50 protein-coding genes (2 of these 50 only partly in view) are annotated in these 57,671 nt (G+C 44.1%); 26 read left to right on the top strand and 24 right to left on the bottom strand.

Annotated features, from left to right (window positions below):
• The 8 genes from atpG to ACED25_RS01785 all read right to left on the bottom strand — a co-directional run.
• Window positions 1-513, bottom strand: the 5' portion of a protein-coding gene (gene atpG, locus ACED25_RS01820; RefSeq protein WP_017098979.1) for a F0F1 ATP synthase subunit gamma. 357 nt of this gene lie to the left of the window's left edge; only the first 513 of its 870 coding nucleotides appear in the window; the start codon lies at window positions 511-513; its stop codon lies off the left edge, out of view.
• A 47-nt stretch (window positions 514-560) separates the two neighbouring features.
• Entirely contained in the window at window positions 561-2,102 is a 1,542-nt protein-coding gene (atpA, locus tag ACED25_RS01815) for a F0F1 ATP synthase subunit alpha (protein ID WP_016794807.1), read from the bottom strand.
• 9 nt (window positions 2,103-2,111) lie between these two features.
• Window positions 2,112-2,663, bottom strand: coding sequence for a F0F1 ATP synthase subunit delta (locus ACED25_RS01810; protein ID WP_004730398.1), 552 nt, complete (start codon window positions 2,661-2,663; stop codon window positions 2,112-2,114).
• Between the two features lie 11 nt (window positions 2,664-2,674).
• A complete protein-coding gene (locus tag ACED25_RS01805) occupies window positions 2,675-3,145 on the bottom strand; it encodes a F0F1 ATP synthase subunit B (RefSeq protein WP_004730401.1) in 471 nt (156 codons plus the stop codon).
• 54 nt (window positions 3,146-3,199) lie between these two features.
• Window positions 3,200-3,436 carry a F0F1 ATP synthase subunit C gene (gene atpE / locus ACED25_RS01800; protein ID WP_004730405.1) on the bottom strand — a complete coding sequence of 79 codons (237 nt, stop codon included), beginning with the start codon at window positions 3,434-3,436 and terminating at the stop codon, window positions 3,200-3,202.
• Between the two features lie 46 nt (window positions 3,437-3,482).
• Window positions 3,483-4,253, bottom strand: coding sequence for a F0F1 ATP synthase subunit A (atpB, locus tag ACED25_RS01795; RefSeq protein WP_017082381.1), 771 nt, complete (start codon window positions 4,251-4,253; stop codon window positions 3,483-3,485).
• Window position 4,254: 1 nt separating this feature from the next.
• The gene (locus tag ACED25_RS01790) at window positions 4,255-4,656 is read right to left on the bottom strand and encodes a hypothetical protein (RefSeq protein WP_017098977.1); all 402 of its coding nucleotides are present in this window, start codon (window positions 4,654-4,656) and stop codon (window positions 4,255-4,257) included.
• Between the two features lie 811 nt (window positions 4,657-5,467).
• Window positions 5,468-6,349 carry a LysR family transcriptional regulator gene (locus tag ACED25_RS01785; RefSeq protein ID WP_017099346.1) on the bottom strand — a complete coding sequence of 294 codons (882 nt, stop codon included), beginning with the start codon at window positions 6,347-6,349 and terminating at the stop codon, window positions 5,468-5,470.
• A 157-nt stretch (window positions 6,350-6,506) separates the two neighbouring features.
• Here ACED25_RS01785 and ACED25_RS01780 point away from each other — a divergent pair, with 157 nt between their 5' ends.
• The 7 genes from ACED25_RS01780 to ACED25_RS01750 all read left to right on the top strand — a co-directional run bounded on the left by ACED25_RS01780 (window position 6,507) and on the right by ACED25_RS01750 (window position 16,099).
• Window positions 6,507-6,905, top strand: coding sequence for a RidA family protein (locus ACED25_RS01780; protein WP_004730412.1), 399 nt, complete (start codon window positions 6,507-6,509; stop codon window positions 6,903-6,905).
• Window positions 6,906-7,094: 189 nt separating this feature from the next.
• A complete protein-coding gene (locus ACED25_RS01775; RefSeq protein ID WP_004730413.1) occupies window positions 7,095-8,555 on the top strand; it encodes an aldehyde dehydrogenase family protein in 1,461 nt (486 codons plus the stop codon).
• 210 nt (window positions 8,556-8,765) lie between these two features.
• Entirely contained in the window at window positions 8,766-9,761 is a 996-nt protein-coding gene (locus ACED25_RS01770; RefSeq protein ID WP_029225297.1) for a membrane dipeptidase, read from the top strand.
• 231 nt (window positions 9,762-9,992) lie between these two features.
• Window positions 9,993-11,600: a BCCT family transporter gene (locus ACED25_RS01765; protein ID WP_135384261.1), complete on the top strand. Its 1,608-nt coding sequence runs from the start codon at window positions 9,993-9,995 to the stop codon at window positions 11,598-11,600.
• Between the two features lie 272 nt (window positions 11,601-11,872).
• The gene (locus tag ACED25_RS01760) at window positions 11,873-13,687 is read left to right on the top strand and encodes a hypothetical protein (protein WP_139684202.1); all 1,815 of its coding nucleotides are present in this window, start codon (window positions 11,873-11,875) and stop codon (window positions 13,685-13,687) included.
• Entirely contained in the window at window positions 13,684-14,421 is a 738-nt protein-coding gene (locus ACED25_RS01755) for a DUF3726 domain-containing protein (RefSeq protein WP_371694503.1), read from the top strand. Before ACED25_RS01760 ends, ACED25_RS01755 begins: the two co-directional genes overlap by 4 nt.
• Window positions 14,422-14,806: 385 nt before the next feature.
• Window positions 14,807-16,099: an alpha/beta fold hydrolase gene (locus ACED25_RS01750; RefSeq protein ID WP_371694502.1), complete on the top strand. Its 1,293-nt coding sequence runs from the start codon at window positions 14,807-14,809 to the stop codon at window positions 16,097-16,099.
• A gap of 178 nt (window positions 16,100-16,277) precedes the next feature.
• Here ACED25_RS01750 and ACED25_RS01745 read toward each other — a convergent pair whose 3' ends face one another.
• The 6 genes from ACED25_RS01745 to ACED25_RS01720 all read right to left on the bottom strand — a co-directional run bounded on the left by ACED25_RS01745 (window position 16,278) and on the right by ACED25_RS01720 (window position 21,817).
• Window positions 16,278-16,460: a hypothetical protein gene (locus ACED25_RS01745; RefSeq protein ID WP_017102586.1), complete on the bottom strand. Its 183-nt coding sequence runs from the start codon at window positions 16,458-16,460 to the stop codon at window positions 16,278-16,280.
• Between the two features lie 263 nt (window positions 16,461-16,723).
• On the bottom strand, window positions 16,724-16,951 hold the full coding sequence (locus ACED25_RS01740) for a PAS factor family protein (RefSeq protein ID WP_004730426.1): 228 nt from the start codon (window positions 16,949-16,951) through the stop codon (window positions 16,724-16,726).
• Window positions 16,952-17,213: 262 nt separating this feature from the next.
• A complete protein-coding gene (locus tag ACED25_RS01735) occupies window positions 17,214-19,370 on the bottom strand; it encodes a cytochrome c (protein ID WP_102536317.1) in 2,157 nt (718 codons plus the stop codon).
• Complete coding sequence (locus ACED25_RS01730; protein WP_102536316.1) at window positions 19,367-19,981, bottom strand: cbb3-type cytochrome c oxidase subunit II; 615 nt, start codon at window positions 19,979-19,981, stop codon at window positions 19,367-19,369. Before ACED25_RS01730 ends, ACED25_RS01735 begins: the two co-directional genes overlap by 4 nt.
• Window positions 19,982-21,406, bottom strand: coding sequence for a cytochrome-c oxidase, cbb3-type subunit I (gene ccoN, locus ACED25_RS01725; protein ID WP_371694501.1), 1,425 nt, complete (start codon window positions 21,404-21,406; stop codon window positions 19,982-19,984).
• A gap of 24 nt (window positions 21,407-21,430) precedes the next feature.
• On the bottom strand, window positions 21,431-21,817 hold the full coding sequence (locus ACED25_RS01720) for a cytochrome c (RefSeq protein ID WP_009844944.1): 387 nt from the start codon (window positions 21,815-21,817) through the stop codon (window positions 21,431-21,433).
• Between the two features lie 367 nt (window positions 21,818-22,184).
• Between ACED25_RS01720 and ACED25_RS01715 the strand changes: the two genes are divergently transcribed.
• Window positions 22,185-22,652, top strand: coding sequence for a hypothetical protein (locus ACED25_RS01715; protein ID WP_012600765.1), 468 nt, complete (start codon window positions 22,185-22,187; stop codon window positions 22,650-22,652).
• 9 nt (window positions 22,653-22,661) lie between these two features.
• On the top strand, window positions 22,662-23,687 hold the full coding sequence (locus ACED25_RS01710; protein ID WP_004730440.1) for a diguanylate cyclase domain-containing protein: 1,026 nt from the start codon (window positions 22,662-22,664) through the stop codon (window positions 23,685-23,687).
• A 53-nt stretch (window positions 23,688-23,740) separates the two neighbouring features.
• On the opposite strand, the gene ACED25_RS01705 is transcribed toward ACED25_RS01710, so the two are convergent.
• Window positions 23,741-26,173, bottom strand: coding sequence for a putative bifunctional diguanylate cyclase/phosphodiesterase (locus ACED25_RS01705; protein WP_371694500.1), 2,433 nt, complete (start codon window positions 26,171-26,173; stop codon window positions 23,741-23,743).
• Window positions 26,174-26,176: 3 nt separating this feature from the next.
• Window positions 26,177-27,208, bottom strand: a complete 1,032-nt coding sequence (locus ACED25_RS01700; protein WP_371694499.1) for an extracellular solute-binding protein — start codon at window positions 27,206-27,208, stop codon at window positions 26,177-26,179.
• A 370-nt stretch (window positions 27,209-27,578) separates the two neighbouring features.
• On the opposite strand from ACED25_RS01700, the gene ACED25_RS01695 reads away from it, so the two are divergent.
• From ACED25_RS01695 to ACED25_RS01675, 5 genes are all read left to right on the top strand, one after another.
• Window positions 27,579-28,229 (top strand): LysE family transporter, encoded by a 651-nt coding sequence (locus ACED25_RS01695; protein WP_009844948.1) that lies wholly within the window; start codon window positions 27,579-27,581, stop codon window positions 28,227-28,229.
• A 288-nt stretch (window positions 28,230-28,517) separates the two neighbouring features.
• Window positions 28,518-29,318: a PhzF family phenazine biosynthesis protein gene (locus ACED25_RS01690; protein WP_371694498.1), complete on the top strand. Its 801-nt coding sequence runs from the start codon at window positions 28,518-28,520 to the stop codon at window positions 29,316-29,318.
• A 70-nt stretch (window positions 29,319-29,388) separates the two neighbouring features.
• A complete protein-coding gene (locus ACED25_RS01685) occupies window positions 29,389-29,892 on the top strand; it encodes a YgjV family protein (protein ID WP_009844950.1) in 504 nt (167 codons plus the stop codon).
• Window positions 29,893-30,004: 112 nt separating this feature from the next.
• Entirely contained in the window at window positions 30,005-30,319 is a 315-nt protein-coding gene (locus ACED25_RS01680) for a cupin domain-containing protein (protein ID WP_371694497.1), read from the top strand.
• A 53-nt stretch (window positions 30,320-30,372) separates the two neighbouring features.
• Window positions 30,373-30,840 (top strand): GNAT family N-acetyltransferase, encoded by a 468-nt coding sequence (locus ACED25_RS01675; RefSeq protein ID WP_371694496.1) that lies wholly within the window; start codon window positions 30,373-30,375, stop codon window positions 30,838-30,840.
• A gap of 127 nt (window positions 30,841-30,967) precedes the next feature.
• Here ACED25_RS01675 and ACED25_RS01670 read toward each other — a convergent pair whose 3' ends face one another.
• Window positions 30,968-31,465 (bottom strand): fasciclin domain-containing protein, encoded by a 498-nt coding sequence (locus tag ACED25_RS01670; protein ID WP_009844953.1) that lies wholly within the window; start codon window positions 31,463-31,465, stop codon window positions 30,968-30,970.
• Window positions 31,466-31,946: 481 nt separating this feature from the next.
• Here ACED25_RS01670 and ACED25_RS01665 point away from each other — a divergent pair, with 481 nt between their 5' ends.
• The gene (locus ACED25_RS01665; protein WP_009844954.1) at window positions 31,947-32,441 is read left to right on the top strand and encodes a GNAT family N-acetyltransferase; all 495 of its coding nucleotides are present in this window, start codon (window positions 31,947-31,949) and stop codon (window positions 32,439-32,441) included.
• A 105-nt stretch (window positions 32,442-32,546) separates the two neighbouring features.
• Here the strand turns inward: ACED25_RS01665 and ACED25_RS01660 are convergent, their stop codons facing one another.
• Both ACED25_RS01660 and ACED25_RS01655 read right to left on the bottom strand, forming a co-directional pair.
• Complete coding sequence (locus ACED25_RS01660) at window positions 32,547-33,200, bottom strand: DUF2057 family protein (RefSeq protein ID WP_135384274.1); 654 nt, start codon at window positions 33,198-33,200, stop codon at window positions 32,547-32,549.
• Between the two features lie 289 nt (window positions 33,201-33,489).
• Complete coding sequence (locus ACED25_RS01655) at window positions 33,490-35,052, bottom strand: arylsulfatase (RefSeq protein WP_371694495.1); 1,563 nt, start codon at window positions 35,050-35,052, stop codon at window positions 33,490-33,492.
• A 347-nt stretch (window positions 35,053-35,399) separates the two neighbouring features.
• On the opposite strand from ACED25_RS01655, the gene ACED25_RS01650 reads away from it, so the two are divergent.
• The 9 genes from ACED25_RS01650 (at window position 35,400) to ACED25_RS01610 (ending at window position 47,391) form a co-directional block, all read left to right on the top strand.
• Complete coding sequence (locus ACED25_RS01650; RefSeq protein ID WP_371694494.1) at window positions 35,400-36,947, top strand: arylsulfatase; 1,548 nt, start codon at window positions 35,400-35,402, stop codon at window positions 36,945-36,947.
• Between the two features lie 208 nt (window positions 36,948-37,155).
• On the top strand, window positions 37,156-39,570 hold the full coding sequence (locus ACED25_RS01645) for a tetratricopeptide repeat protein (RefSeq protein WP_371694493.1): 2,415 nt from the start codon (window positions 37,156-37,158) through the stop codon (window positions 39,568-39,570).
• 149 nt (window positions 39,571-39,719) lie between these two features.
• A complete protein-coding gene (locus ACED25_RS01640; RefSeq protein WP_017099367.1) occupies window positions 39,720-40,703 on the top strand; it encodes a MoxR family ATPase in 984 nt (327 codons plus the stop codon).
• A 12-nt stretch (window positions 40,704-40,715) separates the two neighbouring features.
• A complete protein-coding gene (locus ACED25_RS01635; protein WP_017099368.1) occupies window positions 40,716-41,678 on the top strand; it encodes a DUF58 domain-containing protein in 963 nt (320 codons plus the stop codon).
• Entirely contained in the window at window positions 41,679-42,239 is a 561-nt protein-coding gene (locus ACED25_RS01630) for a DUF4381 domain-containing protein (RefSeq protein WP_371694492.1), read from the top strand.
• Window positions 42,232-43,311, top strand: a complete 1,080-nt coding sequence (locus ACED25_RS01625; protein ID WP_371694491.1) for a VWA domain-containing protein — start codon at window positions 42,232-42,234, stop codon at window positions 43,309-43,311. The genes ACED25_RS01630 and ACED25_RS01625 overlap by 8 nt, the downstream gene beginning before the upstream one ends.
• Complete coding sequence (locus tag ACED25_RS01620; RefSeq protein ID WP_371694490.1) at window positions 43,304-45,028, top strand: VWA domain-containing protein; 1,725 nt, start codon at window positions 43,304-43,306, stop codon at window positions 45,026-45,028. The genes ACED25_RS01625 and ACED25_RS01620 overlap by 8 nt, the downstream gene beginning before the upstream one ends.
• Window positions 45,025-46,407 carry a BatD family protein gene (locus tag ACED25_RS01615; RefSeq protein WP_371694489.1) on the top strand — a complete coding sequence of 461 codons (1,383 nt, stop codon included), beginning with the start codon at window positions 45,025-45,027 and terminating at the stop codon, window positions 46,405-46,407. The genes ACED25_RS01620 and ACED25_RS01615 overlap by 4 nt, the downstream gene beginning before the upstream one ends.
• 78 nt (window positions 46,408-46,485) lie before the next feature.
• Window positions 46,486-47,391: a LysR family transcriptional regulator gene (locus ACED25_RS01610; RefSeq protein ID WP_371694488.1), complete on the top strand. Its 906-nt coding sequence runs from the start codon at window positions 46,486-46,488 to the stop codon at window positions 47,389-47,391.
• Between the two features lie 204 nt (window positions 47,392-47,595).
• Here the strand turns inward: ACED25_RS01610 and ACED25_RS01605 are convergent, their stop codons facing one another.
• The gene (locus tag ACED25_RS01605; RefSeq protein ID WP_371694487.1) at window positions 47,596-49,278 is read right to left on the bottom strand and encodes an alkaline phosphatase family protein; all 1,683 of its coding nucleotides are present in this window, start codon (window positions 49,276-49,278) and stop codon (window positions 47,596-47,598) included.
• Between the two features lie 179 nt (window positions 49,279-49,457).
• Window positions 49,458-50,246, bottom strand: a complete 789-nt coding sequence (locus tag ACED25_RS01600) for an SUMF1/EgtB/PvdO family nonheme iron enzyme (protein WP_102249227.1) — start codon at window positions 50,244-50,246, stop codon at window positions 49,458-49,460.
• Between the two features lie 136 nt (window positions 50,247-50,382).
• Between ACED25_RS01600 and ACED25_RS01595 the strand changes: the two genes are divergently transcribed.
• Window positions 50,383-51,714 (top strand): anaerobic sulfatase maturase, encoded by a 1,332-nt coding sequence (locus ACED25_RS01595; protein WP_371694486.1) that lies wholly within the window; start codon window positions 50,383-50,385, stop codon window positions 51,712-51,714.
• A gap of 86 nt (window positions 51,715-51,800) precedes the next feature.
• Window positions 51,801-52,859 carry a hypothetical protein gene (locus ACED25_RS01590; RefSeq protein ID WP_371694485.1) on the top strand — a complete coding sequence of 353 codons (1,059 nt, stop codon included), beginning with the start codon at window positions 51,801-51,803 and terminating at the stop codon, window positions 52,857-52,859.
• A 114-nt stretch (window positions 52,860-52,973) separates the two neighbouring features.
• Here the strand turns inward: ACED25_RS01590 and ACED25_RS01585 are convergent, their stop codons facing one another.
• The 3 genes in view from ACED25_RS01585 to ACED25_RS01575 are tightly spaced (at most 9 nt apart) and all read right to left on the bottom strand, a layout consistent with a single transcriptional unit that may run on beyond the window.
• Complete coding sequence (locus tag ACED25_RS01585) at window positions 52,974-54,026, bottom strand: ABC sulfate transporter permease (RefSeq protein ID WP_017099377.1); 1,053 nt, start codon at window positions 54,024-54,026, stop codon at window positions 52,974-52,976.
• Between the two features lies 1 nt (window position 54,027).
• A complete protein-coding gene (locus tag ACED25_RS01580; protein ID WP_009844970.1) occupies window positions 54,028-54,504 on the bottom strand; it encodes a hypothetical protein in 477 nt (158 codons plus the stop codon).
• A gap of 9 nt (window positions 54,505-54,513) precedes the next feature.
• Window positions 54,514-57,671: the 3' portion of a response regulator gene (locus ACED25_RS01575; RefSeq protein WP_371694484.1), read on the bottom strand. 46 nt of this gene lie beyond the right edge of the window; the window shows 3,158 of its 3,204 coding nt (coding positions 47-3,204); its start codon lies beyond the right edge, outside the window; the stop codon is at window positions 54,514-54,516.

Genomic DNA, 57,671 nt, shown 5'->3' with positions numbered 1-57,671 from the left:
ATACACGAGATACAAGCTGTCGATTTTTTCGTCGTCGTAATGCCCTAGCATCGCGTTAACCGTACCTAAAATGTCTTCTAATTTAGGCGCGTCACCAAGGCCTGACGTTTGCGCGATAACATTGCCGCTGCGTTGGAAAAATGAGATAGCTTTTGAACCAATTAGGGTCGTTTCTACCTCAACGCCTTTGGTACGCCACATCTCCATTTCTTCTAACACTTTCTTGAACAAATTCGAGTTCAAGCCACCACATAAGCCTCGATCGGACGAAATAATGATGTAAGCAACGCGTTTTGGTTCACGCTGTTGAAGGTAGGGGTGCTGGTATTCCAGCGACCCTGATGCGACATGAGAGATAACTTTGCGCATGTTCTCGGCATATGGACGTGTTAGCGTCATATTGTCTTGAACCTTACGCATCTTACTTGCCGCAACCATCTCCATTGCACTGGTGATTTTCTGAGTGTTACTAACACTGCCTATCTTGGTGCGAATTTCTTTAGTATTTGCCATCATCTGCTCCTAATTTGTTTTAATTTCCAGCCAACAAACCGGAGCGTTTACCAAGCTTTCAACGCTACAAAGTCACCGAGAAGCTTTGCAAGTGCACTGTCGATCTCGTCGTTGTAGTCACCGTTAGCGTTAATGGTGTCGAACAACTCTGGGTTTTGGCCCTTTGCGTAAGCAATTAATTCTTCTTCAAAACGCGCAACTTTGTGCAACTCTACGTCAGCCAAATAGCCTTTTTCTGCTGCGTAGATAACCGTTGCTTGCTCTGCGACAGACATCGGCGAGTATTGCTTTTGTTTCATCAGTTCGGTTACACGCTCACCATGATCAAGCTGCTTGCGCGTCATGTCGTCTAGGTCAGAAGAGAACTGAGCAAATGCGGCTAACTCACGGTATTGAGCTAATGATGTACGAATACCACCAGACAGTTTCTTGATGATCTTGCACTGTGCTGCACCACCCACACGAGATACCGAGATACCTGGGTCAACAGCAGGACGGAGACCTGAGTTGAATAGTTGGGTTTGTAGAAAAACCTGACCATCAGTAATTGAGATTACGTTGGTTGGTACAAACGCCGATACGTCACCCGCTTGAGTTTCAATGATCGGAAGCGCGGTTAATGAACCTGTTTGGCCTTTCACTTCACCATTTGTGAACTTCTCAACGTATTCTGCATTTACTCGTGCCGCACGTTCTAGTAGGCGTGAGTGAAGGTAGAATACGTCGCCAGGGAAGGCTTCACGACCCGGTGGGCGTTTAAGTAGCAATGAGATTTGACGGTAAGCGACGGCTTGTTTTGATAGGTCATCATAGATGATCAGTGCATCTTCACCGCGGTCACGGAAGTATTCGCCCATGGTACAACCCGCATAAGGTGCTAGGTATTGAAGCGCGGCTGATTCTGATGCTGAGGCTACAACTACGATGGTGTTTTTAAGCGCATCGTGATCTTCGAGTTTACGAACAACGTTTGCGATAGTAGATGCTTTCTGGCCAATAGCCACGTACACACATTTGATGCCAGAATCTTTTTGGTTGATGATCGCATCGATTGCTAACGCTGTTTTACCCGTCTGACGGTCACCGATGATAAGTTCACGTTGACCACGACCGATAGGCACCATGGTATCAACGGCTTTATAACCCGTTTGAATTGGTTGATCGACGGACTTACGCTCGATTACGCCGGGTGCAATTACTTCTACAGGGTCGAGTCGGTCGCAACTCACTGGGCCTTTGCCATCGATTGGCTCACCTAGTGTGTTCACTACACGGCCAAGAAGTCCATTACCTACGGGTACTTCCAAGATACGACCTGTCCCTTTCACTTTCATACCTTCAGATAGGTCAGTGTAGGGACCCATAACCACGGCACCGACTGAGTGCGTGTCAAGGTTAAGAGCAAGAGCGTATTTGCCACCAGGAAGTTCGATCATCTCACCCTGCATGACATCCGCAAGGCCGTTAATGGTAATGATGCCGTCACGAACCGAGACTATGGTGCCTTCGTTGCGAGCTTCGGTGCTCACATTAAACTTCGAGATGCGATCTTTGATTAGATCACTGATTTCATTTGAATTTAATTGCATAATTGTTACCTATCTCGCGTGAAGTTGATGGGCTAATCGGCTAATTGATGTGTTCAAAGAACCATCGATGACGGTTTCACCCGCCTTGATGACGATCCCGCCAACCAGCGAGTCATCAATAACCTGTTCCATTTCAACCTGACGTTCTAATTTCTTCTCAAGTGCAGCAGTGAGTGATGTAACTTGATCTTGTGTAAGCAATTCTGAACTGGTGACAGTGACAGGGATTACACGTTCATGTTCGTCCTTTAGGTCGCTGAACAAGTTAAACAAGTCTCTGATCACTGCAAGACGGCCATTTTCAGCCAAGACTTTAATGAGATTAATGACGTGGTCATCAACGAGTCCTTGGCAAACGTGAATGATGAGATTGACCAGTTCTTCAGATTGCTGTGTATGAACACCTTCTGCTGATGAAATCTGCTTAGCGATCGTTTCTTCTTCCGCTACCGTCACAAGAATGGACAGCATTGAGTGCCACTCTTGTAACTTGTTTTCACCTAAAGCAAAGTCGAATGATGCTTTAGCGTAGGGATGAGCAATATTGGTGTAATCTGACATATTGCCTCCGTTTAGAGTTCGCTTATCATTTGATCAACTAACGCTCGGTTCGTTTCAGAATCTAGGTTTTTGCTAATCAATTTCTGTGCACTTTGAATAACAGCATCTGCCATATCCGCCTGAAGTTCACGGCGTAACTTTTGACGTTCGCCTTCTAGCTCAGCTCTACCTTGCTCTAAGATGCGTGCCTTTTCTTGCTCACCTTCTTGGTGAGCTAAGGTGATGATTTCGTTGCGGCGTTTTTTGCCTTGCTCAATCAGTTCGGTCACATTTTTTTTCGCATCTGCGACGAGTTGTGCGCCATTTGATTTTGCTAGTTCTAGCTCTTTCGCTGCATTCTCTGAGTGGCGTAAACCATCAGCGATTTCTTTTTGGCGCTCGTCTAACATCGCGGTGAGAGGGGGCCATACATATTTCATGCATAGCCAAACAAAAATCACGAATGAGATTGCTTGACCAAACATGCTGGCATTTAAGTTCATACCTTCCTCACTAAATCTTGATTATTTACAAATCGATCTTTTCAAAGCTTTTAATTAAGCCACGGCAAAGATGATGTATAGACCGATACCAACACCGATCATCGGTACAGCATCCACAAGGCCCATCATGATGAAGAATTGAGTACGAAGCATTGGAGTAAGGTCTGGTTGACGAGCAACACCTTCAAGATATTTACCCGCTAAGTTACCAATACCAGATGCTGCACCTGCTGCACCTAAACCGATCAGTAATGCACCTGCTACATATAAAACTGCGCTTACGATATCCATTTGTATCTCCGATAAATAATGTGTTAGTTAATTTTTTAGTTATTAATTAGTGGTGTTCTTCTGTTGCCATTGCTAAGTAAACAACGGTCAGTACCATAAATATAAATGCTTGTAAGAATACGATTAATATGTGGAATAAGGCCCATGGAACACTTAGTGCCCATTGCATCCACCAAGGCATTAGTGCGATAAGGATGAATATCATCTCGCCTGCATACATATTTCCGAATAATCGTAAGCCTAGTGATATTGGCTTTGAAATTAATGTTATTAATTCAAGAACAAAGTTAACAGGATATAAAAGAGGGTTATCAAATGGCTGAGTAGTTAGCTCTTTGATAAAGCCTTTCAAACCTTTATTTTTAAACGTATAAGTTAACAATAAAATAAACACACCGAGTGCCATCGACATTGGGATATTTACATCCGCTGTCGGTAGGTCTCTAAAGTGTTCTAAACCCATTACACGAGTTAACCCTGGTATTAAATCTATAGGCAATAGATCGACTGCATTCATTAACAACACCCAAACAAAAGTGGTTAATGCCAGTGGCCCTATTAATTTATCCTCCGCTTGAAAAATCTCTTTGACTAGGTTGTTAACGAAATCAAAGATAAGCTCGATAAAACATTGAAAACGACCTGGAACACCGCTAGTGCCCTTGGTCACTACATATCGAAAAGCTCCAATAAACAATAAACCCGTAATCCAAGATACCAACATTGAGTCAATGTTGAACGCCCAGAAACCATCACCTGTAGTTAAGAAGGTTAAGTGATGCTCTATGTATTCGTGAGCGGTAGTGACTTGATCCATACTACACGTACTCCGATCTTGTAGAGGCAGTAATAAATGGTGTTAAGAAGTACCCAATCATTGTGAAAATGTACGCGTATAATATTACTGGGTTATCCAATTTAAAAAACTGGAATGCCAAGATAAACATTAAGAACGTATAGGTTATTTTCACGACACGACTCATTTGCATTAAGTCACGTAAACTATAATTAGGATTCTTGTGCACCTTTAGGCTTGCATATATAAAACCAAACAGCGGTGGTAACATCGCGATTACGACACCCAAAGCTGAAGACTCCATATCTACTTTATTACCAAAAAACACTTCATATAAAACTACACCGACGGCTAATACTATTTGGCAGAGAATAACTCTTTTAGCAGCAACAAGGATGTCGCTACTTATCCCATTAAGCCTCATAATAAAACCCTATATTTAACAGTGTAAGTTAATATAAAACACAGTTTGAATATGTTTTGTTACTAGCACTTACTTGTTAATAGCAATTTGACTTGTTAATAAACCTTTACTTGTTAACAAAGAAATAATCTTTCTGGCTTTATATCTCCTGACGAAATTAAACGATAAAAACTAATTCGCTATCGTTTCGACAAAATATAAACTACGCCTAAAATTATGTGATCAAAACGACAAAAAGCGACATCAATAATTCCATTTTTGAAATGAATGTTTTTCATTTATGAAAGTAATAGTTGTATAACTTTATTCATGAAAATTTTAAATGCTTTATTTTTAGCGAAAATGGGCGTTTTTGTGAAAAAGTTTTAGCTACCAATTGGGCAAGTTACGATCTTATCAATTACGTATATTCAAACACTTAGCGTCATTTATAAGTTGATTGTTGAGTGTGATTCTACAAGTGGATAAAGCAAGTTTAGTTAGCGATGAAAGTCGTCGTGCATTGAGTTATTTATTTGTACGGCGTTCTCTATCTAGAAGTGATTATTTTTCAAAATAGTTTGTCGTGACTTCATTCTTAACGCCTTTCAGGCGATCCGAAACGGATAAGTCGGCGTTTAAGATGAATATGATGGAAGAAATTCAGCTCCTCACATGGATGTAAGGAGCTGAAGATAGGGTAAAAATCTGAAGGTTAGGGCACTAAGCCCAAGATAGAAAGGTCAAAACTCTGGATATTAGAGCTGGAATTTCTTGATGTGTTGCTCTATCAACCGCTTTTTAAGCAAACAAACTCAATCATGCCCCTCTATTAGTCCTCATAACTTAAATATTGAATACATAAGTCATGAAAAGCCTGCGCTTGTGGCGAGATCGTACGATCAGACAATCTGAAAATACCGATTTGACGCTGTAAAGGTGGGTCAATCAACGGAATCCACACCAAGCGGGTTTCATTGGTTGGAAAAGCCAGTTTAGGCAGCGTGGTCACGCCTATCCCAAGCTCTAACACCGAAAACAACGAAGTAATGTTCTCGACTGAATACAAAGCTTGTTCGCTGAGCATTCGTGCAGGTGTTGGGTCAAGTAGGGTACAAGTCCCGTTGCGAATGAAGGGCTGCTTTAACAAGGTTTGCCATTCGATTCCCTCTCGCTGAGAGGCGATAGGGTTGTCTTTGAGACAGACCACACCGATAGGATCGGAAAGTAAAGGCGTGAAGTCGATGCTTTCTTCTTCTAAATGGGAGCTATTTCCGAGGGCAACGTCTACCTCTCCAGACAGTAGTCTTGCTTCTACACCCGCCGCGTTATCATCAATCAAGCTGACTTCTACATTAGGGTACTGCTCACAAAAAGCCCCTAAAACACTAGGGATTAATTTTGCGGCCACTGAAGGGACACTCGCTATTCGAACTCTTCCTTGTTGTCCTGCCGCGGCTGCGCGTAGGTCGTTGTCTAATGCTTTGTAAACATTCAGGAATTGAATGATTTTTGGCAGGCATATTTCGCCGAAAGGTGTCAGGGTTGATTTGTTGCCTGTTTCAAACAGTGGCTGACCAAGTATTTTTTCTAGCTCTTTTATCGACGTAGAAAGTGCCGCTTGCGAGCGATTTGCGCGGTGAGATGCTGCTCGAAATCCGCCTTCTTCGACCACTAAAACAAAATGTTTTAACTGTTGTAGCTTAATACTCATGGCACTGATCCTTCTCTAGCCCTTGCTATACCTTACTTTTCGCAAGGTGATAGATTTTATTTATCAATTGCACAAAATTTACCGTTAGATTTATCAGTCGTCAAGGTGCAGTATTTAACCATCTTGAAACATAGTTGTTACAAAGTTGGATGGAATCGTGAACGCACAAACTAAAAAACACCCAGTAAAAACCGAGCTTTTCGCTTCAAAAGCACCACTAGAGTGGGCAATCGTTAATAACGGCACTCTATACACAGCGCAGATTCCAATTGATGAAACTGGCGCAGTAGTAGAAGGCGGTATCGAAGCGCAAACGCGTCAGACTTTTAACAACCTTGTTCATACATTGGAGTGTGCAGGCGAATCTATGGATTCAGTGCTGCAAGTTCTGATTTACGTGACAGACCGTGAATATCTAAAAACGGTAAACAGCGTATACGGAGAATACTTCAATGCACCTTATCCAAACCGTGCTGCGGTCGTCGTTGCAGGGTTAGCAAGAGAAGAAATGTTGGTTGAGTTCGTGGTTTACGCATCAGCCTCTCAACCTGAATAAAGATACTGTGAACTGAGGCAATTTGCGGATTAAAGCTGTTTTGAATTAAAGCGGTTTATTGATACAAGCGACTTGGTTCAGTTTTAGATACAAGATTTAAACGTAATTACTTATATAAATTAACGTTTTATTCATTAATCAGATGGTTGCCAGACTCAACCGCAACCTAACCGTTACAAGGACAGAATGATGACTCAATTACAGAATGTTCAAGCAGAAAACGCACTTTACATTGGCGGCGAATGGCAAGCGGGTGTAAGTACCGTTGCGAACATTAACCCATCAGATATTTCTGAAAACATCGGTAACTTCGCACAAGCAAGTGCTGACCAAGTTCAACAGGCGATTTCAGCGGCGAAGCACGCTCAACCAGAGTGGGAAAAAACGCCGATTGAACGTAAGCAAGCAGTACTTCAAGCAATCGGTGATGAGCTGATTGCACGTTGTGATGAGCTAGGTACGTTGCTTTCTCGTGAAGAAGGTAAGCCTTTTGCTGAAGGTCGTGGCGAAATTTACCGTGCAGGCCAGTTCTTCCAGTACTTTGCGGCTGAAGTACTTCGTCAAATTGGCGACAACGCAGAATCAGTACGCCCAGGCGTTTCTGTAGAAGTGACTCGTGAAGCGGTGGGCGTTATCGGCATCATCTCTCCTTGGAACTTCCCGACTGCAACAGCAGCTTGGAAAATCGCTCCAGCGCTTGCTTTCGGTAACAGCGTTATCTGGAAACCAGCAAACCTAACACCAGCAAGTGCGGTTGCGCTAACTGAGATTATCCACCGCCAAGGCATGCCAGCAGGCACGTTTAACCTTGTTCTAGGTAGTGGTTCAAAAGTAGGTGATGCACTGATTAACTCTAAAGAAGTGAACGGTGTGAGCTTCACTGGTTCTGTTGATACAGGTCGTAAGGTTGCGGCGGCTACAGCACCAAACTTCGTTCGTTGCCAATTAGAAATGGGCAGTAAGAACGCACTTGTGGTTGCTGATGATGCTGATATTCAAACAGCTGTTGATGCGACTATCGCAGGTTCGTTCTCTGGCGCAGGTCAAAAATGTACAGCATCTTCTCGTCTAGTGGTTATGGATGGCATTCACGACCAATACGTTGAAGCACTGATCAAGCGTATGAGCGAGCTTAAAGTAGGTCACGCACTAGAAGACGGCGTATTCATGGGCCCTGTTGTTGACGGTAACCAACTTGAAGCAAACCTAGGTTGGGTTGAGAAAGCACGTCAAAGCGGCGGTGAGCTAGCGTTTGGTGGCGAACGCTTGAGCATGAAACACGAAGGCTTCTACATGTCTCCAACGCTGTTCTTGAATACTAAGAACGATTGGGAAGTGAACCAAGAAGAAGTGTTTGCACCAATGGCAAGCGTGATTCGTGTGGCTGATCTAGAAGAAGCTATCGCGACAACCAACGATACTCGCTTTGGTCTAACGGGCGGCATCATTACTCAAAGCCTACGCACTAGCGCAATGTTCAAGCAACAAGCGCAAACAGGTTGTGTGATGGTGAACCTACCAACAGCGGGCACTGATTATCACGTACCGTTTGGTGGTCGTAAAGAGTCTAGCTTTGGTCCTCGTGAGCAAGGTCAGTACGCGAAAGAGTTCTACACAGTAGTGAAGACAGCTTACCAGCGTCCTTACTAATCAACTTTCTATATAAGAATTGGATAGCTGAAGATATTAAGTCTCTAGCTATCCAGCTATCGAATTGGCCTGATTCACAGAGTCAGGCCAACATCCCAACCAAAGCAGCAAACGAAATTAGACAAGTGATTTAACCCATTTTTGAAAGCATGTTATTTGAGCGTGTTTTCAAAACCGAGCTAGAACACTGAGCTTTCAATAGGAGTGGTTATGTACCAGCAACGGATTGTTATAGATGGATTGCAATACTGCAATTGGAACAGAGAATATTTCCAAACACTAAAGGCGAGCGGCATTACAGCAGTTCACGCTACCGCGGTTTACCACGAGACAGCTCGTGAAACCTTATCTCGCTTTGCAGAATGGAACTTAAGATTCGAGCAGAATGCAGACATTATCATGCCGATTCATTCAATGGCTGATGTTGAAACTGCAAAAGCGACCGGCAAAGTCGGCATTTTCCTTGGTGCTCAAAACTGTTCTCCAATCGACGATGAGATTGGTCTTATCGAAGTGATGCGCAAGCAAGGTCTTTTGATCATGCAGCTTACTTACAACAACCAGAGCTTATTGGCGACGGGTTGTTACGAGAAGAACGACACTGGTATCACGCGCTTTGGTAAGCAAGCTATCGAAGAGATGAACCGAGTGGGCATGATCATCGATATGTCTCACAGTGCCGAGCGTTCAACGCTTGAAGCGATTGACCTGTCTTCTCGTCCTATTTGTATCAGCCACGCGAACCCAACGTTTGCTCATGATGCACTACGAAACAAATCAAACGATGTGATTAAAGCCCTAACCGAACGCGGTGGCTTAATTGGATTCAGCTTGTACCCATTCCACCTACCAAATGGGAGCCAATGTACGTTGGAAGATTTCTGCCAAATGGTTGCGACGACCGCTGACATGGTTGGCGTAGAACACCTAGGTATTGGTAGTGACCTATGCTTAAACCAACCTCAAGCCGTTCTTGAATGGATGAGAAATGGTCGTTGGTCTAAAGCAATGGACTACGGTGAAGGCTCTGCGAACAACTCAGGTTGGCCAGATGCGTTGCCTTGGTTCTGTGGTAGTGCGGGTATGGAAAATATTTATAACGGATTGATGCGCCATGGTTTCAGCGAGTCTGAAGCTGGGCAAGTCTTGGGAGAAAACTGGTTTAACTTCTTGAAAGATGGCTTAGAGTCTCAAAGCAAGGGTTAAGCGTTTTCTCACTAATAATCATCGAATTGGCAGCCTTCTAATTAACGTTCATTTAGACGTGCTGTTGTAACCAATTTCACTATTCAAAAGGAACAACGGTCTATTTCGCAACGCGGTAACCCAAACATGGATTAGCCTGCCCAACACAAAAAACAATAGGGCAGGTGTTAAATACACCTCTTGTAGTCATCATTAAAATGACAGCTGCAAAGAAACCTCTGGAGTCAGAGTATGTCTGATTTAACCAATAGCGTGAAATCTTCAAACGTAAATGCGGGTCAAGCACACACAGCAAGCAACAAAACAAGTAACACAAACCAGTCTGAATCGACTTCAGACAAATTAGGACTTACCAACCCAGCATTATGGTACAGCGGCGGTTTTATCGCTCTGTTCGTAACGCTTGCTTTGTTTGATGGGGAGCTACTCTCTACCCTAGTAAACACGGGCTTTGCATGGTCTGTAAAAGTGTTCGGCCCTTATTGGCAAATGCTTCTTCTTCTGACTTTTCTTATTGGTCTTGGCCTGGCGGCAGGGCGAACAGGCAAGGTTATCCTAGGCGGCATCGCGAAACCTGAAATGGATGGCTTCCGTTGGATGGCTATCATCTTCTGTACGCTACTTGCGGGCGGCGGTGTATTTTGGGCAGCAGCAGAGCCTATCGCACACTACGTTAACCCACCACCGTTGTATGGCGCACAAGAAAACGCACAACAAGGTGCAGTGAATGCGTTATCACAATCATTCATGCACTGGGGTTTCCTAGCATGGGCAATTGTGGGCAGCTTAACGTCTATCGTGGTTATGCACCTTCACTACGACAAAGGCTTGCCTCTTAAACCCCGTATTTTGCTTTACCCAGTTTTGGGTGAAAGAGCACTGAAAGGCCATACCGGCGCACTGATTGATGCATGTTGTATTGTCGCTGTAGCGGCGGGTACTATCGGTCCGATCGGCTTCTTGGGTTTGCAAGTCAGCTACGCTCTGAATGAACTGTTTGGTATTCCAGATGGCTTCACAACTCAGCTAATCATTATCTTGTTCGCTATCGTGCTTTACACATTGTCGGCATTAAGTGGTCTCAACCGCGGAATGCAAATGCTAAGTCGTTACAACGTAATTTTAGCAATGGCATTGATGATTTACATCCTTATCTTCGGTCCAACGAACTTCATCTTCAATGGCTACATTCAAGGTGTAGGCAGCATGATAGATAACTTCATCCCAATGGCAACATACCGTGGTGATGAAGGTTGGTTAAGCTGGTGGACAGTGTTCTTCTGGGGTTGGTTCTTAGGTTACGGCCCAATGATGGCAATCTTCATCGCTCGTATTTCACGCGGTCGTAGTATTCGCCAATTGGTATCAACCATTAGCCTCATCGCACCGTTTGTAACTTGCTTCTGGTTCACGATTGTTGGTGGCTCTGGTCTTGCGTTCGAAATTGCAGATCCAGGCAGCGTAAGTAAAGCGTTCGAAGGCTTCAACTTACCAGGCGCGCTACTGGCGGTAACTCAGCAGCTACCTATGCCAATGCTTATCTCTATTCTGTTCTTGATCTTAACCACGATCTTCATCGTAACGACCGGTGACTCGATGACTTACACCATCAGTGTGGTAGTCAGTGGTGAGACTGAGCCTAACGCAATTATTCGTACTTTCTGGGGTGTGATGATGGGGGTAACTGCATTGATTCTGATTTCCCTAGGTTCAGGCGGAATCTCTGCGCTGCAATCGTTCATTGTAATCACAGCGGTACCGGTGTCCATAATCTTACTGCCATCGCTTTGGAATGCGCCTCAAATCGCAATCAAGATGGCAAAAGAACAGGGTTTGTAGAAGAGCCGAGTTTATAAAAGAGCAGGGTCTGTAAAGAAAAGAGCCTGTAGAGAAAACGCTCTCTAAAAATGAAAGAGAAAAAAAGGTGTCAGCCTTTGAAAGAAGGCTGACACAAGATTCCGAAAGGAAGAGGAAACCCGTACTGGTGAAGATACACCGGGCGGCACGTATTTAGGTCAATCGATCTAGTCAGGACAAATAATAAGGGGTGAGTTCACTTACCCCAAATAACGTGAAAGCTAACCAACACACTGTAAAAACGAATGCTTCAAATGATGGCAACGATCGGTTCTGAATGGCTAGCAAAATCCTATAACTATAAGGTGGTGAGCAAAATGGATGCACATCGTTCTACCTACACTGAATCAGCACTACGTGACGCGACTGTCGTCATGGCACCGGAAAGGCTAGGTGCAATGCACCAAACACGTATCAGCTTCGTTAGAACTCTGATTCGTAAAATGGCGCAGCAAGAGTGGAAAGTGACGAAACATGAGTGGCAATTAGACGCTCAGGGTTTTGGTCATGTTATCTATAAGCTAGCGACGCCAAACCATGTTTATCATTTGGTTGTTTTCTGCGATGAAATTGCAGATGACGAACGAAATGACCGTGTAATTGCTGAAAAGTGGGACGTAACGTTTGCGCTTGTTCTTGGTGATGTTGATGTCACCCTACTTGAAAGACTTCGTGCGAATGTACCGCTTCAAGAAGCCGGCCGTAATCCTAACAATGTGCTTGTTTTAGCGCGTGCAAACAAAAGTGTACGTGTGTTTGAACATATCGTTAGTCACCTGGCTAAAGGTGTTCAACCAACGCCCAAAGAACTGGCTGAAGTAGGCTACATCCTGCGAACCACTGCCGTTTATGGTAATGGCAAATTTGGCATCGCTGATTTTAAAATCTTAGAGAAAAATGAAGATTTTAATCAGTCGTTTAGCGCGCAAATGTGTGCGGTGTATATGCTGCGTGAGTTCAGCTTAGACTGGGTTCATTACCTAGCCGAACAACAGGGCGGTGAACAAGCGATTACCTTGCATCGAGGATTACAACGTTACCTTGGTGTTGGTAATGCAACTGGTTTAGGCATGGCGCCATACCTTATTAACCACCCTAGTATTGTCGATCAGTGGATGACGACCCGTGAACATGCATTGGCGGACGTGTTGTCCAGTGAGACTGATACGGCGTTGATCGAGCCACTACGTACCTTAGTTAAAAAAGCGATTTGTCATTTAGAGCAAGTCGTTACCATCAATGAAACACAGCAAGAGCTGAACAAAGCTGCTGTTGATGATTTGAAGCACACAGAACAATCATTAGAAGCTTCTGTCAGCCTGTGCGATACATGGTCGCAGTTAGTCGAGCAATCTAAGCAAATGAGTATGGAAGCCCAAGAAATCCTTATCTCATGTTTGATGGAATTGTACCCAGAATTAGTGGACGCCCATCAAGAGCAAATGAATTGCAGCGAAACACTGTCGCTTCCTAGCGGCAAAAAGATTCAAGACCTTCTGGTTGTACTAGAAGAAAAGTACCGTTGGGCGATCACGACCGACTTTACTAAAGCAGAAAACAACTACTGGTTCTGGTATCGCTCTCAAGACAAAGAAGAGCCAAGACTCGGTGTTCGAGGCGAGGAACTCGGCGAAGAGCGTGAACTGCCGTTGGATATTGGCCGTCAAGCTTATCGTTTGTACCATGCTTTATTGCAATTTGCGCCTGAGCTTTCATTGGCCGAATTCCTTGTTAAACAGCCGCAACACCGTGCAATTGCGCGCCGTGTGTGGACGCTAGGTAACAAAGCGATGGGCGACATTCAAATGAATGTGCTTCACCAAGATTCGCCACCAATGCACTTGCTGCGTTGTAAGCTTGCGATGTTTGGTGCGACTAAGTTTGATCCTCGCTCAGATCGTTGGGTACGAGTGACGTTTTTCCAAGGAGCGCCACTGCTTGATGAGATTCATCAGGACGAATGGGTGTTCCCAGTCTTACCAAGTGAAGCACCAAGTGAAGCAGAGCTCGCTGACTCAAATAAAGTTCCTACACATATCAACGCTCAACATGGAGGTAAATCGTTATGATCGTTTCTCACAATGAACTGGTAGCGGCCGTTAATAAAGCCTTTTTGGGTATGCGTCGTACATGTGGTGAAGCCGATGTGATAGCGAACATGGTGGCAGATTTGCAAATGGTGGGCTTGGATGGTGTTCGTCACTTTAACAATGCGAGCAACTTCATTGGGCTAGAAGACGATTGCCCAGTTGACATTCAAGTGCTTAGTGACAATACGGTTGAAGTTGACCTGCACAAAGCGAGTTTGGCGTGTCACCTTCCTGTGGTTATCGATTACGCCATTGAAAAAATGGTCGGCAAAAAGACGCTGAAAATTGAGTTAAATAACTGCCACAACCGTTGGTTGGCGTACAGCGAGCTTGTAAAGTTAGCTGCGAAAGGTATTGCGTGCATGGCACGTTGGGATAACGGCTCTAACCCTAAGAGCACTTTGTATGTGCTTAATCGTGGTTGCGTTGCTCCAGAACTGTTTTTATCAGATTTGCCACTGGCATCGTACGAACATATCCACAATATGACCATCGAACTTTCCGTCCAGGATTTCGATATCGAACGTTTGTCAGATGGCTACCAAACACACATTGAATCAGAAGCGCTTTTTAAAACTCAAGAGAAAGCGTGGAACGATGGCATTGAAGTTGATGATGGGGAGTGGGCGGCACTGAAAGAGACCGCTACCGCAATTTTAGTTCAGAGCAGCGAACGCTCGACTCAAGGTGCAGGTGAACTGACAGCTTCGTAGCCGCTAGATTTAATAGGTTCATTAGAACTAACAGGTTCGATAGATTAACAGCGAGTAAGCCAGTTAGTTTATCAACACAGATAAAACCAAAGAGCTTAACGTATCCTCACCTCGTTAAGCTCTTTTTATTTGCCTCACGCTTTGGGTTTGCTTTACCTCATTCTTTTGATCTCTCGCTGGATTTACCTATTCTAAATTGACTGTTTTGACACACGTTGTTACCCGTTGAGAGGCAATTGAACAATTAAACGAAGCACCTTCACATTCATGTTAAACAAACGGTTTCATTTACAAGCCACTATGCGTATCTTGCTAAGGAAGGTGCCAAAGGGCGCCGTTTTTATTCGTACCGATGACTTTAGAATCAGATAAAAAGGAATGAAGCGTGCAAGCTAACTTTATTGATGGAACCACCCTGTATCGTCAGCACTCTTTTGAGTTGCCACTCGATTACCAAGCCAAAGATGGACAACAGATCCAAGTCTTCGCACGTGAGCTGGTTGATCTCGCTAAAGATGCGCAAGAGCTGCCGTGGCTTATCTACTTTCAGGGCGGCCCAGGCTTTCCATCTCCACGAGTGAGCGGTCAATCAGGTTGGCTAAAGCGTGCATTACAAAACTATCGTGTTCTGCTTCTTGACCAACGTGGTACTGGTAACAGCACCGTGATCAGCCATGAAACATTGGCCCATCTGTCTCCAGAACAACAAGTCGAATATTTAACGCATTTCAGAGCGGATAACATCGTTCGTGACGCTGAAGCGATTCGTGAACAGTTTGGTATTAAGCAATGGTCGACGATTGGTCAAAGCTTTGGTGGCTTCTGTACACTGAGCTATTTGTCACTGTTCCCACAGAGCTTGCAGCGTTGTTATGTGACGGGCGGCATTCCTTCTATTGAACGAGAAGCTGACGATGTTTATCGTGCGACTTACAAGCGTGTAGAAGACAAAAACAGAGCCTTCTTTGCTCAGTTCCCACATGCGCAAGTTATGTGTCGTGAGATCTCTGATTACCTGCTTAACAATGATGTGAGACTGCCAAACGGTCAGGTGTTTACCGTTGAACAGTTCCAGTTGATCGGTATTAATCTTGGTGGCGGCGAAGCAAACCTTCCAATGTATTTCACACTGGAGAGTGCGTTTGTTGAAGTGAACGGAAGCAAGCAGCTGAGCTATAGCTTCTTAAATCAAATGCAGCAAGAGCAGGGCTACCTAACGAACCCAATCTACGCTATTTTGCATGAATCGATTTACTGCCAAGGTGCAGCGTCTAACTGGTCTGCACACCGAGTACGCGAGCAGTACCCACACTTTAACTATCAATCGGGTAGCGAGTTCTGGTTTACCGGAGAAATGGTGTACCCATGGATGTTCGACCAACTAGAAACGCTGAAGCCATTACGTGAAGCGGCAAATATGTTGGCCGAGAAGTCGGACTGGGGCTCTTTGTACAACGCAGAGCAGCTGAGTAAGAATACGGTTCCAATGGCATGCGCAGTTTACGCGGATGACATGTATGTAGAGCTGGATTACAGCCGTGAAACGCTAGCGAACATTCCAAACTCAAAAGCGTGGATTACCAACGAGTATGAGCACAATGGTTTGAGAATGGATGGTGAACGAATTGTCGATAAGTTAATGACGATGGTTGATGCGTTAGAGAACCTGCCAAAATAATCAAACTCTCTGCGTAGGTTATCTACGTTAGAGACAAGATACGCTAGAAACAAGAAAACGCTGCATCCGTGCAGCGTTTTTTTATGTCATCAAACTCTGTTTTACTCAGTATCGTATTGATTACTAAAGCGAGTAAAACAGAGAGTTTAAGAACCGGGAGGGATAGTTCCTAAACTCATTATGGTTGGATGACGATATCTTGATTTTCAGTAGTCGATAAGCTGGCGCGGTTCTGTTCGATAAGTTGAGCCGCATAAGAGGGAGTCACAGCTTGAACTTCGCCCTTGGAACGAATAGTTAGTGCTTCCCACGCATGATCACGGTATTTGCCTGTTTGTGTATATTCAATAAGTACTCTCATGATTCTTCAATCCGATGTGTGGTTAACGTGCTACTAACATTAGCGCCATTGTGGAGGTTGCACACCTGTTAAAAATGGAACATAAGATTAACCAAATGAGAATGCGTGTAACTTGAAAAACAGACCTTATTGAACTTATCTTAACTAACAGTATTTATCGTACCTAACTGCATTCATCGTAACCAACGGTACTTATCGTAAATGGCATCCATAAAAAACGCTGCACAGTGGCAGCGTTAAAGTTGAGAGCGATTGAAGATTGCTTAGCTGTTTTCTAAGCCAACAATCTTGCGTGCAGACATCACTGCGCTATCCAAATCGGTCAATCTACCAGCACTTGCTGGACCAAGAACTGATGAATACAAAGCCAACTGCTTCTCAAATGATAAATCTAATTGGTTATATAGATTTTGGCGGATTTGAGCGTGTTGCTGTGGCTTTGCGCTCGACAGACCTTCCAATGTATCGTAGATGAGTGTAGTTGTATCCATATCTGTCCTCTGCTGCACCTTTATAAAATTTTGCGTATTATGCACCTGGTACTGTATTTGTTCTGCGAGATTGATCGCATTGTGTGCAGCTCTGCTTAATTGTGTAATCAGTTAGTTATAATTGTGTTGTGGTCTCAATCGTTGAGAGTGTCAGTTTGATAACAATTAAAAGGAGACACGCTGGTCTCCTTTTAATTGATTAAGCCGTGATAGAAGTAACGTATTGTGGCTGCTTACCGAGTAAATTGAATACGTACAGAACCTAGCGAATGTTAATGTTCTTATCTCGACTTTCGTACATTTCAGGTGTGGTGTGTAACCCTCCAGCGTAACCTGCAGCTTCAAGAGTTTCTCTTACCTCTCGAACGTGTTCTGCCGTTACTGGTTCCTCTCTATCTCCAAGGTGCAATCGCACGAAGGTGATCAACTCAGCTAACCTTTGATCCGACAGCACATCTTCAAAGCTTGCCATTGGCATGAAGTTTCTGTCTTTGTCGAGATAGGTGGGTTGTAGTCCACGGACGGTTACCGCGATGGTGTTGAATGGATCGCTGTGCATGATTATGCCGTTATTCAACAGAGTAGGGGCGATAGGGTCACGTCCCTTACCATCGTCACCATGACAGGCTCCACATGTCTGGCGATACGTGGTGTAAATGTCAGTCGCGTAAGAGTCTTCATCAAACCCTTTGGGCTGCAACGGAACGGCGTCACTGCTGATGGTGTTGTTGATGTCACCACTGAGTAGGTAATAGGACATCGACTCGATATCTTCACGCGTCATCAAGCTGAGACTGTTTTTTACTACGTCTGCCATGCCCGCAAAAGCAGTCCCTTTGTCTGAGTGACCCGTGTGTAAGAAATCGGTCAGTGTCGCTTCATCCCAACCATCGACATACAGCTCGTTGGCCGTGATATCGGGCGCATTCCAACCGTCAATCAAGTTACCTTGGAAAATACGTTCGGGTATCAGAGCTTGAGCAATGTTTCGCGGGGTATGGCACTCAGAGCAGTGTCCAAGGCCAGCCACCCAATATTTCCCTTGCTGCCATTTCTCAACGTTTTCGACTTCCGTTTTAAGCTCTTCGGGCACTTGATAGTCAATCGGGTCGGTATCCATGAACACAATGTTCCACCCGAGCAGACCTAGACGTATATTCGATGGGAACATCATGCTGTTGTCGTCATTGCGGCGCGGCACCGCGGTGATTGACTGCATGTATTTCCACAAGTCGACCATGTCTTGGTCGTTGAGGTATTGATAAGAGGTGTACGGCATAGCAGGGTATAGATAACCGTTCTTACCCTTGCCGGCGACTAATGCAGCTCGGAAGTCCTCAAAGTCGTAAGTCCCAATACCTTCCGTTGTGTGTGGCGTAATATTGGTTGAATAAACGGTACCAAAAGGGGTCACAAAAGGCAGCCCACCAGCAAAAGGTTCGCCACCTTCGGCACTATGACACGCAACGCAGTCACCGGCATAAGCGAGATATTCACCACGTTCAACAGACTGAGCTTCTAGATTCGCGAGTCTTTGCTGTTGCTCTGAGCCCGCGTGTCGAATGTAAGCACCCAGTGCGAGTATCTCGTTTTCCGTAAGCTGTTTATCAAACGCAGGCATCAGGTTGTTCAAGCCTTTGTTGATAGTGTGCTGAATCTCTTCAATACTGCCGCCATGCAGCCAAATATCGTCGGAAAGATCAGGGACGCCGATCGCCGGATTCGCGATAGAACCATCGGCGTGACAAGATGAACAATATTTTGCAAACAGCTCTTTGCCGACTTTGACTTTCACCTCTGGAACATCGGTATGGCGTTGATTGAGCGAAGCTAAGTAGTAAGAAACCTTAGCCACTTCATCGGGGCGCATTATCTCGCTCCAACCCGGCATCGCGCCATTTCGCCCTTTGGCGATCGAATGAATGATCGCTTCATCACTACCACCATATAGCCATTCTTGGTCAATAAGGTTAGGGAAGTGTTTCTGACCTTGAGCGTTGTCGCGGTGACAAGCCGCGCAGTGAGTTTGGAACAAGATTTGTCCGCTGTTTACTATTTCGGGTATGCCAGACAATCCTTCGAGGGTGGTTTCCGTTGTTTGAGAGAATTGCTCGTTTAACGTTGTGCTGGGTGAGCTGAGTTTGTCGTCACTTTGCTTCCAATCGACTAACCCTTCCCATTCACCAAGCCCGGGGTAGAGCACCAAATAGCCAGCAGACAATAGAAAGGCAATAGCATAGCTAATGAAGAGTAGTTTTGGCGGTGGCGCATCCTTTTCTTCAATGCCATCAAAAGTGCCAAGGGTGTGGTCTTGATCTGCTTGGTGATTGCTACGCCAATATTTAACGACAACAGACACCATAAGAACGAAGAAGATTAAGGTTAAAATTACCGCCCATAGATTCCAAAATGCACTCATTGTGATACCTCCTGTGACGTATCTTTACCAAGGCTTTGTAGATAGCGGATCAGAGCTTCACCTTTGGTTTTTCCTCTTACTTGTAATCTGGCGTCACCTATTTCTTGGTCAGTATAAGGAACGCCAAGTATGCGGAGGGTTTCCATTTTGTCGCTTATGTCGTCGCCTGACAGAGTCTGTTCAAATAACCAAGGGTAGGCGGGCATGATCGATGTCGGTACGACTTTTCGAGGGTCAATTAAGTGAATAGTATGCCACTGGTCAGAATACTTTCTCCCTAAATTAGTGAGGTCCGGACCCGTGCGCTTAGAACCCCACAAGTTAGGAAATTCATAGATGTCGTCTGCTTCTTTGTTTGGGCGACCATTACGTTTCACTTCTGGTTCTAGAGGGCGAACCATTTGTGTGTGACACACATGACAGCCTTCACTGATGTAAATGTCTCGTCCTGCCAACTCAAGAGGTGTGAGTGGCATCGCTAAGCTGCCTTTGGCAATATCGTCTCCACGGACAATGCTAGGCACTACCCAAACCAACAGAGAGAAGGAAGCGACGACAACGGTGGTCAAAATTAAAATGACGATGGAATGTGTAAAGTCTTTACTCATCATTTAAGCTCCCTCATTAACGGCGTGTTTAGCGTTATGTACTACTGGCATACGAACGGTTTTAAATAAGTTAAATGCCATTAGAAATAAACCCAGAACAAACAGTGCACCACCAAAGAATCGTAAGAACAACCAAGGTGCTTTAAAGTCCATAGCCTCTACAAAGCTATATATCAGTTCGCCATTTTCATTTTGAGCGAGCCACATATAACCTTCACCGATACCCGCGACCCAAAGCGCAATCGCATAAATGGCGACGCCAGCATGAGCAAGCCAGAAGTGCCACTTAATCAGTCGTCGTGACCAAAGATCGGTTTGGCCCCATAGGCGCGGAATGAAGTAGTAAAAAACCGCTATCCCTGACATTCCCACCCATCCGAGTGCTGCGGAATGTACGTGGCCGATTATCCATTCGGTGTTGTGTGCCACCATGTTGAACCAGCGAATAGCAAGTAACGGGCCTTCGAATGTTGCCAAGCAGTAGTAAAGAATTGCTGAGAAAAAGAATAAAAGAATGTAGTCGGACTTCAGCTTTTCTTTGTTTTGTAGAAGGGTCATTGCGCTATTGAAAGCACCCGCCCAGGAAGGGAGCCACAGGATCAATGACATCACGATTCCGATGTTCTGAATCCAGATGGGAACGGAAGAGTAGACTAAGTGGTGCGTTCCGGCCCAGGTGTAAAAGCCGACCAACCCCCAGAAATGGATCACAGACAAGCGGTACGAGTAGATAGGTCGGTCCGCTGCTTTGGGTATGAAATAGTAATTCATACCAATCACACCAGCGGTCAGCAAGAAGCCGACGGCATTATGTCCCCACCACCATTGAACAATCGCATCTTGAGCGCCTGCAAACACAGAGTAGGACTTCATCGCCAACACAGGCATCGCGAGGTTGTTCACGATGAAAATCATTGCAACGACGATGATGAAAGCAGCAAAGAACCAGTTAGCCACGAAGATATGGCTGACCTTTCGTTTAGCAAGGGTGCCAAAGAACAACACCGCATACAGCACCCAAACCAACACAATCATCAAGTCGATTGGCCACTCAAGCTCCGCATACTCTTTTGAGCTGGTGTGGCCTGCGGGTAAGGAAATGATCGCAAGCAATAGAATAAATTGCCATCCCCAAAATACCATCCATGAAAGGCTTTTATTGAACAACTCACAATGGCCTGTTCGCTGGGCAATGTACAAAGATGTCCCCATCAAGATGTTCACGACGAACCCGTAAATCACCCCAGATGTATGTAGCGGGCGCAGTCGACCAAACTGGAAATATTGAGAATCGAAGTTTAAGACTGGCCAATACAATTGCGCGGCGAGAATCACCCCGATGATCATACCTACGATTGCCCACACTAAAGACGCGATGATGAAGTACTTAACGACCTTAATGTTGTATTGCGGTGTCACTTGTTCCATAACAAGGCTCCTTGCCTAAAGCTTTTATTCGCTGACTGAATTTGATTCGTTGAGTGAGTTTGAATCGTTGCCGAGCATCGAATAGAAATAGGAAATGTCGCGGATGTCTTGGTCTGAAAGTGTGTCGGCTTGTTGCTGCATGAGAATTGCCAAACCACTGGTTCTTTCCCTTGTCTGATAGTCTTTTAACGAGGAAATGAGATATCCCACCTTTTGACCGCGAAGGTTCGGGTAAGGGTCTTGTGTTGAGATACCATCAACGCCATGACAGGTCATACACACCTTGGCTTTTTGTTTTCCTAACTCGAACTGCTCGTCGTTGGATTCTGCGTAAACTGGATTCATGACAGCCGTCATTAGCAGAATGGAAAGTGCGGTTATGGGGTTAAACTTTTGCTTATTTAATCTCATTACGTATTCCCTTATTGAAGAAAAGAGCGAGTGCTTGATGACCCTCAGAAAACACTCACCTTGGTGTAAAGGTTATGCATGCATAAGCGTTCTCGCTACTTACTGACTCATATTTATTGTCAATTTTGTTAGTCAGTACGTATTCAGTGGCAAGATTGGATTACTCATTGCCTTTAAAACGCAGGGATTACTTGTATGAACGCTAATTAAAGTCTTATTTAGACAAGGAGAAGGTGTTGTTCGCACCTGGTTACAGGAATGAAACATTATTTGAGAAAGGTTCGAACTGCATCATTGAGAAAATAGGCAATGTCTAAGCAAGTCAAATGACTAATATGAACTAGACTCAAATTAGTGACCTTTTAAAATGGAGTTTAAAATGAGAGCTGCACTTCTGTTTATCCTTTCACTGTGTTCATTTTCTATTTTTGCAGCATCGGAACTGACAATATTCGATCACTTAGGGCAAAAGCATCAATTCAGTCGAGAACAACTGTTATTGCTTCCTCAAAAAGAAATCACCACGTCATTACCTTGGCTGGATGGAGAATTGGTTTATAGTGGTGTGGCCTTACAAACGGTGCTTGAAACTATGGATTTACCCATGGCCTCGCAGGTAACTTTTGTTGCACTAAACGATTATAAAATAGCGGTGCCCAAAGAAGACTTTGACGACTACCAGCCGATCATTGCGATTAAACAAAATGGCCAATTTATGTCAGTCAGAGAAAAAGGTCCGTACTGGTTGATATATCCACTTTCTTCGACTCCAGACATTGATAACACTGACTTCCATGCCAAGATGATCTGGCAGATACGCGATATTCATTTGTAAGGACTTAGTATGAAAAAGCTGTTGTCATTGACTGCAATTAAAGTCGTCGTGTTATCTTTAGCGGCAGTGGTACTCACCATTAATATCTACAGTGTGACCCGCATTAACGATATCAATAAGAGTTTTTCCACCCGACAAAATGAGGCAACGTGGTTCGTTTTTCAATTGGTGAAAGAATACGCCAATTTCTTGATGGTAAGCCGTTCTGAAACTATTGATTATGATGAGTTATGGTTAGCGTACGATATTACGTGGAGCCGTTTTGACATATTAATTAACAGTACTGAGTCCTCCAATTTCATCAAGTCAGCAAACTTTAAACCTTATTTTAGTGCGGAATTTGATAAATTTAAGAGCTTGGAATCCTCAATTAAACTGGTCAGTCAAGGGTTGTTGCCCAAGGAATCTCTGCAGAAAAAAGTCGATATTTGCTACCACACACTCGTCGATTTTATTAATGACAAGTTTCGATTACAAAGCCCTGTGATTGAAGAAAACACCTCAATGGTTGATAACTTGGTTACTGTTCATCGGATCAGTAGCGTTTTTCTTGTTGGCATCTTGTTATTGACTGGGATTATTTTTTATATGGATTTTTCTATTAAAAGAAAGCTCTACTCTACGGATTTTATTACAGGATTTCGCAATCGAATTTCGTTGATGAAATTTGTTAAGAATAGCTACTCGAAGGACAAAAACTTTGATCTCTATTTTGTCCGAATCAGAAATCTTACCGAGATTAATCAAAAATATGGCCTTGAATATGGGGACCTTGTGGTGAGCTCGGCTGCTAAGTCTTTGACCACAAAGATCCCTGAAAGCACCATTTCGTTCCGTAGCAGTGGAAGCCAGTTCTTATTCTTCATTCCTGATCATTTGTACGCGAGTGACGAAATTCAGGACAAGTTTAACGATGTGCTTAGTGATTACATCTCTGCAGGTAACTTAGAATTGATGATTGACGCCGTAGTGAGGCACAAGAAGAACATAAGCTCTAAAGACATGATGGAACTGTTGACCTCGATGCAAGGCTAAGCTTCTACAAGGTTTGGTCGTGGTTATTAAGTAGTCATGCTTTCGGAATACGACTACTGTTTCTGGTTAAGTGCCACAATTCTTTCGTTAGAGCTTGGTTCTAAAAGGGCTTGCTGATCCAGAATAGTTTGCGGATTGTGGTCACGAACAAATTCAATGAACTCAATGTAAGTGAGTGGTTGGCTGAAAAAATAACCCTGTATTAGGTCGCAGTTGGATTTTTTAAGGTGATGATATTGTTCGAGAGACTCGACACCTTCACCAACAACGAAGGTGTCACAAGAGTGCCCTAAGTTAACCATGGATTCGACCATCTTTCGGTCAGCTTTGTCGTCGACGATATTATCGATAAAGCTTTTATCAATTTTAAGCTCATCGACAGGGTAGTGAAGAAGTTGGTTAAAAGCTGTATAGCCTGTACCGAAATCGTCAAGAGACACTTTTAAACCTAAGCTCCTGATACTTTCGATAGTCTGCACTGTAAGTTTACTGCTTTTAACGTAACTGGTTTCGGTAATTTCTATAATGATGTTGGCTGGTGGTACTTGATAACGCTCGATTACCTTTCGAATATTGTCGGCAAAGTTACGATTGTAAAGTTCCATCGCTGAGATATTTATTGATAAGCTACCTGTGTACTTGTGAATTTCAGAGAGCTCTTTATAGCTTTTTATTGCGGTACTAATGACCCACATGTCGAGTTTGGATATTAGATTGCTCCTCTCCGCGACTGGAATGAACTCATCTGGACCCGCTTTAATGTCAAACAGTGCAGGGCAGCGAATGAGACATTCAGCGCCATCGATTTGCAGGGTCTGAGCATTGAAGATGGGCATAAAGCGAAGTTCAAAGTTGTCGCTTTCACAACACTCCAATAGCCTTTTTTCGATAACGTCATGTCTTTCTAGTGAATGAAGTAGTTCTTCTCCGTAAACGATTCGGCTTTCTCCATCACTGTGCGCTTTGGCATTAATCAGCATCTCATCGATGCATCGGTGCCATATCTCCTCGAACTTAGGGGTATCGACGGGTAGTACACCTGTTGCAATTGAAAGCCTGAATCCGTAGTAATCTAGGAAAGTCGTACCCGTTAGGGTGTTGTTAATGTTCTCAATTTCTTCGTTTATTGATTGGTGCTCACCCATTTCCAATATGGCAATGAATTGGTTTCCTCCTAGCCTTGCAACTGAATAGTCGCTGCAACTGAAGCCAAAAGAGGATTGTTGATTCTGCAGGGTTTCTCTTAGTGTTTTGGCCAGACTAACGAGTACATTGTCACCTACTTTTGCACCATATAAGTCATTGATTTTACGGAAATCGATAATGTCCCAGCAAACCAGATAGCAATGAGGGCTTATCGAGCTTTTTAGACGCACATCGAGGTGTCGGATGAACGAGCGTCGGTTGGCTAATTTAGTTAATTGATCAAATTCAGCTTCGAACTTTAATTCCGTGAGTGAATCAATGTAAGCGTTCTTCAAACCATCAATTTCACTGTGCCCGGATGAACGTTTGAAATACCTCAGTTTAAGTCCGCCAATCGATATCTCGTGTAGTAGCTCTTTGAGTGGACGTACTAATTGGTAGCGCACCACCATGTGTACGATGAGCATAATAATGAATAGTGTCGTCAAACTGCCAAGTAAGGTCTGCTTAGCAATGATAGATTTTTCCTGATTGAATTTTTTTTCGCGAATATTAACTTGAGCGAGGAAGTGACGGCTGTTCATCTCAACTTTGATTCTGTCTTTGGTTTGTTCAAACGATTTGATAACAAACTGCGTATTCTCTATGTGTGCAGTATTCGATGATGGCTCAATCAGAAGCTGCATATTGTCATCATCGTTGTATTTTATTAGTAAGTTGGATAGTTGTTTTAATGGACCATCTGCAATCAGTATGTATCGATTTAAGCTGTCGTTTGCGCGTTTGTCTTGTGGGAGCAAGTAAGGGTCGATTGCAATAACGTAAGCGTATCTAAGTTCACCACTCACAGAGATATATGAGAAGCCTTTATGAGACAGCTCGTTTTTATTGATTAACGAGGTATAGATATCGAAGATTTTTTCATAGATGTTATCGGGGATTTTTAACCCTTCGAAAGGGTCTGCTCGTAACGTAGATAGCGTTAACTGGAACTTAGGGTCAACGATATAGATGTTACGTTGACCAAACTGATTAACGTGACTTTGGTTTAAGACGCGAAGCACTCTTTTTTCCAGCAGGGACAAGGTTGTGTAGTCACTAGGGTTTTGAATATATCGCAAGAACTGTAGCGATGAACCAATATCTTTTACAAGCAAAGATAAACCAAGTTGCTCGTACTCAGCGGCCACTAGCGCTGTGTTTACGTCGGATTGCACCTCGTCTAAGTACATGTGTTTCGCATGGTTGGAGGCTAAGTGGTAAGTAACCATTCCGCCTATTGCAAATACGAACAATAAAGTAGGAATGAGCACAAAGTAGAGCTTCTTTAATACTGGCATTAATTATCTCAAACTGTCGACAATGCGGTTACGAATTTGAATGCTACTGGGTTCGAGTTGCTGATACAGATAGCTGCGTTCTAAAACCTCTTTGCTAGGGAAAAGCTCCGGATCATTTTGGTACTCTTGTGTTGTTAAGGCTTTTGCTTTTGAGCTTGGAGTTGCAAACCATGAATCCATTGCGTTTTGAGCGGCGATCTCGGGTTGCGACAAGAATGATAGAATCGTTGTTGCTTGTGCAGACAACTCTCCGTTATTAATCGCAGCAATGCACTCTAACCATAACGTTGTGCCTTCTTGAGGCACAGCGTAGGACCAAGAGGCATCAGGCTCCAAATCATTGAGTACATAACTGTCACCAGAATAACCGTAGGCAAGGTCGATGTTAGCAAGACGTTCGGGTTGGCGAATATAGTCGATGACGTATTCGTTGCTTTCTAGGTGTGGCTTTTGAGCTTGCAGGGTTTTATAGGCAACGCGAAGTTCTTGCTCATTATTGGTGAATGGATCAAATTGATTTGCTAACAGTGCAGTACTCACCAAATCCGTAGGTTCGTAATACATACTTATACGGCCACTGCTGTTCGTGTCTGGTTCGAGAATAGCGTTCCAAGAGGTGGGAGTGTTTACTTTGTCACTGCGATATAAGATTCCCGCAGTCCCCCAAGCGTAGGGAATGCCATACTCGCCACATCCATCAACCCACCGTGAATCTATGTTACCAGCAATGGATTGTTGTAACTCACTGAGATTATGAAACAGGTTCTGCTTGGCTAACGCATTGAGCTTTACACTTTCTATAATGACTAGCTCAAATGCGCCACGACGTTCGCTCAATAGCACTTCATCTCTGATCGACTCATCAGAAAAAAACTGTTGTTTCAAAGAAATGCCGTACGTGTCACTTAGTTGGGTCACGACGCTATTGGATAGAAATTCATCCCAATTGTAGAGATAAATATCATTTTGTTGGCTAAACGCTGTGCCAGTTAAAAAGGATGATGACGCAAGAACAGAAACATAAAATGCTTTCACTGACGGATTCCTTTCCTACTTTGCTTAACTAAATCGTAGCCCAAATTTTGCGACATAGCTCAAATTTAGGTCTCTAATTTCAGTTCAACCTAACGCAATGCATCTAGGTGTGAAAATCCTATGACCTAATTGGAACTAAAAGTAAGCTTTGAGCACAAAATCATTATGTTAAATCAAGGGGATATCAACCTTTGACCGACGAACGCCTGAAGAAGTGCACGAATGACTCATCTACTTCCGATTTGGCACGACGAAAACACGGGATTTGTTTGATTATTAGGTTATTGGTAAATATATATTCATCTAATTGAGCATTTTTTCGTTAGTTATGCAATAGTAGGGCATTAATTGAACGACAGGAGGTTGGTTTATGGATGCAGGTTTAGTTGGGATTTTTGTTACCGTGGCGATTGCTCACTTTTTGGCGCTATTGAGCCCCGGACCAGATTTTGTGATTGTGGTAAAGAGTGCTGTTAAAAATAAGGGTAGAAAAGCACTCGGCGTTGCATTCGGTATTGCCAGTGCCAATGCAGTCTATATTGGTTTGTGTCTTATTGGGGTCGGTTCTATTTTGGCAGCTTCGGTTTCAGTGATGATCGCTTTAAAAATTATTGGCGGTTTGTTTCTGGTGTACCTTGCAGTTCAAGCGATAAGAGCGAAAAAATGTAATTACAGTAATATCGATGTTGTCGAAGAAGGTGTCTCCATTCAAACCACTTTTCTTAAAGAATTTGTTACGGGTTTTCTATCGGGAATCCTTAATCCTAAAAACCTTTTGTTCTATTTGAGCTTATTCACGGTTGTACTGAATAATGAGGTGGGTTTCATGTTTAAATTAGGGTTAGGCATTTGGATGACAGTGGTTGTGTTTGTGTGGGATGCCGCGATTATCTTCCTTTTATCTGCACCTAAAGTTCGACGAGAGTTTACACGTGTTGCTTACTATATTGATAAAGTGACAGGAGTTATGTTGGGTCTGCTTGGCTTGACCATTGTGAAATCTGCTCTGGTACGTCAGTAGATTCAATAAAGTTACTATTGCTGAGTAACCTCACGTTTGTGGCACGATACAATGCCTATGTGCCGCGAATGTGTGCTTGTTTCCTACCAGGGCTGATACGTTTTATCTCTTATCTGCCCGATGTTAAACCCTCAGGTTAATCCACCAATTCTTTTCATAACTGCTTGTTTATCATTCCTTAGTTCTTAAATAAGTATTAATAATGTTGCTGTTGAACACTTGTAGCACGGGGTGTTTGTGCTTATTGTAGGCTGCAATGTCTATTCAATATCAGCGCTAGGAGCCATTGTGAATTTAGAGATATATCAAGTGGATTCGTTCACAACTCAAGCTTTTAAAGGAAACCCTGCAGGGGTTTGTATTTCACAAGAACCTTTAGAAGAGTCGTTGATGTATTCGATTGCTGAAGAGATGGCAGTATCAGAAACGGCATTCTTAGCCCTCAATACGATGACGTTGAAATGGTTCACACCAGAAGTTGAAGTCAAATTATGCGGTCACGGTACGTTGGCAACAGCGCATGTGATGAAGGAAAGAGGGTTAGTCAATGTGGGTGAGGTTGTGACGTTTGATACGCTTTCAGGGGAGCTATCTGCCACAGTTTGTGACTCCACAATCGAGCTTGACTTCCCAAGTACTGTGCTTGATCTTGGATTGGATGCTAATAAAGATTTGCTTGAATATTTAGGACTGTGTGAAGCCCAAGTCGTGTCATACAGTGAGTTCGATACCAAGCAGTTTATTGAGGTTGTCAGCGAACAAGTTTTATTAGATTTATCACCAAACTTTGATGCTCTAAAGCGTATTAAAGGTCGAGGCGTTGTTGTGACAGCATTGTCGTCGAACTCTGAGCTTGATTTTGTTTCGCGCTATTTTGCGCCGTGGGTGGGTGTTAACGAAGATCCCGTTACGGGTTCAGCGCATTGCGCTCTCACACAATACTGGTCCGAGAAACTAAACAAAGCGCATTTCAATGCTTACCAAGCGTCGCGCCGCGGTGGGTATGTATCGACAGAGCTATTACCGAACGGTCGTATAAAACTGATAGGGTCTGCAACCACCGTAATCAGTGGTACTTTAAAAGTCTAAACTTCAATATCATTCATAAAACAGCAACGTCATAATTTAAATCTGCTAGGTCACTACTTAAGGAATAATCGTGTCAGCTTTTTATCTTTCTCAGGTATTAGTCGCAATTGCTATTTGTTTCGATCTTCTGTCTTTTCAATTTAAAGAGAGGAAGAAAATCGTCACATGCTTGTTTTTTGCAGGCGTTCTTATTTCTAGTCATTTCATTTTGCTCGAACAATGGACGGCGGCAAGTTTGATGATCATCGCGACCATTCGATATTTGACGAGCGTGTTTTCTACGTCACCCAAATTTAAATATTTGTTCAGTTCCATGTCAGTAGTCGCAACGGTTGTGACTTACTCGGGGCTCACTAGCATATTGAGTTGCTTTGCTTCCGTATTTCAAACCTTTGCAGCCTTCAATAAAGATGACCGTCGATTAAGAGAGTTGATGATCATCGGAACTAGCTTTTGGTTGGTTCACAATTACTTAGTTGGTTCTCCAACTGCTGTACTGATGGAAGCGCTATTTATCTGCAGTAACTTGGTTGGCTATTATCGTTTCTATTTCAGAAAAAGTGCTGTGGCTTAGGGCTTATAGCTTATAGCTTATAGCTTATAGCTCAGGCGCTCAGGAAGCTAGGCTTTAGATAAAACGATAAAGCACTGCACCATATTCATCTAACAAGGATTAGGAGAGAGCGATGTCAAATATCTACTCGGATGTGCCTTCGTCAATACCCGACGAAATCTTCAACGACATCATTACTACTGAGAATGTGCGGATTGAAAGAATAATATCTCATGGGCACCGTTCTCCAGAACAAGGTTGGTATGACCAAAATGAAAACGAATGGGTTATGGTGCTAGAGGGGCAAGGTGTTATTGAGTTCGAAGACGGACGTGTCGTTACCTTGTCTAAAGGGGATTACATCAATATTGCCGCGAGAGAGAAGCACAAGGTTGTAGGTACGGATAGAGACGTTGTGACTATTTGGCTAGCTGTGTTTTATCGTTAGTATTGCTATCAAGTAGCGAATAGGCAATCAGCAATACATGAAAGGACTGTGTCGTGGTTAGAATTCGAAATTACCAAGTTAGTGATGCCAAAGCATTATGGGAGATCTATTTCCATACTGTTCGAAATATTAACGTTCGAGACTATTCTCAAGAACAAGTTGAGGCTTGGGCTCCAAGTGACTTTGACTCCGAGGTGTGGGAAAAGTGTCTGCATCGTATCCAACCTTTTGTTGCGGAGTTGGATGGCCACATTGTTGGCTATACTGACCTGCAACCAAATGGGTTGATTGACCACTTCTTTTGTCATCATGAATATCAAGGTAAAGGTGTAGGGCGAGCTTTGATGGAGCATGTATTCGAGATTGGTCGATTTCGTGGTGTATCGAGATACTTCTCTGAGGTGAGTATTACCGCTATGCCTTTCTATGAGCACCTTGGCTTTAAGTTAGTGAATGAACAGGAAGTCGAAATACGTGGCGTTAAGCTGACTAATTACGTGATGGAGAAAACCACTAAGTAGCCATTAACGTTATGTCTAGTGTAGGTAAAATTGGATATGCTCAACGCTTAGCCCAGTAGGTTAAAAAGGGTGTGAATTGTCACACCCTCAAAGAGTTTGGTTTGCCTGAGACTTTCTTTCTATTTGATTATTTCGGGAGCAAGACCGTATCGATTACGTGGATTACACCATTGCTTGCTTCCACATCAGCCGCAATCACTTTTGCATTGTTAACCATAACCGTGCCATCGCTTACGCTTATCATCACGTTTTGACCTTGGATTGTTGTCGCTTTGTCTATTTTCATAACGTCTGCCGCCATCACTTTCCCTGCGACTACATGATAAGTTAGCACGGCGACTAATTTGTCTTTGTTTTCCGGTTTCAAAAGCATATCGACAGTACCATCTGGCAACTTGGCAAATGCTTCATCGGTTGGTGCGAAAACGGTAAAAGGTCCTTCTCCTTTCAAAGTATCTACAAGTCCACCCGCTTTAACAGCAGCTACAAGTGTATTGAAAGAGCCATTTCCTACTGCGACATCGACGATATCTTTTTTCATCTCATGATGATTGGCGTTAGCGAATGCACTAAAAAAAAGTGCAGCGACAAGAAGAGATAGAGACTTGCTAATTTTATTAATCATGTTGGAATCCTTTGAGTTTGTCCGTTATTTTCGTCAGGTATTACGAAAGGCTCAAAGCGATGGATCAATTTATACCAATCACAGTAAGTAAGTGATCAAAAATAGCGCAGGATAAAAGCTTGAGAACAAGGCTGCTCTTTTCAATAAATAGTTTCGATAAGTAGTTATTCTACAATCAAAAAACCTAACGACGTTATCGAGATTTTTAACAAGCTAGGGTGAACAGTTATTTACTACGATTGGTATTATTATACCTTTGAGCTATTTGATTCGAGAGCGAACTTTACTCTATGAACAGGCGAGTGAGGGACTTCAATGGTGCATTTTTAGTATTTGAGTTTGTTATTTATGGGCTGTGGCGACTGTTTTATGGGCTATGACGATTATTCAATTATTTCTGTCACTTACGGTTGTAGCTACTCGTTGCTATCCGTAATATGAAAATTAGCTTAAGGATAGAAATAGACAGTAAGGAATCACTTTGGAAATACAAATTAGACATCTTGAAACCACAGACAACCAAGACATTTTTGATATTTATCGTCATTCATCAGTATCAGAAAATACCTCACAAAAACCTTTCCTTAGCTCTGATCAAGTGGAGCGATTGTTTGGTCATTCAGACCATTTCACTTTAGTCGCAGAAGTGTCAGGTAAAGTCGTTGGGCACATTACCTTATTCATGACGACTAAGGTCAGAGACCGACACAGTGCTGGCTTAGGAATCGCGATTCACCCTGATGCACACGGCAAAGGGGTTGGGAAGGCATTAATGAAAGAAGCGATCAATCAGGCTGATAATTGGCTTAATCTTGTCCGTCTGGAGCTAGAGGTTCATGCCGATAACAACGCTGCCATTGCTTTGTATGAACGAGTAGGTTTTCAGTTAGAAGGCACTAAAAGGCTGAGTACATTCAAAGGCGGGAAATACATTGATATGTTGTTGATGTCGAGGATTAGACCTGATTATCGTTGATTGTTAGACCTATAACGTCCTATTTAGATGAAATCAAAGAAGCTGGCAGTGTGCCAGCTTCTTTGGTTTGAACGAGATATTTTATAGACTTGTTCGTAATCGAATCTACTTGTTCACGTAATCTTTGAATTTCTGCTTCGTTTCAGCATCGGCTTTTTCGTACCAAAAATACAACATTTCTTCAGCTGTGTTAGCCGCATTTCCATCAATTTTTGCTGGAAGTGTTACAGGTTGAACAACCGCCGCTGTTGCGCCTGCTGTTGTACCTATAGCTAGTGCAGCAATGCCGCCTTGCTGGTTGTATTCTTTTGCTTCTTGAGGGTATTTACGTCCAATTTGCATACCGTCTTTAACTAGCTTGTCTTGCTTAACGCTGATTTCATTCTGGTTCTCGTCAACAAGGCTCCACTCTAAGTTTTTAAACCCAGATTTTGCTTCTGCTGTGTTGCGGTATTTTGGCAGATCGAAAGTCAGTGTGGTATCAGTCGCATCGAATGTTGCGATAACAGCATCGCTGTCTACGAATTCACGATCGTTACCTTTATCAAATGCAAGTTGATATTGGAATACGATTTGGTTTTGGCCATCTGGTACCGTCAGTGTTTTATGAGAAGAGAATAAGCCGCCGTCTAAGTCAGGCTTAGCTTCGTTAACCGCTAGAATATCAACACTGGATGGAACTTGGATTTCAACGTCAGCTAATACTGAAGGTGCAGCAACGATAGCTGAGAGTAGGGCAATGCTTTGGATTGTCTTCATAATCATACAGTTGTTAGGGTGAGTTAAAATACAATCGCACGCATATCTCTGTATTTCAAGTGATGTCCGTGGGATTTGAAAAAATTTGCGTAATCTTAACGTAACGGTCATAAACGAGGCGAGCTACAAGGCTATGCGAGTAAATGTATGCGGATAACCTTGTTCGTCACTCGTTTGTTAAAGGCTTATGTAGGACAGTTTTCATTGTTGATATACTGAAAAGCCGTGATAGCACTTGAGCTATCACGGCTTTGTTTCGCTTTCCTAGGGTTGGTTAAGCTTTAGCTAATTATTTAGCTTGCGCTGCTGCCGCTTCTAGTTGCTTAAGTTTACCTTGAAGCATGTAAGCATTTTGGTTGAAGTTACCAGGGTTCAACACTTGGCTTTGCTGCATAGGGTAGTCAGGTAGCGTGTTCATGAACTCTTGTACTTTGCCGCCTACTGGTACGAATAGCCACATGTTATCTGCCATCCAGCGTAGGTACATGCCCGATTCGTGTGGTGCTTTTTCGAATGGGTCAGCACGTAGATGAACAACTTGAGGCCAGTTTGGTTGGAAGCGAACTGCATCAACAATGTTACCGTCCATTACTGCGAACGAAATCTTGAAGTCATTCCAACGTACCGCATTTAGTTCAGCGTTAGCAGAGAAGTAAAGCATGCTATCACGAGGGCCTTGCTCTTCTTTACCTTGGAAGTAAGGTAGGAAGTTGTAACCATCTAGGTGTACACGCCAGTTTTTACCGTTGTAAGTCGCACCTTTATCAGACGCTAGTTTCTCAACCACTTTATCATCACCAGCGGCTGCTAGTAGAGTCGGGATCCAGTCTTGGTGACCCATGATGTCGTTGATCTTAGTTCCCGGCTTGATAGTACCAGGCCAGCGAACTAGCTGAGGAACACGCATACCACCTTCGTAAGTTGTACCTTTCTCACCGTGGAAGTAAGTTGCACCACCATCAGGCCAAGATACTGTCTCTGCACCGTTATCGGTAGAGTAGATTACGATGGTGTTGTCTGCGATCTTAAGCTCATCAAGCTTGTCTAGAAGGATACCGACTTGGTCATCGTGCTCTAACATGCCATCAGCGTAGATGCTGATACCAGATTTACCTTGATACTTCTCTTGTAGACGAGTCCACACGTGCATACGAGTCGTGTTGTGCCAGATGAAGAATGGTTTGTCAGCTTTCACTGCTTTTTCCATGAATGCTAAAGATTCTTCTAGGAACTCTTCATCCGCGTGCTCCATACGCTTACGCGTCATAGGACCTGTATCTTCAATCTTACCGTCAGAAGTCGACTTGATTACACCACGAGGGCCAAAGTTCTTACGGAACTCTGGGTCTTTAGGGTAGTAGTATGTTTCCGGCTCTTCTTCCGCGTTTAGGTGGTACAGGTTACCGAAGAACTGGTCAAAACCGTGGTTCGTTGGAAGGTGTTTGTCTTGGTCACCCATGTGGTTCTTACCGAACTGAGCTGTCATGTAGCCTTGTTCTTTAAGAAGGTCTGCGATCGTTGGAGCCCAATCAGGGATACCGTGGTCCGAACCTGGCATGCCGATAGTCAATAGACCAGTACGGAAAGGTTCTTGACCTGTTAGGAATGCAGCACGACCAGCAGTACACGATTGTTGACCGTAGTGGTCAGTAAATAGTGCGCCTTCGTTAGCAATACGGTCGATGTTAGGTGTTTCGTAACCCATCATACCGTTGTTGTATGCACTGATGTTGAATACACCAATGTCATCACCCCAGATAGCAAGAATGTTTGGTTTTTCTGCTGCTGTTGCCGCTGAAGAAGCTGCTAATAAGCCAACACCTAATGCTAGTTTATTAATTTTAGTACCCATAAGGACTCCGATTCACTTTTAAGATTAATGCGTTAGAACAACGCATCGATGAGCAAATGTTATTCTCAAAATTCCGTTACGTCCTTTTATAGTGCTTATAACCAATCGTTATGATGCATGGTTAACTTGCTGATTAAATTGAATTTAGTCTGATGGTTGCCAGAAACCCTTAGATAACATGTGTGATCCTTATCATGTTTGTCGCCGTAAACCTTATCGATAACTTCTGCACCTGTATCTGAATAAAAAATGACAAAAAGATTAATAGCTTAGCGAACCTCGCGCATGCTTAAAAAATGGACTATACGTTGTAGGGCAGGATGCAAATAACTTACGAAGAGGTTTCTATGACAGCGAAATATGGCGTTAAACGTCGTTTAGCGATTTTGGGTACGGCGATGATGGCGGCTTCCACCACCACATTCGCAGCTGAAAAACCAAATATTCTCGTGATTTGGGGGGATGATATCGGACAGTCTAATGTTAGCGCATACACCTTTGGTTTAATGGGTTACAAAACGCCTAATATTGATAGCATCGCCAAAGAAGGGATGATGTTTACCGATTATTACGCTGAACAATCGTGTACTGCGGGTCGCTCTACCTTTATTACTGGGCAAAGTGTACTTAGAACAGGTTTGAGTAAAGTAGGCTTGCCGGGCGCAGACATTGGCTTACAAGCTGAAGACGCGACAATCGCAGAAATGCTGAAACCTATGGGTTACATGACAGGTCAATTTGGTAAAAACCACCTTGGCGACAAAGATGAATTCCTTCCAACAGCACACGGGTTTGACGAATTTTTTGGCAACCTTTACCACCTGAATGCTGAAGAAGAACCAGAGAATGAAGATTACCCAACTGACCCAGAGTTCCGTAAGAAATTTGGCCCTCGTGGTGTGATCAAATCATTCGCAGATGGCAAGATTGAAGATACAGGCCCACTAACGCGTAAGCGTATGGAAACGGTCGATGAAGAAACACTAGACGCGGCACTTGATTTCATGGATCGCGCAGTGAAAGCGGACAAACCATTCTTCGTTTGGTGGAACGCAACAAGAATGCACTTTAGAACGCACGTGCAGCCAGATAGCAAAGGTGTAACCGGCATCAGTAATTACGCTGATGGTATGGTTGAGCACGATCGACACGTTGGACAACTATTGAAGCAAGTGGATCAGTTGGGCATCAAAGACAACACCATCGTTTTCTACTCAACGGATAACGGTCCACACATGAACTCTTGGCCTGATGCCGGTACAACGCCGTTCCGTGGTGAGAAAAACACCAACTGGGAAGGCGCATATCGTGTACCAGCAATGGTTCGTTGGCCAGGAAAGATTGAACCGGGCAGTGTTTCAAATGAAATCATGCACCACATGGACTGGATGCCAACCTTCGTTGCAGCTGCTGGTGATGATCAGATCAAAGAGAAACTACTGAAAGGTCATACAGCGGGTGATAAAACGTTTAAAGTGCACCTAGATGGTTACAACTTCCTTCCTTACCTAACCGGTGAAGAAGAGAAAGGCCGTCGTTCGGAGATATTCTACTTTACCGATGACGGTGACCTTGCGGCACTTCGTTACAACCAATGGAAAGCGGTGTTCATGGAGCAGCGTGCGACGGGTACCATGCAAATTTGGGCAGAACCGTTTGTAACGTTACGTCTTCCTAAGCTGTTTAACCTCCGAATGGACCCATACGAAAACGCAGATATCACATCGAATACTTACTATGACTGGTTGTTAGACCATGCTTATATGTTTGTTCCTGCTCAAGCGTATGTTGGCAAGTTCTTAGAAACCTTTGCTGAATACCCGCCACGCCAAAAAGCAGCGAGCTTTAGCTTGGATCAGGTTATGGAGAAACTTCAAGAGAACCATAATAAGTAAGCTTTGGTTTATTGAAACTGATAGTTTGATGAAACTGCTAACACGAAAGAGCTCTTCGGAGCTCTTTTTTTATGCGCATATCGATGAGTAAATACCAGTCGTGAATATGAGTCACAACAATCAAGCTCACTGCCACTAAATAATTGTAAATTCATTGTTTTTACGTCTACCTTATTAAGCATAAGGATGTATAAAAACAAGGAATGTTATGTCTGCATGGTTGTGCTCACTAGTGAACGGATTGAAACACCAGCGAGTTGTAGTATTATCCGCAATGTTGTCTTTACCTATGTTGTCGACACTCAGTGTCAATGTGTATGCTAATGAACAAGCTCCAACGACTGAAGCTACGCTTATTGGTTCAGGAACTTTAGATGCCAGCTCTCCCAAGGCTACGTATGTCGGTTCTGAAGCATGCGTTGACTGTCACAGCGAAGAAGTGGAAGCGTGGCAAGGCTCTCATCATGACATGGCGATGAAACACGCTACAGATGAATCTGTATTAGGCGATTTCAACGATCAAACGGTCACTCATGGCGGTAAACCCAACCGATTTTTTCGCAAGGGTGAAGAGTTCTGGGTCAATATCGAAGGCCCAGACGGGCAATTCAAAGATTACAAAATCAGCTATACCTTTGCCTTTGAACCATTACAACAGTACATGGTTGAGTTTGAAGACGGTCGAGTACAGTTGATTCCTTTTGCTTGGGACTCTCGCACTGAGGGCGAAGGCGGTCAACGCTGGTTTAACCTCTACCCGGATACCACCAACACTGATGAATTCTACTGGACCAACAGCGGTCAAAACTGGAACTTCATGTGTGCCGATTGCCACTCAACGAATCTAGAGAAAAACTACGACAGCGCGAGTAATACCTATAACACTACTTGGTCTGAGATTAATGTCGGTTGTGAAGCCTGTCATGGCCCTGCAAGCGAGCACGTTAAACAAGCCCAGCTAGCAAAAGCTCAATTGACCAAAGATCAGTCAGCAAAAGCCAGCGGCGGGAAGGACGTTCAAATTTCGGCGCATTATGGTTTCGACCGTGATTTGTCGAAGTCGGTGAAAGAGTGGATCTACCAAGAGGGCAACTCAACCCTACAACCAAAAGACATCATCCATACCAATCAAGTTCAAACTTGTGCTCAATGCCACAGTCGACGTACTCAGTTAAATGAAACTGGAGATCACGTTAACGGGTCTTTCTTTGATAAGTATCGTCTAAGTTTGATTACTCCTGAGCTTTACCATAACGATGGTCAAATCTACGATGAAGATTACGTTTACGGCTCTTTCTTACAATCGGTGATGGCAGAGAAAGGCGTTACTTGTACTAACTGTCACGATCCACATACTGCAGAACTGAAAATTGCAGAAGAAGCTGTGTGTAGTCAATGTCACATAGCCTCTGAATACACGCCTGAAAAGCACACATTCCATGAAGCGAATACTGAGGCTTCACAATGTACCACTTGTCACATGCCAGAAACGACGTACATGGAAGTTGACCCAAGGCGTGACCACAGTTGGCATATCCCACGCCCTGATATCAGCCAACATATTAAAACACCGAACGTCTGTACCAGTTGTCACGAAGATCAAACTGATCAGTGGGCTGATAAACAAATCGGTAAATGGTTCCCAGATTCTAAGTATCGAAACCAACAACATTTTGCTGTCGCTTTTTACGCGGATTCAATAGGGCACAGAGGAGCAGAAGATGCACTGGCGTATTCGGCTCAAGATTCCAGCTTAAGCAACATCATTCGAGCATCAAGCTTAGAACGCTTGGGTGGCAATACGGGTAAGAACACGCTTATTTCATTGGCAAGAGCAGTGAAACACGACGATGAGATGATCCGTTTAGGTGTTGTGCAAGGTTCCTCAGGTTTTCCGTTTACTGATCGTTGGCAGATTCTAGAGCCACTATTGAAAGACCCAGTATTGTCGATTCGCTCAGAAACCGCAGGTGCATTAGTGCGTTACTGGGGAGAAATGAATCCTTTGCAGAAAGACCAAATCAAGCCTGCATTGGAAGAGTACATTGAGATACAGCAGTTTAATGCCGACAGAGGGTTTGGGCGTACTAATCTAGGAAACGTTTACCGAGATTTAGGTCAGCACGACAAAGCAATTGATTTCTATTTAGGTGCTATCGAGATTGAGCCTTACTTCGAAAACAGCTACGCCAACTTGGCGGATTTGTATCGAGCACAAGGTAACGAAGCAAAAGCGTTATCGACCTTGAAGCAAGGTATTGAAGCTCAGCCTAAATCGAGTGTTTTGCCATACAGCACAGGGTTATCTCTGCTTCGTGTAAAAGATTACGAACAAGCAACGGAGTACCTTAAACAAGCTGCTGAAACTGCACAAACCGACCCACAATATTGGTATGTGTACGGATTGGCTTTGGAGAAATCGGATGTGCTTGCGGCAAGTCAATCACTGCACAAGGCTTACCAATTTAGCCGCAACCCACAGCACTTGTATGCCCAGTGTGAAGTGTTGGCGCGAAACAGCCATATACCGGGCGTACCAAAGGCGTTTGAGCAATGTATTTCATCACTGAGCAAAGTGGCACCGCCGGAGGCCATTAACCAATTGAAAGCTAAGTTTGAATAAAGCGATGAGGTGAGTTTGGCTATTGTGCTTGCTGCTTATTCCGCTTGTAACCAATTATCGCGCTGATGAACAATTATCACGTGTATAACTAATAGTTATGGGGCTTGTGAGTAGGATGTACGCAGCCAGATTGAATTAAGGGAAGACCTATGAACCATGCACAACAAGCAATAAACCAACTGATTGAACAAACAGAGAAAAGTGTTATCGGTCAGAGCCACGTCGTTCGGGCTCTGGTGATAGGGTTATTGACTAATGGGCATGTGCTTTTAGAGGGACTTCCCGGTACAGCGAAAACTCGTTCAGTGAAATCGCTGGCGAACCTACTGAACACCAGTTTTGGTCGAATTCAGTTTACGCCTGACCTGCTGCCATCAGATGTAACCGGTACAGAAGTGTATCAAGAGCTTGATGGAAAGCCTCAGTTGCACTTTCAACCGGGTCCTATTTTCAACAGTATTGTTTTAGCCGATGAAGTGAACCGTGCTCCTGCAAAGGTACAAGCGGCTCTGCTTGAAGCCATGGCGGAAGGGACGATTACGGTTGGTGGTCAAACTCATATTCTGCCAGATCTATTCATGGTGCTAGCCACTCAAAACCCAGTAGAGCAAGAAGGTACGTATCCACTGCCTGAAGCACAAATGGACCGTTTCATTATGAAAGTGACGGTCGACTATCCAGAAGATGAAGCTGAACGCGACATCATTCGACTTGTGCGCAGTGAGGAACTCGGTAGCGAGACGAGTTCAGAATTAGTCACCCCACAGCATATTGAACCTGAGTTGGTACTTGAAGCTCGCCGCCAACTTCCAGATATTGCCGTTTCCGATTTAGTTGAGAACTACATTGTGGCTTTGGTGATGGCGACTCGTAAGCCAGAGCGTTACCCAGAATCAAACCTATCAAAGTGGATTGAGATTGGCTCAAGCCCGCGTGCTTCTATTTCATTGGATAAATGCGCTCGCGCTTATGCGTGGTTGCAAGGGCGTGACCACGTCACGTTGGACGATGTGCGTGCCATGTTGCCGACCGTATTAGGCCACCGATTCTCGTTGTCTTACGATGCATTGGCCGATGGTATTGACCATCAAAGAGTGGTTGAAGAACTGCTTGATAATGTTGAGATCGGATAACTAGGGGGCGTCATGGCGAAGCCAACACAAGCTCCCAAATCGCAAGGTCTTGATCCACGATTGTACTGTGATTATTCAAGGTTAGTGCGAATTCAGGCTCAAGCTGAGTCGTTTTCTCTGTTGCCTCATCTAAAGGCGGGCAGTGTGCTGTCGGGTCGACATAATTCCCTGTTTCGTGGTCGTGGTTTGAATTTTGAGGAATTACGTCACTACCAACTTGGTGATGATATTCGTAATCTCGATTGGAAAGTCACGATGCGAACGGGTAAGCCTCATGTTCGTAGCTATACCGAAGAGAAAGACCGAAATGTAATCATCTGTGTCGATCAGCGCAGTTCGATGTTCTTTGCTTCTCAAAACACCATGAAATCAGTTGTTGCGGCCGAAGTCGCGGCATTGTGTGGATGGCGAGTCCTGAAAGATGGTGACCGTGTTGGCTTTGTTTTAGCTTCTCATCAAAAACTCTTCCACACCAAAGCACAGCGTTCACAGTCTGATTTACTGGCTCAGTTAAAGCACCTTACTAAAGCAAATCAAAGCTTAGACGTGAGTGTGAGTGACAGCGAAGGAGTCGGGTTCAGTCAATGGATTGAACTGATAAAACGAATGAGATTAAAGCAGTCGACCTTAATCTTTATTAGCGATTGGCGCGACTGCCAAGAACAACATCTAGACCGACTAAAGCAGTTACAGCAACACAACGATATCTTGGCCATAATGGTCACAGACCCATTGGAACAATCATTACCTCAAGATCTCGCAAGCGCAAATTGGGTGGTGGGTGATGGTCGCTTTCAACTTAATCTGGATAGCCAATCTAAGGTTAACCTCGCAAGTGAAAGCCTTGCTCAAAAGGCGGCACTCCAGAAACAGTCCCTTGCTAAATTAATGGCGATGAAAAACCTCCCTTATATCGAATTAGATACGTCTGGAACTCATATTTCTCAGCTTCAAAAGCTGGTGGGAGGGCGTTAGATGGCCGTTGAACATACGCCTCCAAGTACTTATATCCTTCGCGATCTGCACGATGTCGCCATTCCCGAGAGCGTGAGCTGGATGCCGCAAACTATTGGCTGGAAGATCCTTGGCGTCATTCTGTTATTGGTCGCTATCTATCTGGCTTATCGCTTGGCGCAGAGATGGTGGAATAACCGTTATCGTAAAGAAGCGCTTAAAGAGCTCATGGTATTGGATGCGAGAGACAAAAACTCAACCGAACGAACCTTCAAAGTACTGAAGGTGGTACTTCGTTACCTAGACAGCAGTAATGCAAAGCTGTTTGGAAAAGCCTATGTAAACCGTCTGAACGCTTATCTGCCTGTTAGCGCTAACACAAGTGAAAACAGCAATGCGTTCTTTGCCGATGAAGTTTCGGAATTATGGATGCAAAGCCTAATTGACCCTAATGTGCGTCTGAGCTTTGAACAGCGATTAGAGGTAATTCAAACCGCGATGATGTGGCTAAAACTTCATAAACCAGATCTACAAGCGAAACCGGATGTACAAGCAAAACCAGAGGGGCAAGATAATGTTTGATAGTTTATCTGCCAGCTTTGAATTTGCGCACCCACTGTGGTTTATCGCACTACCTTTGCCTTTACTCGTTTACTTCGCCGTACCTGCTTATCGCACTAAGCAAATGGCTATTAAGGTGCCATTTTTCAGTGAGTTGGTAGAGGCGATTGGCGAGGCTCCATCCGAAGGAGCAAGCCAGTTAACGCCAAGCTGGTGGCAACGTACTACGCTGATCATTACCTGGGTATTAGTGATCTGCGCATTAGCGAAACCTACCATTCTTGGTGAGCCACAAGTTCGTGAACAATTAGGTCGCGACGTGATGGTGGTTGTCGATTTGTCTGGCTCAATGGCAGAACAAGATTTTACCTCTAAGCGGGGCGATAAAATATCTCGTTTGGACGCGACCAAAGAAGTGCTGGCTGATTTTGCGACTACCCGAAAAGGGGACCGACTCGGTTTGATTCTTTTTGGTGATGCAGCGTTTGTACAAACACCGTTTACAGCTGACCAAGATGTGTGGCTTGAACTGCTTAATCAAACCGATGTCGCTATGGCAGGGCAAAGCACGCACTTAGGTGATGCAATTGGCTTGGCGATTAAGGTGTTTGAACAAAGCGAAAAGCAAAGTGCTGCCGTTCAAGATTCAAGTGTTGATGCCAACGAAAAAGAGAAGGTCGTGATCGTACTAACCGACGGTAATGATACGGGAAGCTTTGTTGAACCGATTGATGCCGCCAAAGTGGCGAAGGCGAAAGGCGTTCGTATTCACGTGATCGCCATGGGTGACCCACAAACCGTTGGTGAAGTGGCTTTGGATATGGAAACCATCAAACGAGTGGCTCAAGAGTCTGGTGGCGAAGCCTTTGAGGCGCTTAACCGCGACGAACTAACCAAAGCCTACGCTCAAATCGGTGAACTAGAACCACAATTATATGAAAGTACCACTTATCGTCCTAAACAGGGACTGCACCATTACTTAATGGCGATTGTTGTTGTGATGTATTTGACGGCCTTTAGTCTGGCGACTTTACGTAGAAGATCGCTTTTGGCTTCTAAAACTAAAAAATTGAAAGGAGAGGATGATGCCTGATTCTCTCACTCTGCAACAGTTCTTTACCCAGTTTCATTTTATCCGACCTTTGTGGTTGTTGGCCTTTATTCCGATGTTCTTCCTGCTATGGGTTCGTTGGAGAGAAGAGACCAAACCAACGTGGAAAGACATTCTACCTGCACACTTACGTAATGCATTGACGATTGGCGAAACAGGCTGGCGTAAGCAACTGCCATTGAAGCTATTGGTGGTGATTGTAACTATCGCCATCATTATCTGTTCTGGCCCAACATGGCAACGTGAGGCTTCGCCTTTTGGTGAAGACAAAGCGTCGATGTTGGTTGTGCTTGATAACAGTGAATCCATGCTCGCTAAAGACTTACCACCGAGTCGCTTGGAACGATCTAAGCAGAAAATTAGAGACTTATTGGCAGCTCGGAAAGGCGGTAATACGGGCTTAGTGGTTTACGCAGGCAGCGCACACGTCGCGATGCCCGTTACTCAAGACAGCAAAGTATTCGAACCGTTTCTAGCGGCTATCACACCCGATATCATGCCGGTATCAGGTAAGTCAGCAGAAGAAGCACTGCCATTGATTAATCAGCAACTGTCTGGTGAGTTAGGCTCTTCTGTACTGTTGGTATCAGATGGTGTAAACCCAAGCACCATTAGGGCGTACGAGAGTTTCTTTAACGACAATCCGTATCAGTTGCTCATTCTAGCCGCAGGAAACAGTAATGTGGTGAGTGATAATCCAGTCGACCTAGATTCACTGCGTAACTTAGCGAGTAAGACGAGTGGACGAGTGGTTGAGGTGACCGTTGATGATTCGGATATCCAACAACTGAACAGAGCGGTTGAAAGAAACATGCAGCTCAACGGCGAATCTTCAATGCCTTGGAAAGACATGGGCTATGGACTGCTTATTCCAATGGCTTTCATTATGTTGCTATGGTTCAGAAAAGGGTGGTTGGTGCAGTGGTGTGTCGTTGGTTTGATGATCACAAGCAGCATGTATTCACCAGACACTTTGGCGAAAACAGTCAACTTAACCGCTGAGAAACCAGTTGTGGTGGAGTCACTTACGGCTTGGGATAAGACCGCTCAATGGTGGTGGGACTTATGGCTAACGCCTGACCAGCAAGGTCAACGCCTGTTGAATCAGAAGGAATACCTTGAAGCGGCAAAACATTTTACTGACCCAATGAGAAAAGGCGCGGCTTACTACTATGCTCGTGATTTTAAGCTCGCTCACAGTGCATTCCTGCAAACCAAAACTGACCTTGGTTTATACAACGCGGCGAGTGCGTTAGCCAGACAGCGTGAATATCTTGCGGCGCGAGACCTTTTGAAATCATTAAGCGAGAAAGAGGATCTGTCACCAGAACTAAGAACGGATGTCGAAAACAATCTTGCTGTGCTTAGTGGAATTGTCGAAGAGGTAAACCGAACCAGTGAAAGCCAGTCCGGAACTACAGATGGCCCTGAAGAGTCGTTAGAACTCGAAGACGATCAGCCAAGAACGGGTGATGGCGCTGAAGAGGAAACGGTAGCGGAATTGATGCTCAAGGAAACGCTTAATGCCAATGAAATTTTGGGTAGCCAAGAGCTTGCCGATAAGTGGCTAAAACGAGTAGAAGCGGACCCTAAGTTCTTCTTAAAGTCCAAGTTCCAAATTCAATTAAGAGACCCTGCACCTTCCATCGAACAAGCGTCAAAACAGGAACAGGCATCAAAACAGGAGCAAACCCAATGAGTCGATATGATTTAGCTCTTGAAGCCATTCAATCAAAGAGAGTGCGAGTTAGAGCCCATAAGTGGTTACTGTCGATGACTCTTATGTTGAGTTGGTTTTTTCCTGCTGTTGCTTCTGCTGCCGATATCTTCGACCTCCAAAAAAGTGGTGATGTTGAACTGATCGCTTGGGTTGGAGAAAAACCGAAGTCAGGCGATAAGATAACGCCGACTAAAGTGAGCGTTAATGAGCAGGTAATTCTGAACATTGAGGTGGCGACGCCGCGTTGGTTAACGGGAGGGACTCGAATCAGCAGTATCGAAATCCCTAACGTGATCGCTAAGCAACGTAACCAACTCGCGACTAATTACACGGAACGGGTCAATGGCACTACATGGTCGCGTCAACGATGGGAAGTGACACTTTATCCGATGACTTCTGGCGAGTTTGTCATTCCAATCGTGCCGGTTCGCGTCCAAGTTTCTGCTCCTGATGGCTCTAACGTTGGCGGCACGCTTTACACGCAGCCAATTAAGTTTGAAGCTTCGTTGCCTTCAGGTTTACTTGATAATGAATCGCCTTGGTTTTCTGCAACAGAAGTAGATATAGAGCAACAATGGCAACGCTCGAGTGAAAACTTAAAAGTAGGCGATGCCATTACTCGAACAGTAACCATCAAGGCCAAAGACAGTTTGTCTGTTTTACTGCCGGACGTGTTGAACAATGAATCGACCCAGCAGTACCAAGCTTACCCGCAGCCTAATCGTTTAGATGATACTCAAGATCGTGGTAACTACCGTTCCAGTCGAATTGAGGAGACGGTTTATGTTATTCAGCAGGGCGGTGAATTTACGTTGCCACAGTTTTCATTTCAGTGGTGGGACAGCAAGAATCAACGCCTTGAAACCGTGGTGATAAAAGGGAATGTGTTTGAAGCCAAACACACAGTCCAATCTTTCATCAAGGCTTACATGTCAGTGTTTATTAGCGTTGGTCTGGCACTGTTGTTCAGTGTGGCGTGCTTTGTTTCTGTTAAACGTTATTATGCGAACCGCCCAACACCGAGTTGGTTGGTATTCCGTCGTTTGCTTAAGCAAGGTAATTGGGCTGCATTAAGAACCTTTATCTACCGCCAATTGCGAAACCAAACCTCTCAGTTAGAGCTGGATAAAGCACAACTGGGTAAAGCGCAACTTGGTAAATTGAATGGACAAAAGCGTTGGCTAGAAGACAGTGAATCCCTCCAACAAGGGCGTGAAGACAAAAACGTATTTACTCGTTTGTGGAGAGGGTTACGTAACTTACGCAATGACAAATCAAACTCAAGCAATTCTCGTTCAATTTTTGACCGCTTGAAAATCCCTAAAGCCTTGCCAGACTTAAAAGATAGAACTAAGTAGCAAACTTTAGTCATTCGCATCGAACAAAATCGGCAGGTTCTCTACTATAGGGAACCTGCTTCTTTAATATGGAACTGTATGAAAAGTACTGAACTCAATCTAATTCCTATATTTGTCGCTATTTATGAAGAGCAGAACTTATCTAGGGCTGCTAATCGCATGGATATAAGCCAACCTGCTGTGAGCAAAGCGCTTGCACGGTTGCGAGATATCTATGACGAGCCACTGTTTCACCGTACCACATCAGGCGTAGAGCCAACCACATTCGCTATTGATATCTATCCGGCAATGGCCGCTGCGCTAAAAAACTTTACGTCTACCTTATCTGCATCAAGAGATTTCGACCCCAAAACTTCAGGCCGCGTTTATTCAATTGCCTGCGTCTCGGCGGCGAGCTACGAAATGATGCCAAGAGTGATGCAGTTAATCAGCCAAGTTGCACCTGGTATCGCATTAGAAGTTCACCCTCTATTTACCGAAGACTACGAGTCTGATTTAAGGCTTCAAAGACATGATGTGATTGTTGATATGACACCTAAAGGAAGAACCATGCTCAAGCATGAGGTGATTTCTAAAGAGGAGCTGGTGGTCGTTTGCCGCAAAGACCATCCTACGATTGGTGATACCATCGATATGGAGCAGTTCCTATCAGTTGAGCATGTGGTTGTATCTCGTTGGCATGCACGTAAAAGCTTATTGAGTTCTGAACACTACAGTGACCTTGAAAAACGAAGAATAGTCTATCGAGCTGCGGGCGTTGTAGAGATGCTGCCAGTTATTGAGGGCTCTGATTACATCGGAGTGCTACCTATGTCATCGGTGCGTTGTTTTTCTGAAAAGTACGCGGTTAAAACACTACCACTACCATTCGAATTGGAAGATCTCGATATGTGTATGATTTGGCACCCGAGTCGCACTAATGAACCTAGCCACAAATGGTTGCGCGCTAAGATCAAAGCGGCAGCAAAAGACATATCAAGTTAACCTTTAAAGGGGGATTGATGGAAAATGTTTGTGCGAATAGCCGTTATTCCCAGCACTGACATACGTTGATTGGATTTCGACCTAACTACAGGCAATCAAAAAGAGCCGCTTATCTGTTTTGACTGAGTCAGTCTGAATTGATAAGTGGCTCTTTTACTTGGTGTGGGTTTCGACATTAAAACTAAGAAACCTCAATGACATCTATTATTCGGTAATTTCTTGCAGAACTTCTCCAATTGAACCACTTGGTTGAGTGATACCCAGTTTGTTCGAAAGCGTTGGTGCAATGTCGTATGGCGTGACTGGACGTGAGATTTTCTGAGCTTCAACGTCGTAGCCTGCGAAGATGACAGGGACATGTGTATCGTACTTCCATGGCGAGCCATGAGTCGAGGCTATTTGAAGGCCTTCCATGTCGTTAATGTAGCTACGTGGAGCAAATACCACATACACATCGCCAGAACGAGCTGGGTGGTAGTTGTTCTTAATGAGCTGCATTACATGAGTATCAGGTACTCGGTTTGCCGCGATATCACTGCTTGATACGGCAAACGCCACTCCCTTCACTTTCGCTATTTCATCGGCGATCGTTTCCTGTACTTTAGCTAGGTCAAGTTTCTTCTCTGCGATTAAATCGTGATTCAGATAAATATAAGGCTGTGCGTACAAGCGTATTGCGTCTTTGGATAAACCAAACTCATCCTTCAACCTTTGCTCTACGCCACTCGAGAGCAGTGTGTCTTTATTGAAGTATTGAGCTTGATTGAAGCCAAGCGCATTTGCCGCAGGTGAAGATTCAGGTACACCGTGGTCGGCAGACAACACAATTAGTGTATTCTTTAGTCCGACTTGGTGATCAACGGTTTTAAGAAGCTTGGCGATCGTCTTATCGAGTCGAATTAGGTTGTCTTCTGTTTCTAGGCTTTCAGGGCCGTATAAGTGCACCACGTAGTCGTTTGATGAAAAACTTACAGACAGGTAATCGGTCACGTCACCTTGACCTAGCTTCTCTTGCATCAACAGTGTGCTTGCAAAGTTTTCTGTGATTTCATCGCCAGCCGGGCTAACGGTTAGCGTTGTGCTGTAGTACTTGTAACTCGCGGGGCCATAAGGGTGAGGGAAGGTGCGTTGGAAATCACCGAGTTTCACTTTGTGTTCGGTATCGTGCTCTTGCAGCGTGTAGTTTTCACGTGGTAATGAGAGATCCCATTTCTGTTTCGAGTACTCTGCAGCAATCGCTTTCTCGTTCCAACGTGATACCCAATCTGGATACTCGTCGTAGTAATAGTTGCTGGTGACAAACTCAGATTGCGCTTTGGAGAACCAGAAGGCTTTACCACTGTGTCCCGCCAATGAGATTGCGCCGCGGTCTTTCACGGATACACCGAACACTTTTGATTTGCCACTATTGGAAATTGTCAGCTCGTCACCAAACGTGGTGGCAAGTATAGGCTCTGGAGATCGCCCATCACCTTGTGCTGTCTTCTGAGTTGGGTCGATCTCAGTTGCTTTATCGACACCCGCACCAGAGGTCAACATTTTGTAGTTACCGTCTTCTACGTTATACACCAAACGTTCTTCGCTACGGTCATACCAAACGTTACCTACCATGCCGTGTACGCTCGGTGGAGCGCCGGTTGCAAGCGACACATGGCCCACGATCGTTTCCGTGTTGCCATGTTGATAGTTCGCGTTGGTGTAGTAAGTACCGTCATCCATTAAGTACCGGAAACCACCTTCACCGAAGTTGTGCTTATATCGTTCGATAAGATCTGCGCGCAGGCCATCTACCGTGATTTGAAGGACTAGATTTGGCTTCTCTGCTGCTGAGACAGGGAAGGCACAGAGTAACGCGAGTGTAAGTCCTGAAAGCTTGGTGTATTGCATAGAAGTTCCTTATTCAGCGTTGCCGCAGAGTTCTAACGTTTGGTCAGATTTCTAACGTGTGTCAAATTTCTAATGTGTGTATAGTGCAAGTCGTATTTTAGTATCGCTTGTGAAGATTGTTGATTCATAACCGTTGGCACCTTTAGTTAGTTCATTCTTTAACTAGCTCACAGCTTTAGCTAGTTCGTATCCTTAACTAAACGCAGGCCCATATCTGACATAGTGATCGATTGGCTTGCGAAGTCGCGACGGTAACTTTCAGATTCGTTTTCGTCATAAGCAAAGCTGCCACCGCGAACCGATTTATGTGATAAACCAACGTCGCTGTGTTTTGCGTTGTTAGGATTGTCTGTTGGACCGAATCGGTAGAAGGTGTCATCGAAGGCATCAATCACAAACTCACCCACGTTTCCGGTCATGTCATATAAGCCTAGTTCATTTGGCTTCTTTAGCCCGACTGGATGTGCGCTATTTTTAGAATTTGCTGAGTACCACGCAACATCATCTAAGTTATTGGAACCACTGTAAGTATAGCCTTTGCTCTTGTTGCCACCTTTCGCTGCAAATTCCCATTCAGCTTCAGTCGGCAGACGGTATTCTTCACCTGTAAGTTCGTTCAATTGTTCAACGAAGTAGTTCGCCTGTTGCCAACTTAAGTTATTGACCGGAACTTGTGGGTTTTGGAAATAACTGAGAGATGAACCCATCACCGATTCGAACAATTCTTGAGTCACCTCAAACTTCGCAATGTAGAAACTATCTACAGTTATATCTCGCGCTGGTTGTTCTGCTTTGGTCGCTTCAGGATCGTTCGAACCCATGGTGAATGTACCACCTTCAACTAGCACCATCTCTTGGTCGATTTGTTGGGCGATAGGGTGTGTAGGCACGCTCGCACAGCCGCTTAGGAAAATAGTCATGGTGACGCTGCTGATCGCCGCTAATTGTTTGTAATTGAAAAATTTCATCACGTGCCTCGAATGTTCGAAATAGAGGGCAATTTTAACGTTTAAGGTCATTCCTATTGGTTATAAAGGGTATAACATGCCACTGACTGAAATAGGCATTATGATGGCTACAGACACTAAGATAGGTAGATAAATCATGCACATTACTCAAGGTCCACAATACAATGGTAAAGCGTCTAAACGCTTGCATGTTATGGCTAAGCCAATTGGCGCAGCATGCAACATTGACTGTAAATATTGTTATTACCTAAGTAAGCAAGATTTGTTGGAGTACAAGAAAGGCAGTTCTCCAAGAATGGATGATGAGACGTTAGAAACCTACATCCGACAATATATCGAAGGTCAAAACACGCCTGAAATTATCTTCTCATGGCAGGGCGGCGAGCCAACTATGCTGGGTTTAGCGTACTTTGAAAGAGTGGTTGAGCTACAAAAAAAGTACCAGCCTGAAGGTGTGTTGATTTCAAATGATCTACAAACCAATGGCACACTGCTGAATGACGATTGGGGCCGATTCTTAGCAAAGAATAACTTCCTGATTGGCTTGAGTATTGATGGCCCTGAAATGCTGCACAATGCGTATCGTGTTAATAGAGCAGGCCGTGGCACATTCAAACAAGTGATGGCGGCGGTTGAGTTGCTGCACAAACATCAAGTTAAATTTGCAACGTTGACTTGTGTGAATAACCTCACCAGTCAAAATGCACTTGAGGTGTATCGCTTCCTACGTGATGTGGTGAAGTCTCCACAAATGCAGTTTATTCCTATCGTTGAACAGAAAACCTTTAGAACGGTTGCGCCACAAACATCCCAAGTGAGTGAGCAGCTAAAACAAGGCGACAAACGCCTGATCCCCGGCCATAAAGATTCGATCATGGAATCGTGGTGTGTGTCGGACTTGGCTTGGGGTAACTTCCTGATCTCTGTGTTTGATGAGTGGGCGAAGAACGACATCGGTAAAGTGTTCGTTCAGTATTTTGAAGCGAGCTTAGAAACGTGGATTGGTCGTCCGAATCCGCTTTGCACTCTGAATGAGATCTGCGGTAAAGGCCTAGCGATGGAGCCAAACGGTGATGTGTTCTCTTGTGACCACTACGTTTACCCTGAATACAAAATTGGCAATATCCACCACGAGAAGCTTGATGATTTGGCGTACAGCGCACCACAGCAAAAGTTTGGTTTTGCTAAATCACGCACAATGACCAGTCAATGTCAGCAGTGTGAGTACAAGTTTGCTTGTCATGGTGAATGTCCGAAAAACCGCTTTATCAAAACTCGCGCAGGTGAACCGGGCTTGAACTACTTATGTGCTGGTTGGCACAAGTTCTTTTCTCATGTCGACAAGTCGATGGCTTATATTGCTCGTGCGATGGGGCACTCAGTGGCTCATGGCAAATTCAGTGACTCGGTATTGATGGCGCATCGTGCAAAACAGGCGCAACAAGCTACGTTCGAGACCAAGTTTTAACTCGTTTTTTGGGTCAACGGCCCAAGATAAATTTAATCAGATACGAGTCTAAGGACAGGCTAAGTTCTCCAGTTTAAGGTAATACTATGATGAAGAAGAGTTTAGCGACGGCTGTTGCTTTATTGGTTTCAACGTCTGCATTGATTTCAACGTCAGCAATGGCTGCCAATAGCGTTCAACAAACCGTTGACGCACCGGCACAAAATATCAATCAAGTGCTTGAAATGACGGACACACAAACCCGAATTCAACAGTTGTCTTACATGGCTCAAGATCAGAATCAATCCGTTGAAAATCGTACTGGTGCACTGCAAGAACTTGCTTCATACCCAAGCCAGAATGCGCTGGTGGCGGTGGCAAGAGGTTTGAAAGATCAAAACCCTGAAGTTCGTGAGGCTTCGATTATCGGTTCTTCGCCATATCAACTTGAGCATCGTTGGGCGTTAGTTTCGCCTTTGCTGAGCGATACAGACTCTATGGTTCGTCATTCAGCAACATCGAACTTAGTTCGTGATTACAATACGTTAGATAAAGAACAGAAAGCACAAATCGAACAACCTGTCGCTGAGTTAATAACATTCTTGGAATCACAAGAATCTGAAAAGTTTCAATTGTTGTTCGCTGACGTGCTCCGTTGGCACAATGAATGGGATAAAGCGGAAACGATTTATCTTGAGTTGATTAATACTCACCAGAAAGACCCTCAAGTTTGGCTGAGCTACGCGGATAACTTCCGATCTCAGAATAAAGATCAACAAGCGGTCGAGGTGTTGGATCGTGGTTTGAAGAACGTGCCGGACAATGCAGCGATGCACTATTCTAAATCATTAACTTTGGTTCGCCTTGAAGACAAGGCAGCAGCAGCCAAAGAGATTGAAGTAGCAGCAGAACTTGCAAAAGATAACAGCTACTACTGGTACTTGAATGGGGTACTACAAGAAGAGCTGGATATCGACAAATCGACTAAATCGTTCGAGAAAGCGTATTTGATCTCTGGCTCTCCAGAACAGTTATACGCGGTATGCGATATTTATGTACGCTATGGCAATGAAAAAACAGATGATTGCTTGGGTGAGCTAGGTAAAGTGGCTCCTGATTATGTTATTGAACAGTTGAAAGAGAAACGAGTCGCACCAAGCTCATAATCTTTAGATGGGTTAATGGTAAGCTGATAAACCGTTATTGAGAAAGCCAGTCGAATATTCGACTGGCTTTTTTGGATCTTAATTGCTGCAAGTGACCATCGATTTGAATTCGAGCTAAAAAACAAAACTCAACATGATGGTGTAGAGCAATGCATCTTTATCGGTTTTAGGGGCGTCAATAAAGGCACCGTTTGACCTACGAGCTTCGAAGAATTGCATTTCACCATTGATAGATATATTTGACATCAAGTCGTAATCTACACCAACTAAGTAGCTATTCCCTTCTAAGTGCTCATTGGCGTTAAATTGCGCGCCGTATACTACGTAAGGTGTAAATGCTCCTAAATGGTAACCTAGGCTGGCGTACATGGATGAAGAAACGTCACTGATTTGACCTTCGCTCGCCAATACCGCTTGGCCAAATTCATATTCAGCGCCTAGCGACCAAAGTTGGATGTGTTGGTTGTCTGCTGTTGGAAGCGTGCCAACGTTTTTAATTTTTGTCGTTTGATCGAAATTTGAATCAAGGAAAGATAAGTTCCAACGATAGTTATCACCACTTAATTGAAGGTTTGCACCAAACATTCGATTTGTTTCGAATTCCAGCTCGGTTGTCGAATTGAACTCTACTTCATTCTTATCTTTGATTCCGACAAATGGAGAGAGTTGTAGGGTAGCTTCATCGGTTACATCATGAGTCCAACTCACTTTGACACCGTTGAAAGCGGTAATACCAAGAACGCTGTTATACACCTCTGTCGGTGGTCTTGCCGTCATATAGGCTTGGCCAACATAATAGTATTCAGAGGCAAGGAATAGTGGCAGTCGTAATCGACCAATACTCACATCGAAGTCGTTAAATTCATAGCCCAAGTAAGCCCACTCGAGTTGAGGATCACTCCAATCATATTGGGGTGGTTTGACAACTTGTACGGAAGCTTTAAATGAGTTGTAAAAGTAATCGAGTTGAACTCCAAGTGTGGTATCACAGTCATAACAATTTTCATCGGTAAAACCATTGTTGATGATTAAAGGGGAGTCGTTATCTGATGTTGCCCAAGAAGTAGAACCAAATCCGCTTAACGAAAAATTATCGGTAAGTTCAATAATAGCGAAAGCCGGAGAGGCAATTGAAGCACATAGCACTGACGTAATTATTTTTTTCATATTATTTCTCCGAGCTTATAACGTATAGAACATTGGCATTTTCAGGGAGCGTCGAGAGCGGGGCGTACCCAATTCGATTGGGCTTGTCATCAAGCCAGTCAACCAAGGTTTCGGTGGACGCCGATTTAATCTCTCTTGGATAACGAGCTTTACCTGAGAAGGATAAGCTCGCCCAATGGGCATTCATTTGAGCTGCGTTTTTTCCAAGCAGTTGTTGGTAAAAAACTTCACGTTCGCTGCTGTTTTCAGGCCAATCAGAAAGTTCTACACGTTTACCATCGAGTCGTTTTGTTTTTCCTCTATACAGCTTTCTTGCTTTGTTTATCGATATTTCTTCAAATCCTGAATCTAAAGAGAATATGGCGTAATCTTCTGCGGCATGAGCTGGGCTGAGAAGAAGCAAGTTTCCTAATAGCCCTACCGCGACTGGCAATATGACTCTGCGTGGAAGTGTTTTTATTGTTTTAATCCAATCCATGGGTTTCTCCTAACAAGTCGCACTTTCTATTTGATGGAATAGCTTTTCTTTTCTTACGGGCTTCGCTACGTATCCATCCATGCCTGAATCAAAGCACTTTTGAATGTCATCATCGATAACACTGGCGGTTAGCGCGATGATAGGAGTTTTGCTTAAGCCTAGGTTTTTCTCATGCTCCCGAATCTCCTTAGTTGCTGTGAAACCGTCCATAACGGGCATCATGCAATCCATTAGTATAATGTCGAAACTACTGTCGTTTTGGTACATATCAACGGCAATTTGACCATTCTCTGCAATTTCAAAAGCGTAACCAGCCCTTGTTAGCATGACCGAAGCGACTTTTTGGTTAACTCGATTGTCTTCGACGAGCAGTATTCTTTCAGATTTGCTCGGAACCGGGTTTTGTTCTCTTTCCTCTGGCACAGTCCGTTTAGCTGCAGCATTAAGAATCGGCGTTACGGTCGCGGGTTTTTTCGTAGATTTAGTTTTGTAGGCAACAGGAAGTGGCATTGCTTCAACGGCGGCAAGTACTTTTTCTTTTAACATTTCAAATTTGAATGGCTTTGGCACATAGTCATCCATGCCCACGTCGAAACACCTTTGAATATCGTCATCAATAACACTGGCGGTCAGGGCAATGATAGGGATACGACGCGTGGCATTGGTCTCTTTTTCAACGCGGCGAATATTACTTGTCGCTTCAAAGCCATCCATAACCGGCATCATGCAGTCCATGAGTATTGCTGCGTAGTGAGGGTTCGATCTGAACATGTCCACGGCTTCCTGGCCATTATTCGCAAACTCGAATTCAAAACCACTTTTACCAACATGAAGCCCGGAAATTTTTTGGTTGACCTTGTTGTCTTCGACGATCAGAATTTTGTGTTGTATCTCTAAAGAAGGTTGGCTCGCCTCTGAAAGCTCAACCCGACCCTGTGTATCACAGAGCTCAACCGCTTTAATCAAACGTAAACCGAGTAGGGGCTGTGATACTTGAGCCGTAACACAATTGCCGATGTCAGCCGGCTCGCTCAAAAATGATCGAATCAAGCAGATAGTGATGCCGTTTTGGTGGAGCTTATCTAAGTCACTGGTATAGTCACTGGCTTGGAATGTGTCATCTTCAGCAAAGACAACTGTGATTGGGTTAGCGTGCTTTTGAATCGTGAGTTGTTGTGTAAGCTCAACTGTATCTCTCGTTCGTTGGGTTATTTCTAAACCATAGAGGTTAAGGTCCCATTCTATTCGTTTAGAGAGCATGTTCGCGTTACCTAAAACATAAATGTCGGCGGTTGCTGTGCTTGGTTTTGGCAACATTAAATCAATGGGTAATTCTAGATCGAAGTAGAAACAACTACCTTCACCTTTGACGGAGTCGAGTTGGATCTGACCACCCATAAGTTCAACAAGCTGAGTACTGATCGCAAGGCCAAGGCCAGTACCACCGAATTGTCTGGTCGTTGAATCATCTTCTTGAGCGAACGGTTCGAATATCTGTTTCTGTTGCTGTTTATCGATACCAATCCCCGTGTCTCGCACAGAAAACCTTAGGGTGACATTGTTTTCTGCTTTGTTTAGCGTTTGGATTGACAGGGTAACGCCACCTTCTGCTGTGAACTTCACCGCGTTCGACATAAAGTTCATCAAGATCTGTCTTAATCGGTGATCATCGATCATCACGCGTGCAGGTGTGTCTGGGCTGATATCAACGTTCACTGATATTTTTTGCTCTTTAGCTTTTGGCGCGACAATAGATGCGATGTCGTAAATGGATTCTCTAATCGATGCCGAATGCGGGCTGATTAATAGCATGCCAGATTCAATCTTAGAGAAGTCTAAGATGTCGTTGATCAGGCTTAGCAGTAGTTGGGATGATGTCTCGATCGTATCTACATAATCACGTTGTGTTGGTGTAAGTGGTGTGTCTGACAGGATCTCTGAAATTCCGATAACGCCATTCAGTGGGGTTCGAATTTCATGAGACATATTGGCCAAGAAGCTACTTTTCGCTTTGCTAGCTTGTATCGCGTGGTCTTTGGCTTCTTCGGCGTCTTCTTTAGCTCGCTCTGCGTCTTCTTTAGCTATCGTTAACTTCTCTTTTGCATGTTCTCGTTCGATGGTCAGTCGCTCTACTTGCTGAGCAAATAGGCTGAGTTCGTCTTTGCCTTGAATCAGTTTGTCCAAAGAAGGGCGGGTATCATCGTTTTCACTTTTTAAGAACCTAAGAACTAGCCCAAGATTGTTGGTAACTTGTTTCGCTAAACTGAGGGTTAATCCCATAACAGTTGCTGCAAGCAACGTGACGATGGAAATAAATAGCGTTCTTTCTGTTTGAGCATCTGAGATCGCTTGAGCTACTTCGGCCTGGAACTCTTGTTTGATTACGTCACCTAAATTCTGCAACAGGCTTAGGCGAGCACTCATCGCATTGAGTCCGGTAGTGATCTCTTGTGGAGTCAATGCGCTTATTGTGGATGAACTATGAAGTGCGTGACGTATCTCTTGGCTTTTCATAAAAGCCTCATCTTTAAACACTTCAATCATGAGTGAAACTTGATGTGTATTGGCATTCAAGGATACAAATCTTTCTAAGAACAAAACTTGCCTAGCATTGAGGCTTTCAACCAACTCGGCTAGTTCAGAATCATACTCTTGATGATTTTGGTAAATATCGAAGAGTGAAGCGCTGAGCTTAAATTCTTCATTTGACCAAAACATCAACCACTCTAGTTGATGCAAGGCGGTGAGGTGCTGTTGAATCTCACGCTTGGTGATATCAAAAGGGACTTTCTCAATGGCTAGCAACAATTGTTGGTACAAATCACTTTGCCATTCAATCGCATCCAGCTTATCGAAACTATCTGTCGTTTTCATAGTCGACAAGGTTGCCTCACTGAAGTCGGCCAGCAGTTGGTTCACTTCTTCGGAACTGTTTAGAAATATGCTAGGTGAAAGTGCTTTGAGCTCGGCATTTACCTTAGCACTTCGATTAACGAACTCTTCAGTGTTTGGTGCCAAAGTACTTCGATACAAGACAGAGATATCTTCAAGGTAAATTGCTAACTGATTGGTTCGCTCAAAATCGTTTAACTGCGTCGTCAGAAAGTAAGCTTGTCTACCGGCTAAGAAAAGGAGCAATGAGATCGGTAGTAGAACTAAGCCAAAGA

The organism is Vibrio sp. 1F263 (assembly GCF_041439035.1).
GTDB classification, from domain to species: domain Bacteria; phylum Pseudomonadota; class Gammaproteobacteria; order Enterobacterales; family Vibrionaceae; genus Vibrio; species Vibrio tasmaniensis_A.
The sequence above is the reverse complement of the archived record's forward strand: the minus strand, read 5'-3'. Positions and strand labels throughout refer to the sequence as shown.

Excerpts from the sequence above, each read along its gene's own strand:
- ACED25_RS01595 (WP_371694486.1), top strand. The coding sequence starts at position 50,383 with ATGCACATTACTCAAGGTCCACAATACAATGGTAAAGCGTCTAAACGC.
- ACED25_RS01810 (WP_004730398.1), bottom strand. The coding sequence starts at position 2,663 with ATGTCAGATTACACCAATATTGCTCATCCCTACGCTAAAGCATCATTC.
- ACED25_RS01680 (WP_371694497.1), top strand. The coding sequence starts at position 30,005 with ATGTCAAATATCTACTCGGATGTGCCTTCGTCAATACCCGACGAAATC.
- ACED25_RS01655 (WP_371694495.1), bottom strand. The coding sequence starts at position 35,052 with ATGGGTACTAAAATTAATAAACTAGCATTAGGTGTTGGCTTATTAGCA.
- ACED25_RS01640 (WP_017099367.1), top strand. The coding sequence starts at position 39,720 with ATGAACCATGCACAACAAGCAATAAACCAACTGATTGAACAAACAGAG.
- ACED25_RS01610 (WP_371694488.1), top strand. The coding sequence starts at position 46,486 with ATGAAAAGTACTGAACTCAATCTAATTCCTATATTTGTCGCTATTTAT.
- ACED25_RS01625 (WP_371694491.1), top strand. The coding sequence starts at position 42,232 with ATGTTTGATAGTTTATCTGCCAGCTTTGAATTTGCGCACCCACTGTGG.
- ACED25_RS01650 (WP_371694494.1), top strand. The coding sequence starts at position 35,400 with ATGACAGCGAAATATGGCGTTAAACGTCGTTTAGCGATTTTGGGTACG.
- atpE (WP_004730405.1), bottom strand. The coding sequence starts at position 3,436 with ATGGATATCGTAAGCGCAGTTTTATATGTAGCAGGTGCATTACTGATC.
- ACED25_RS01620 (WP_371694490.1), top strand. The coding sequence starts at position 43,304 with ATGCCTGATTCTCTCACTCTGCAACAGTTCTTTACCCAGTTTCATTTT.
- ACED25_RS01755 (WP_371694503.1), top strand. The coding sequence starts at position 13,684 with ATGATCGTTTCTCACAATGAACTGGTAGCGGCCGTTAATAAAGCCTTT.
- ACED25_RS01740 (WP_004730426.1), bottom strand. The coding sequence starts at position 16,951 with ATGGATACAACTACACTCATCTACGATACATTGGAAGGTCTGTCGAGC.
- ACED25_RS01645 (WP_371694493.1), top strand. The coding sequence starts at position 37,156 with ATGTCTGCATGGTTGTGCTCACTAGTGAACGGATTGAAACACCAGCGA.
- atpA (WP_016794807.1), bottom strand. The coding sequence starts at position 2,102 with ATGCAATTAAATTCAAATGAAATCAGTGATCTAATCAAAGATCGCATC.
- ACED25_RS01710 (WP_004730440.1), top strand. The coding sequence starts at position 22,662 with ATGAAAAAGCTGTTGTCATTGACTGCAATTAAAGTCGTCGTGTTATCT.
- ACED25_RS01785 (WP_017099346.1), bottom strand. The coding sequence starts at position 6,349 with ATGAGTATTAAGCTACAACAGTTAAAACATTTTGTTTTAGTGGTCGAA.
- ccoN (WP_371694501.1), bottom strand. The coding sequence starts at position 21,406 with ATGGAACAAGTGACACCGCAATACAACATTAAGGTCGTTAAGTACTTC.
- ACED25_RS01585 (WP_017099377.1), bottom strand. The coding sequence starts at position 54,026 with ATGAAAAAAATAATTACGTCAGTGCTATGTGCTTCAATTGCCTCTCCG.
- ACED25_RS01790 (WP_017098977.1), bottom strand. The coding sequence starts at position 4,656 with ATGAGGCTTAATGGGATAAGTAGCGACATCCTTGTTGCTGCTAAAAGA.
- ACED25_RS01590 (WP_371694485.1), top strand. The coding sequence starts at position 51,801 with ATGATGAAGAAGAGTTTAGCGACGGCTGTTGCTTTATTGGTTTCAACG.
- ACED25_RS01805 (WP_004730401.1), bottom strand. The coding sequence starts at position 3,145 with ATGAACTTAAATGCCAGCATGTTTGGTCAAGCAATCTCATTCGTGATT.
- ACED25_RS01745 (WP_017102586.1), bottom strand. The coding sequence starts at position 16,460 with ATGAGAGTACTTATTGAATATACACAAACAGGCAAATACCGTGATCAT.
- ACED25_RS01765 (WP_135384261.1), top strand. The coding sequence starts at position 9,993 with ATGTCTGATTTAACCAATAGCGTGAAATCTTCAAACGTAAATGCGGGT.
- ACED25_RS01605 (WP_371694487.1), bottom strand. The coding sequence starts at position 49,278 with ATGCAATACACCAAGCTTTCAGGACTTACACTCGCGTTACTCTGTGCC.
- ACED25_RS01660 (WP_135384274.1), bottom strand. The coding sequence starts at position 33,200 with ATGAAGACAATCCAAAGCATTGCCCTACTCTCAGCTATCGTTGCTGCA.
- ACED25_RS01760 (WP_139684202.1), top strand. The coding sequence starts at position 11,873 with ATGATGGCAACGATCGGTTCTGAATGGCTAGCAAAATCCTATAACTAT.
- ACED25_RS01630 (WP_371694492.1), top strand. The coding sequence starts at position 41,679 with ATGGCCGTTGAACATACGCCTCCAAGTACTTATATCCTTCGCGATCTG.
- ACED25_RS01635 (WP_017099368.1), top strand. The coding sequence starts at position 40,716 with ATGGCGAAGCCAACACAAGCTCCCAAATCGCAAGGTCTTGATCCACGA.
- atpB (WP_017082381.1), bottom strand. The coding sequence starts at position 4,253 with ATGGATCAAGTCACTACCGCTCACGAATACATAGAGCATCACTTAACC.
- ACED25_RS01720 (WP_009844944.1), bottom strand. The coding sequence starts at position 21,817 with ATGAGATTAAATAAGCAAAAGTTTAACCCCATAACCGCACTTTCCATT.
- ACED25_RS01735 (WP_102536317.1), bottom strand. The coding sequence starts at position 19,370 with ATGAGTGCATTTTGGAATCTATGGGCGGTAATTTTAACCTTAATCTTC.
- ACED25_RS01715 (WP_012600765.1), top strand. The coding sequence starts at position 22,185 with ATGGAGTTTAAAATGAGAGCTGCACTTCTGTTTATCCTTTCACTGTGT.
- ACED25_RS01580 (WP_009844970.1), bottom strand. The coding sequence starts at position 54,504 with ATGGATTGGATTAAAACAATAAAAACACTTCCACGCAGAGTCATATTG.
- ACED25_RS01695 (WP_009844948.1), top strand. The coding sequence starts at position 27,579 with ATGGATGCAGGTTTAGTTGGGATTTTTGTTACCGTGGCGATTGCTCAC.
- ACED25_RS01770 (WP_029225297.1), top strand. The coding sequence starts at position 8,766 with ATGTACCAGCAACGGATTGTTATAGATGGATTGCAATACTGCAATTGG.
- ACED25_RS01670 (WP_009844953.1), bottom strand. The coding sequence starts at position 31,465 with ATGATTAATAAAATTAGCAAGTCTCTATCTCTTCTTGTCGCTGCACTT.
- ACED25_RS01775 (WP_004730413.1), top strand. The coding sequence starts at position 7,095 with ATGACTCAATTACAGAATGTTCAAGCAGAAAACGCACTTTACATTGGC.
- ACED25_RS01615 (WP_371694489.1), top strand. The coding sequence starts at position 45,025 with ATGAGTCGATATGATTTAGCTCTTGAAGCCATTCAATCAAAGAGAGTG.
- ACED25_RS01705 (WP_371694500.1), bottom strand. The coding sequence starts at position 26,173 with ATGCCAGTATTAAAGAAGCTCTACTTTGTGCTCATTCCTACTTTATTG.
- ACED25_RS01730 (WP_102536316.1), bottom strand. The coding sequence starts at position 19,981 with ATGATGAGTAAAGACTTTACACATTCCATCGTCATTTTAATTTTGACC.
- ACED25_RS01600 (WP_102249227.1), bottom strand. The coding sequence starts at position 50,246 with ATGAAATTTTTCAATTACAAACAATTAGCGGCGATCAGCAGCGTCACC.